The following is a 46375-nucleotide window of genomic DNA, read 5'->3' as shown; positions in this document are numbered from 1 at the left end:
GGTGCTCAACACCAATCCAGCCGTAATGCGAGGAATATCGATCATGGCGTTTTATGTCGGAAACGGAACGCCACGCATCATACCACAGGTGCAAGGCAAAAGGTGAGGGGCGTGAGGCGTGAGGCGTGAGGCGTGAGGCGCGAGGCGTGAGGCGTGAGGCGTGAGGCGTGAGGCGTGAGGCGCGAGGCGTGAGGCGTGAGGCGCGAGGCGTGAGGCGCGAGGCGTGAGGCGTGAGGCGTGAGGCGTGAGGCGCGAGGCGTGAGGCGTGAGGCGCGAGGCGTGAGGCGCGAGGCGCGAGGCGCGAGGCGCGAGGGCAAAACCGCGTCGGGCGAGCGCGGTGAGCACGCGGTTCGACCATGCTCACCGCAGGTGAAAGTCCCGCCGGGGCTGCTGATGCCAATGCGCGGTCATCCGTCTCCGATTGCCAGGGCGCGTTGGCCGTTGCGCTGCGAACCGAACCATCGAACATCTTGTCTGGCTGACCGCGATGTGGTATCAGCGAGGACCTGAAGCCGCAACGATACGGCGTTTCGCAGCAAATCATGGCTTCACCCGTAAGGCAGACGCCCACGTCCCCTGCGACATACCATGGTACAATACCTAGACGGGGTATTCGCGGTGCACTGCCGCGTTCATTTATTTGGGAGCCAATGTGTCATCACAACGCACGATTCTGATCACCGCCGGGTTGATGCTCAGTCTGTTTCTGGCATCAATGGAGTCAACGGTCGTCAGCACCGGCATGCCAACGATTGTCAGCCAGCTGGGAGGTCTCGAAAGTTACAGCTGGGTGTTCACCGCCTTTATGCTCGCCTCCACTACGATGGTTCCCCTGTACGGGAAACTCTCTGACCTGTTTGGCCGCCGTCCAGTGTTTCTGGGGGCAATGGCGATCTTTCTGGTCGGGTCGGTGCTGTGCGGGCTGGCAGTCACCATGCCGCAGTTGATCGCCTTTCGCGCTATTCAGGGCATCGGAGCGGGTGGATTGCTGCCGCTGGTATTCATCATTATCGGCGACCTGTTTTCGCTGGAGCAGCGCGCGCGGTTGCAGGGGTTGTTTTCCGGCGTATGGGGGGTGTCGTCGATCATCGGTCCATTGCTCGGCGGGTTCATTGTGGACCAGGCATCATGGCAGTGGATCTTCTGGATCAATGTTGTTCCCGGTCTGGTGGCAACCGCAATCGTCTGGTTCGCCTGGATTGACCGTGCGTGCGCCCACGACGCGCCGAAACGCTCGATCGACTATGCCGGGTCGGTACTGCTCACTGCTGGCGCAGTGGCGCTGCTCCTGAGCCTGACCGACCTGGGCGCGTCGTGGGCGCTGCCGACGCTCCTTGGCGCGCTGGCAATGTTCGGCGCGCTGGTGTGGGTCGAGCGGCGCGCCAGCGATCCCGTTCTGCCCATCGGTCTGTTCCGCGACCGGATGTTCATGGTCGCCTGCGGGCACGGCATCCTCGTCGGGTGCGCGGTCTTCGGCGGGGCGACGTTCGTGCCGCTCTACGTGCAGGGAGTGCTGGGGACAAGCGCAACCGAGGCGGGCGCGGCGCTCATGCCAATGCTGCTGGCGTGGGTCTTCTCCAGTATTATCGGGACGCGCATGCTGCTACACGTGGGATACCGCACCGTGGCCCTTGCGGGGATGGTTGCGCTGGTCATTGGCGCATTTCCGCTCATGTTCGCTGATGCGCAGACCAACCGCCTGCTGCTGATGGTCTACCTGGGATTGATGGGATTTGGCATGGGGTTCTCGATTCCAGCGTTCCTGATTGCCGTTCAGAGCAGTGTCGAGCGCAGCAAACTGGGGACAGCCACTTCGACCCTGCAATTCAGCCGGAGCATTGGCGGTGCGTTTGGCATCGGCATTATGGGCGCGGTGTTGAGCGCAACAGTGACCGCCCGACTGGCGGCGGCGGCACTCGATGCATCCGTCTCGCTCAACAGTCTGATCGATCCGCTGGGAGGGGATATTGCCGTGAACGATGCGCTGCGCAGTGCGCTCGGCGCCGGAATCAGCGGTGTGTTCGTTGTTGCGTTCATCGCGTCAGCACTGGGGCTGCTGGTGACGCTCTTTGCACCACGCGGGTTGATCGCGCAGGCTGCCGCTGAACGCAGGCGCGACGAGGGAGTGGCGCAGCCGGCAGGCGTGAGGCATGAGGCATGAGGAGCGAGGCGCGAGGAGTGAGGAGCGAGGAGTGAGGCGTAAGGCGTGAGAGGCTTTCGCCACAAAACTCACGACCTGAACGTCAGGGGGGCTTAGACCTGCCATGACGAATGTCAGACCACTCTCGCCTCAGTCGGCAAAAATCTCCCGAACTGCCATACTGAAGCCGGGGAGCACGTCGTCGCCGGGCAGGTGATCGTCGATGGTAAACTCGCGGACGTCGGTGAGCGAGCGGATACGCAAAGACGCTCTGTGACGACGGGTCGACCATCCAGACCAGCCGGACGCCTATCGAGAAGAACTCGCGCAATTTCTGGATCGTTTCCGCCCAGGTGTTGCCGGGTAACCGTCACCTGCGCTCCCCCACTCCCCACTCCGGGTCCGAGCACGATTTGTCAGGCGACAACCGGACGCTCAGCCCAGCGCTGAACCGTCGGGCTGAGCGTCCGAAGGGCGCTGCCGCGCCCTCGCCCCGGTGGGGACGCATGCCCGGAGCCAGCCCCGCGTCAGCGGGGCTTCGTTCGCTCAGCGCGGACGTTATGGAGTTTGATTAAATATTCCGCTATCCGCCTTGTAGCCCGGCGACTAAAGTCGCGGGCTCCTGCTGCGAAGCCCGCCTGCGCGGGCTGGGCCAGGCAATACCGAATTATTTTCTCAAAAACCATAAGTCGCGGGCTCCTGCTGCGAAGCCCGCCTGCGCGGGCTAGACCGGGCGATACCGGATTAATTTCTCAAAAACCATCACGTCCGCGCGTATGCCGCTGGTCGGGATTGGCGGCGAGGAGCGGCAGTCACAGCCCTGTCGTTTCCTGACACATCATGCCTGCCCCCCCCACTCCCCACCCCCTCAGACCGATTATCCATCCTGTGGTATGATAGTTCCCGTCGCCGCTCTGTCGCTCCACTCACACAAAGAAGGCAGGTATGACCGACCCAAACGCGACGATGACCGCACACGCCGAGGCGGTTGTCGGGCGCTATGCTGCGCGCAATTTCTGGCTCAACGTCCTCGATGGCGGAACATTCTATCTGGGCTTGAGCACAGTATCACGCTTCACGGTGCTGCCGCTCTTCGTCGAACGCCTCTCACCCGACCGTTGGCTTCAGGGGTTGATCCCGACGATCAACTACACCGGCTGGTTTCTGCCAGGTCTGTTCATCGTGCCGATTGTGGCGGCGATGCCGCGGCGCAAACCGATTCTGCTGGCGGCGACGCTGTTCGAGCGTTTGCCCTTTCTGCTTTTGGGGCTGGCACTGCTTCTCTGGCCCGGTCTGCCCGGCGCCGGGCTGCTGGCGATCTTCTTCTGCTGCTACGCCATCCACGCGATTGCCGCCGGGTTCGCCTCCATTCCCTGGCAGGATTTCATTGCACGGGTCATTCCCGGCAACCGTTGGGGCATCTTCTTCGGATTGCAGAGCGGACTCGGCGGTTTACTCGGTATTGGCGGCGCGGCGGTCGCTGCCTGGGTACTGACCGCATTTCCCTTCCCGCAGAGCGTCGGCATTCTGTCGCTCATCTGCTTCGGTTCGATGGTCATATCGTTCATCTTCCTGGCATCGACCATCGAACCGGCGTTGCCGCCGCAGCCAGCGCAGCCGCTGACGGCGTTCCTGCGCGGCGTGCGCCCGCTGCTCGAGCGCGACGCCCCGTTCCGCAACTACCTGATCGGACGGGTCAGCATTGCGCTGGCGCTCGTCGGGCACAACTTCATTACCGCGCTGGGACTCGAACGCTTCAACCTGTCCGGCGCCGATGTCGGCGGTTTCACCGCGGCGCTGCTGGCGGCGCAGGCAGTGAGCGATCCGCTCCTCGGCGGGATGGCGGACCGCTGGGGGCACAAGCAGGTGCTGGAACTCTCGACGGCGGTAGGGTTGGTCGCCATTCTGCTGGCGCTGATCGCGCCCTCGCCGGTCTGGTTCTACATCATTTTCGTGCTGGTTGGCTTTTCGCAGGCAGGATACATTCTCTCCGGCTTCACGCTGGTGTTCAGTTTTGCGCCGCCGGCGCAGCGCCCCGCCTACATCGGCGTCTCGAACATTGTAATGGCGCCGGTCGCAGCCGCCGGACCGCTCCTCTCCGGGTGGCTCGCCGAACTCGTCAGCTACGAGGCGCTGTTCGTCGTGCTGCTGGTCGTGGGGATCGCCGGTCTGAGCTGGATGCGCCTGCGCGTGCCGCGTCCGGCAGCGACGGCAACGCTGGCAGAGGAGCGGGCGGCGTAGGGGTCAGGCGCCGAAGGTGATAGTCCATCCTAAAAAGTCTCAGGTCGCAAATTCGTATACTGGCGTGTCGATAACCTTTTTTGGGGGCTGTTGTAAACGGATAATTTCGTGGATGCGCTCGACTGTTTGAGGTGCAAACAGTCGCTCACCCGTTTCAATGTTGACACGTGCCGGTACACCCCCGATGGCAATAATGCGGCCATTGATCTCGATAAGGTATGTTACTTCTTTCTCAACGAGGGTTTCGTTCCAGACATGTTCGCTCATCCTGCCCTCCGTTCTGGCAGATCAGGCTTCTAATGTCCTGCTCTCATCGTCGCTACGCTGCGTGTTGCGTTTGCTCAGCGAGCTTCTGCTGCAACCAGAGATTGACCAACGTTTCGACCTCACTGCTTATCCTGCTCAGTCAGCCGTCGATGCTTTGCCCAGCTCATCGTCTTGATGAATTCCACCCGCCGAAAGCGGAGCGCCGACCAGTCCGCATCGATCGCCACCTGACGGACGCCCTCGAAGCCCAGTTCGCCCAACACTGCCCAACCAGTGTCCCGGTTGAACTCGCAGGTGTAGTTCTTCGAACTTGCTTTAGGATAGGCGAACCAGACGATGGCATCGCCTTCCGCCTGCCGGGCAATGGCCCGCGCCAGGTCATTCACCTCGGCCTGCGTGGTCACGAATGCGGGCGAGAAGACGATGCGCTGGGCGCTGTCAATACTCCGCCGGATGGCGACGTCTTTGAGTAAAGCGAGTTCCGGTTCGAATGACTCCGGTGCGTTCAATACCAGGATTTCCGCCTGGTCCTTCAGATTCAGTTTCTTGAAAAGATCGGACATACTTCCTCCACCCTGCGGACTCTGGTATTCGTCGTCGGGCGACGCGCTTCGGCTTTTTCGCGGGGATCAAACGGATGAGCGTGCGCAATGCAGTGTTGATGGATTCCGTGCCAGGGAAATGTCGATGCATTGTAGCGTGCTTGAGCGTTCTGCGCAAAACTCACTCCGCCTCCCACCCATCCTGTCCGTCCTCTAGCCGCAGCCGTTCGCCGGTGCGCGGGTCGTACACGCCGATGACAAGGCGGTACGTCGCCGGTAGTGCATCTGGCGGCGCAAGGACGGCCGCGCGACTACGGTAGGTTTCGCCAGGTTGCCAGGCGTCGGTCGGCATCAGTGGTCCATCGTGTTGCGCAACGATCTGACTATTTATGTCGAGTAAGTGAACGAACAGAAACAGATCGCGTCCCGGAGACGCGATGGCGCGCCAGTGTAGTTCGATCCGCACGGCATCGCCGCCAGCGACGCGCGTCGATGAGACGGCGGCGCGCTCCAGGATCAGCGTGTCGCCAAAGTGGATGTTGACATCGCGCAGTGGTGCACCGACATCGCCGAGTTCGTAGACTGCCAGTTCGACGCCGCCGTACCAGCGGCTTTCGGCGCGGAAGGCGCGCTCAGCGAGCCAGGCGCTCACCACGCCATTGGGGTCAGCCTCGTAAGGGACGTAAAAGATGCCGTAGAGCCGCCGGTGGCGTTGCTCCATCTGATCGAGTTCAGCAAGCGTCGCCGTCGGGTCGAGCGGACGGAAGCGCGGCAACGGGTAGCGCTTTTGCGAACCTTTGAAGTAGTAGTCGAACACATCGGTCTGCCCCGGACCGATCAGCAGGATGGCGTCGTCGGGGCGGGCAGTGGCGGCGACGGCCTGTGCCAACCCGCGGTAGTCATCGCGCTGGAAGGCGGGATCGAACCATTCGTTGCGCAATGGCATCACCGCAGCGGCAATGAAGCACGCAGCCAGAAGAACGCCGATGACGCCGCCGGCACGCATACCGAACCGATGGGTCGCGCCGCGCACCAGTGTGGCGCCGCCGATACCGAGGAGCAGGTGGAAGGCGGGCAGCGCAGGCAGCAGAAAGCGCGGCTTGTAGTAGGGCTGATTCAACGAGAGCGCGATGATCGCTATCAGCGGCGCGAGGAGCCAGGCAAGCGCCATGCCGGTCGCTGCCGGCGACACGCGCCAGGACGCGAGCGACGCCACGAGCAGCATGACGAAGCCAGAGACCCAGAACCAGGATGCGGCGGGCGCTGCCGGACCAAAGCTGAACACATGCAGCACATCGGCAAGAATGAAGAGCGGATCGACCGGCTGTTTGGCGAATGTCCAAACCGCCAGGCGCTCGCGGCTATTCCAGACAAGCGCCAGGAAGAACCCGGCGAGCGCCAGATGTCCCGCGATCCACGCCAGCCGCGCGCGACGGCGCAGGAGGATCGCACCGGCGAGTGCCGATGCCGCCACGAATGCGACCATGAAGTAGTGCGTTGCGAGCGCCGCCAGCGCAGCCGCACCGTAGAACAGCATCCATTGCCAGGGGTGTTGCGTCGCGTTCAACGGATCAACGGCGCGATCCCCGGTTTCTGATCGGACGGCGGCATCGAGCGCCAGCCAGAGACATGCTGCCAGAAGCATCGCCAGGGCGTACATGCGAGTTTCCTGGCTGTAGTGAATGGCAAACGGCGAGACAGCAGCGGCAATGCCAGCAAGCCAGCCGGCAACGGCGCCAGCCCAACGCCAGCCGAGGATTGTGGTCAGTACGACTGTGATGGCGCCGCAGACAGCGCTGAACGCGCGCGCCGCCGCCTCGCCGGTTCCCGTTAGCAGCAGCCAACCGTGGAGGAGCCAGTAATAGAGCGGCGGATGGACATCAGAGGCGGCGGCGCGCGCGATGTCGTCGAGCGGTCGCACTGCCAGCGCGACCGTCAATCCTTCGTCGTACCAGAAACTCTGCGCGTCGATGCGGTAGAAACGCAGCGCCAAAGCCAGCGCGAAGAGCGCCACGAGACCGAGGGCGCAACATAACAGGTGTGTGGTGCGATGCATCTCATGCCAATGAACGGGTAACGCTGAACGTTCTTGACTTCCCATACGCAACGTTCAACCCCGCAACCTGTTGGGTAGGCGAAGGCGATGCCTTCGCCTACGCGGTCGCACTTCGGTCAGCGATTATTCGGATAGGCTCTAAGAGCTTTGCCCTGCACCGCGACCGGGGCGTTGCGGCGCAACTCATACGAACGTGCGGTCAGTCAGACACGATGTTCGAGCGCCGGTTCGCAAGGCGTAACGACCCACAATGCGCGTTCGCAGTCCGCCCGGCGGCTGAAGCTGCGGGCTACGGTTGCCAAGCCCGCCTGCACGGGCTGCACTGGGCGATACTGAATGATGTTCGCAAAAACCATTCTTGTCCAGCCGTGAGCATGGTCGAACCGCCTGCGGTGAGCATGGTCGAGCCGCGTCCTCAGCGAAGGCTTTCGCCCGCAGCGCCCCGTTGCGCGCCCCGGCGTGTTGTCCAAATGACCACACATGAGTATCAGCACCGGCGACGGCGCGGCGCGTCGGATTGCCCGCCGACACCGCGATCCGACCAGAGGCGGCGCGGCGCGTCGGATTGCCCGCCGACCCCGCAGCGCGACCGGAGCCGTTGCAGTGCAACGGCTCTCCGTTCTGCACCCTTCTCGCCTCTTGCCTCGCGCCTCTCGCCTCTCGCCTCTCGCCTCTCGCCTCGCGCCTCTTGCCTCGCGCCTCGCGCCTCTTGCCTCTCGCCTCTCGCCTCTCGCCTCTCGCCTCTCGCCTCTCGCCTCTCGCCTCTTGCCTCTTGCCTCTTGCCTCTCGCCTCTCGCCTCTTGCCTCTCGCCTCTCGCCTCTTGCCTCTCGCCTCTTGCCTCTCGCCCATAACCCTGGTGGATTGCAACCTTTTCATCCCTGGACTCGTCATGTACAATTGAAGCGATGTATGCGTCGATGGGCTGTGAGTCACATCGGCGCTGCAAGGGAGTAGAACGGTGGCTGAGCCATCTGCTGAACTTATCCGACGCGCGCAGGCTGGCGATCCGGAAGCATTGACACAACTCGTGCTCAGCCAGCAGCAGTATGTCTACAGCATTGCCATGAGCGTGCTGAAGAACCCCGACGATGCTGCTGATCTGACGCAGGAAGCGTTTATTCGTCTCTTCCGCGCATTGCCGCAGTACAATGGCGAGAGCCGGTTCACGACCTGGCTCTACCGTCTGGTGGTCAACCTGGGGCGCGACGAACTGCGTCGCCGGGGACGGCAGGCGCCGCTGGCATCTCCGGCAGACGGCGATGAAGACCTCAATGCCATCGATGGCATCGCTGACGATGATCGCTGGTCGGACCCGGAGGAGGCGCTTGACTCGCATGAATTACGCAGTGAAGTGCGTCGCGCGCTGGCGCAGCTCGAAGAGCATTATCGTCTGGTGCTGACGCTCTATTACTTTGAAGATATGAAATATACCGATATTGCTGAGATCCTCGATCTGCCGCTCAACACTGTTAAGAGCCACATTCGGCGCGGGAAAGAGCGCCTGGCTGCCATTCTCCAGGAGCGTGAACAACCGCCGGCTGCACACGCAATGCCGGCGCCAAAGCAACCGGAGACTGGCGGCAGACCGTTTAGCTCGTTTATGCGGTTGCCTGTGCCGGTCGGAGGGAGGTAAGCGCTATGTTGGATTGCGATGAAGCCCGCACGTTGCTGGCGCTTCACACAGAGCCAGAGATTAATGACCCGGTGCTGCATGATCACCTTGCTGAGTGCCCGGTGTGCGCCATGTATCACCGGCGCAACCGGGTCATCGATGCGGCGCTGCGCGAAGAACTCCGCTGGGAGCCTCCCTCCGTGCTGACGGCGCAATTGATGGCAATTGCGTTGCAGGCGTCTCATCTCACCTCTGTATCGCGACCGCGTCGCTGGTACATTATCACCATTTACAGCCTGACAGCCGTGGTCATGGCTGTCTCCCTGGCGGTTGCATGGACCTATGGCGGCAGTTTGTTGATGCAGGTCGGTCTGAGCAATGCGCTGGCATGGGTGTTCGACATACCGGCGCAGTGGCTGGCGCAGGTGATACAAACACAGCCTGACTCGCAGCGGTTGATCGAGTTTGCGCTGCGCGTGCGCGATCAATTGCTCTGGCTGCTGCTGGCGGCTATTTTGTGGGCGCTGTTCGACCGCGCGCCGCAATCGTCGCTTGCCAGAACCGAATAACCTCCTGCACGCATATGCGTTGCCAGGCATCTCAAGAACGAAGCGCCGGAATGGTGAGGTTCATCTCCCATTCCGGCGCTTGTGCATAGTGTGCGACGGCAACGCACATCAACGGCGAGTTGTGCTCGTGTCTGTAGCACAAACGGTTGGCGAGTTGCTCACATCAGGATAGGCGACATGCCACTCCACGCTGCTCCACCGCTCAGCATCAGTCCGGCCCACATCCCATGCGGCGATTTGTCGCCACGCACCGTCCGCGCTCGCATCCGCCCGATTGCGCGCTCCGTCCGATGATTGGGCTTCGGCGCGCCCTCCGCCCGCTGAACCACCCCAACCTCTTCCCAATCCTCACGCAAGCGGCGCGCGATGTCGCGCAAACGCGCCAGGTCCGCGATCCCTTTTCCCCCTGCCGTCCAGGAAGCCGCCGCCAGACCTCGAACAACCGTCGCTCGCCATCCGCAGTCGATTCATTCACCGCCGGCTGCGTCTCTTCCGCCGCCCACCGCCATCGCTCAGGCGCGCGCCGCCTCAGATCGTTCAGCCGTCGCCTCACCCGGCGCGGCACGTGAAACCGGGCAACATCGGTATTCGTCGTAAGAAGCCAATCTTCTGGTGGAATGCAGTAAAAAGGCGTATGTTCATCGACCTACACCTTGATAGAAGAGATGAAGCGGCATAACGGCTCGCGCTTCAGCCGCTGCGCGGAGCGAGGGAGCAGTCGGCTGCAAGCGCTTGTTGAGCAGGCGTGTTTGATGATGTGCTACGCTCACTTGAGAAGACGATCGTACTCGTCGTGAGTGCCAATCCAAAACCAAGTCACGGTATCCGCTTGGAGTAATCCAAGCGCTCTGTATCCTAAGCCAATCCGAACCGAATAAAGCGGTTGGTTTACCTTCACTTGTTTGAAGAAAAGACTTGGATGTGCTGGATTGTCTCGCCATAGCTTGTAGGCTTGCCGTGCGCGCTGGCGAATCTCTGGGGGCAAAGCCCAATAATGCTTCCAGAAGGACTCGGTCGTTTGCGACTTCATTGGTGTTCAATGAACTCGCCGTGTTCATCGAACATCGGCAATGTCTTGCCGGCGTTGATTTCGGTTTCCACCGCTGCTAACAGTGCAGCGAGTTTGTCGTCGCTCGTCGCAGTGAATTGGGCGTCCCAGAGCGCTTCATCTGCCGCGATTTCTTCAAACGTTTCTTCTGTGGGCAGGGGATGTGTTTGAAGGAAGCGCGCGAATTGATAGAGTTGCATTGTGCGCGCCAGCGGCATAGTTGTAGCGATGTCAGCAATGGCTTTCACCAAATCGGCTTGGGTCTGCTGTATTTTCGTCGCCATGTCTCTCACTCCACGTAATAATTCTACCACGCGCTTTCTGCGCGTTTGCGATCACGCCTGCCTAACTATATGAGTAGACGGATACCTATCCGTCTCTCCTGAGCATTGACCGAACGCCATCCTTCTCCCCCCTATGGCGGTTGAGACGGATACGCATCCGTCTCTCTCCCTCCCCTGGCATGATGGATGGCCAGACGCCCGCCTAAACCTGCCCAAGAAAAACAAACGTGCTCTAGTTTAGGCGACACAAGCGAGGGAGAGAGGTCCCTTGCTGTCTTCAATATAAGGTTTCAGACCCACGCTAGAACGGCAGGTCATCCTCATTTTCGACCGGTTGCGGCATATTGCGACCGGGGACGCGAGACGCGCCTGCCCGTGCGGGACCGTTGGAGATCGCCTCGGATGGAGCGCCGGGCGCCGGGGTGCGGCGCGGAACGCTGCCGACCGCATGCATATTCAGATCGTCGGCTTCGACCGGTGGAACGCGATCGCCCTTGGGAGTCAGGATGATCATATCCTGCGCGACAACTTCGGTCATGTAGCGCTTCTCGCCAGTGTTGCGATCCTCCCAGCTGCGCGTCTGTAACCGCCCTTCGACGTAGACGCGCGTTCCCTTCTTCAGGTACTCGTTACAGATTTCTGCCAGCTTATCCCATGCAACGATCCGGAACCATTCCGTATCATCGTGCTGAACGCCGTCTCCCGACTTCCAGGAACGGTTCGACGCAACGCGAAACGTCGTAACGGCGCTACCCTGCGGGGTGAACCGCATCTCCGGGTCCGCTCCCAGGTGACCGGTGAGCATCACCTTGTTCAGATCTCTGGCCATAAAAGCCTCCTCTTCCCGACTGTACTGATGTCGTCCCACCAGGACCTTCGCCCATCCGAAGCGCCCCGGATACCGGCACACTGCCGATATGTCGAGTGTAGCATGCATGTTCCATTCTGTCAAGCACAAATTTTCTTCATACTGGTCGTGGATCGCACCAGTACGAATGGGTATCTGGCGCTTCCGGCAGTGCGTCTGCTATAATACCACGCATCCGCCGCGCCTCTGTCGCGGCGATCGGACGACGCCAGAGCAGCGAAGACAGGCGGCGATGAATATCCTGGTTGTGCTGACCTATTATTACCCCCACTGGACAGGCCTGACCGTTCATGCAGTGCGGGTGGCGGAGCGCCTGGCGGAGCGGGGTCATCGGGTAACGGTGCTGACGACCAGACACAACCTCGACCTGGCGCGAGACGAGATGGTCAACGGCGTGCGCGTGGTGCGCCTCTGGCCCATTGCACGCTTCAGCCGCGGCATGATCACCCCGGCGTTTCCCTGGGCTGTGGCGCAACTCATCGCCGAGCACGATGTCGTGCAGATCCATACGCCCCTCCCTGAAGCGCCGCTGGTGGCGGCGCTCTGCCGCGCGCTCGGGCGCCCCCTCCTGATGACGCATCACGGCGACGTGGTTATGCCGGATAGTCCGGCGGAGAAACTCGTCGAGCGCGCTGCGTTCCACATTCTCCGCTTTGCGGCGACGCTGGCGGACGGCATCACCTCGTACAGCGAAGATTATGCCCGCCATTCGCCATTGCTCTGGCCCTTCCGCGACAAACTGGCCTGCATCTATCCGCCAGTGGAGTTCCCCGATCCGGATCCGGCCGCTGCCGCTGCCTGGAAGCGCGACCTGGGACTCGAGGGGAAGCGCCTGATCGGTTTCGCCGGTCGCTGGGTGAGTGAAAAAGGGTTCGATGATCTGCTGCGGGCATTGCCCCTCATCGGCGCCGAATTGCCCGAAGCGCACTTGGTTTTCGCCGGTGAATGCAATGTCGTCTACGACGATTTCTATCGCGTGTGCCAGCCGCTGATCGAAGCGCAGCAGGAACATATCACATTCCTGGGTCTGATCCGGGATCGCCAGCAACTGGCGCAGTTCTACGCCATGCTCGATCTGTTCGTGCTGCCCAGCCATACCGATATGATGGCGCTGACGCAGGTCGAGGCGATGTTGTGCGGAACTCCGGTCGTGGCGACGGACATTCCCGGTGCGCGTGTGGTGGTGCGCGAAACGGGCTTTGGGCGCCTGGCGCCGCCGTACAATCCGCCTGCTCTGGCGCAGGTGATCCTCGAAACGCTGCGCGACCGTGAACGTTACCGTCCAACCCCGGCTGGCGTTCGCCGCATCTTCAACACCCAACAGACGATTGATGCGTATGAGCGTTTGCTCGATCAGTTGGTGCGCACGCGAAGCCGCACGCACCTCGCCGCACGCGCAAGCCGGCGCCTGGTGCGCAGCACCCTCCATGTTATTGCGGCTGCGCCGGTCACGGCGACAACAACCATGCTGGCATCATCCGTTCCCTCCACCATTGATACGCCTCGCTGCGGGTCGCTGTCCGATGAAGATCGGGCGATGCTCGAACGCCTGCTGCGCAACGAAGCGGATATGGCCTACCGCCGTCGCGCCGTTACCTTGCTCGACTACCTCGAACTTTGCGATGGTGAAACAGTACTCGATTGCGGCTGCGGCATGGGCGTCTATTTGATGTTCATGGGACGGTTGCGGCGGTTGAACCTGGTCGGCGTTGATGGCGACATGGACCGCCTGCGCTGGGCGGAGCGCGAACATGTGCCGGCCAGCCTGTTGAATGTCGATATTCATCGGTTGCCGTTTGCGGAGCATAGCTTCGACAAGGTGTTGATGTCCGAGGTGCTCGAACATCTCGCCGATGATCGCGGCGCGTTGCGCGAGATCTTCCGCATCCTCAAGCCCGGCGGCATTCTGGCGCTCAGCGTGCCGCACGCGAACTACCCGTTCTGGTGGGACCCGATCAACAAAACGATCGAGATGCTTGGCGGCCGCCCTATCCAGAGCGCTGGACCAATCGCCGGTCTGTGGAGCAACCATTGGCGGTTGTATCGCCCGGAAACCCTGCGCGATGTGGTGTCGGGCGCCGGGTTCGCTATCGAGACGCTTGAAGAGCAGACCCACTATGCGTTTCCATTTATTCACTTCATCGTGTATGGCATTGGGAAGCCGTTGATCGAGAAGAACCTGCTGCCGCGCCGCTTCCGCGACAGCGCCGACCGCTTCCGCGGCGAACGCAACAGCGGCAGCCTGCTCAATCCAGTCAACCTGGGGGTGCAGTTGTTCCGCCTGGCAGACGCGCGTAACGACCATCTGCGCGGTGATGAGAAAACGTTCGTCAGCATCGTTCTCAAAGCGCGAAAGCCTGTCTGAACTGCGCGTAACGTATATGCCGGATTGTTCATGAAAAGCGTCGCACCGACACCGCCAACTGTCGAAGACGAGGACATCACCTCAGAAAACGGTTCGCCTTCTACGGAAGCCGTAGACCCTCTCACCGACTCACAACCGCGTTCGTATGCCGGCGCCAACCTGTTGACGTTGCTCCTGGCAACCCTCGCTCTGGCGTGGATCGGTCAGACGTTCCTGATGAGCACGCCGCCGAATCTTGCGGCAGGAGTTGTGCTGCTGACGCTTGCCGGTGTGACATTCGTTGTGCTGGGCGCGTGGACGCCCAAACGGACAACGGTCGAGGACCCCGACGCCACGCCACGGTTTGTTGTGTGGCTGGATCGCCTTCCGCCGTTTTACCCGTTGTTCTTCCTGGCGCTCGTGAGTAGCGGCATCGCATTCTGGTGCACGGCGACGCCTGCACTGCGCCCCTTGCCGGCGCTGATCGCCTGGCTGGCGAGTATGGGTTTCTTTCTGGCAGGCGCGCGATTCCTCGATCATCACCGCGAACGCTCTTTTGAAGAAGTCCGCTGGGACCGCCGTGAACTGCTTGCGGTTGCGGCTCTGACCCTGTTCGCCCTCGCGCTGCGTATTACTCTGATCGAAACTATCCCGCAGAACTTCGGCGGCGATGAGGGTGAGATGGGCATGGAGGCGCGCGGCGTATTGGAAGGACGCATCACGAATCCATTCGTCACCGGCTGGCTGTCGCATCCGACGCTCTGGTTCTTCCTTCAGGCGCTCTCTTTGAGCGTTTTCGGCAACAATGTGTTCGGTCTGCGCATACTCTCGGCGCTGATCGGCACAGCCACCATTCCGCTGCTCTACCTGTTTGCGCGCCCGCTCTTCGGGCGCGGCGTCGCGTTCGGCGCAGCGGCCCTCCTCGCCGGTTTTCACTTTCATATCCACTTCAGCCGCCTGGGTGTCAACAATATCGTCGATCCGCTCCTGGCATTGTCCGCATTTATTGCATTCTTTGCCGGCATACGCCGATCGTCGCCCTTTGCCCTCGGATGGACGGGGGTTATCTGTGGTGTGGCGCAGCATTTCTATATGGGCTCGCGGTTGACGCCGGTGTTGGTGGCCGTTCTTGTCGCTCACCTCGCCATCGCCGACCGGCGCCGCTTCCGCTGGCTGGCGCCACGCCTGCCTTTGATGGTCGTCGGATTTCTGCTGGGGTTTGGACCCCTGATCGCCCATTTCGTCGCCAACCCATCCGCGTTGACCGCCCGCCTGGCGATGGTCGGCGTGGTGCAGAGCGGTTGGCTGGAACAGAAACTGGCAGAAGGCGTTCCGCTGGCTCAGATCATCATCGATCAGACGCGCCAGAGTTTTGGCGCGTACACGTTCATGCCCGATCGCAGCGCCTGGTACGACCCGAAAATTGCGCTGCTGGACTCGGTCTCCGCCGTCTTGCTGGTGCTGGGTGTGGCGCTGGCGCTGGTCAACTGGCGTCGTTCTGAGTGGTTTCTCCCGATTGCCTGGTTGACGGGCGCTGCGGTGCTGGGTGGCATGCTGCTGGTGAACACGCCTGAGAGTCCACGGTATGTCACAACTGCGCCTGCCCTCTGCCTGCTGGTGATGCTGGCGCTCCAGCGCATTGCAATGCTCACCGGGCAGGCGTTGCAATGGACGGATCGGCGGGCGTTGCTTTCTGCGGTCCTGGTTGTCCTGCTGGCGGCATGGAACCTGAACTTTTACTTCCGCGACTATATCCCGCGCCGCACATACGGCTGGACGAACACCGAAATCGTCACCAAACTGTCGCATTATGCGAACGCGCAACCAGCGCCGGTGTATCTCTACATGTTCACTCCGCCGCGCATTTTCTTCGGGAATGGAACCATCCGCTTCGTCGCTGCCGGCATTGAGGGTATAGACGTGAACGAACCGGTGACCGACCCGGCGCAGATCATGCCGCCGCCCGATGGAAAGCGTCCGCTCTTCATCTTCCTGCCCGAGCGCGAAGCGGAACTGGCACTGGTGCAGCAACGTTTCCCCGGCGGCACAGTCGAACGCTTTCAGGGAGAATGGGAGCCGGTCGTCCTGTTCATCGCTTATACGCCGCCCTGACGCACCGACAGGAGAGCGCCTGTGAGAAACGGACGTTTCCATATCACCGTCGCCGGCAATATTGGCGTCGGCAAAAGCACATTGGTCGGCATTCTGGCGGAAGAATTCAACTGGCAGCCCTACTACGAACTGGTCGCCGATCACCCGTATCTGGAAGACTATTACCGCGACCCCGAACGCTGGGGATTTCATTCGCAGATCTGGTTTCTGACGCAGCGCTATCAGCAACACCTCGAGATTGCCGATACGCCGATTTCGGTTTGCCAGGATCGCAGCATCTACGAAGACTACGAGGTCTTTGTCAAAGGGTTGCTGGAACAGAGCATCCTCAGCCACCGCGACTTTCGCACCTACCGGCAGTTGTTCCTGGCGCTGGTGCAGAGCATTGCGCCGCCAACGCTGCTGATCCATCTCCACGCCGACGTGCCGACGCTGATCCGGCGCATCAATGAACGCGACCGCCCTGTGGAGCGCGCCATTCCACCTGCGTATCTGGAACATCTGAACCGGCGCTACGACGAATGGTTGCGTCGCTTTGAATTGTGCCCGGTATTGCGCATCGAAACCGATGATCTCGATTTTGCCCACTCCGCCGCCGCACGGCGCGAAGTGGTCGAACTAGTTGCGCAGGCGCTGGGAGTGCGCGGTATGGTGCAGGAACGTTTCGTTCCATAAGCGCAGATTGTAATCATTCCCTCATCCTGTTCTGGTTTACGCTGCCGGTATAATGTTTTCGAGCCGCCTGCTTAGTGGAAAGGCGGTCGACTCGATAAGTCTCGGCAAGGCAGCGCACATGGAACCATACACGATCCATCTTCATTCCAGCATTGTTCTCGATGCGTCTGTCGAGCGTCTCTGGCCCATTCTCTCCGACACCGACCGCACAAACCGCATGATCGGTCTGCCGGCGTTCGAGCGCACTCAGCCGGATCGCGATCTCGTGCAGATCGTCTATGGTCATTTTCTGGGGGTTCCGGTCAGCTGGCGCGAGCATCCCTTTGAATGGATCTTCGAGCAGCAGTTTTCGGTCGAGCGCGAATTTGCTCCACCGCTCCCGGTGGAACGATTACAGACCACCACCCGTTTCACCCCATTGCCGGGTGATCGCACAAAGATCGATGTCGAAGTCCATATGACGCCGCGCAATATCATCGGAAACATCGGCGGGCGTCTGATCGTCGGACAGCGGATGTTGCGCGCCATGCGCCGGGCATACCGCGAATTGGGGCGGCTGGCGGCGACACCTGGGACGATCACGCTTCCACCGGTTCGCCCGCCGCGTGTCAATCATCAGCGTCTCCGTATCGTGGCTGCCCGCTTGCGGGCGTTCGGCATCCGCGAAGCGCTGATCGACCGGTTGACCGATCATATCGTTCGTGCCGACGATCCGCAGGTACTCAAGATGCGCGCCTTTGCGCTGGCTGATCTGTGGGACGAGCCGCGGATGGAGGTGCTGCGTCTGTGTCTGTACGCCACCCGTGTCGGGATGCTCGATCTCGAATGGGACGTACTCTGCCCCAGTTGCCGCGGACCGAGCCGGCGCGTCGGTTCGCTCAGCGATCTCGAACACGACTCCTACTGTCCATCGTGCGACGTGCGCTACGACACCAATTTCGATGAGTCGATCGAAGTACGGTTCAATGTCAATCCATCCATCCGCGCAGCGGTCGATGTCTCCTATTGCATCGGCGGGCCTGCCAACACCCCCCACATCGTTGCGCAGATCGCGCTGCCCGCACGAGGACGGCGGATGGTGAAACTGCGTCTCACCCCTGACCGTTACCGTCTGCGCAGCCGCCAGATGATAGGGCGGGTCGCATTTGAAGTCGTGAGCGGCGCCGCCGCGCAAACCGCACACATCGTCTTCGACGCGGACTCCGCCAGCATCGACGAATCGCTCATCGGAGCAGGCGAGGTGACGATCGTTATTGACAACGGCGCCGATACACCGGCTTTGATTGTCATCGAGCGCAGCGATTGGAGTTCCCAGGCGACCAGCGCCGCACTGGCGACATCGCTCACCGAGTTTCGCCAGTTGTTCTCGTCGGAAGCGTTATCGCCGGGGGTTGGCATCGCCGTTCGGAGTCTGACGTTTCTGTTCAGCGACCTGAAAGGTTCGACCGCACTCTACGAACAAATTGGCGACTCGCCAGCCTATGCACGGGTACGCGACCATTTCACCCTGATGAACGCAATTATTGGCGCCCACAATGGATCGCTCGTCAAGACCATCGGCGATGCGGTGATGGCGGTATTTTCCTCAGCCGAGGCCGCAGTTACCGCAGCGCTGGAGATTCAGCGCGAATTCACGCTTGGCGAAATGGCGCGCGGCAATCCGGCGTTGCGGGTCAAACTGGGTTTGCACAGCGGTCCCTGTATTGCAGTCAATGCCAACAACCTGCTCGACTACTTCGGTTCGACGGTAAACATTGCCGCTCGCGTGCAGAACGAGAGCATCGGCGGCGATATCGTGCTGACCGACGCACTGACCGACGATCCACTGGTACATGCTGTGCTGGAACGTGAGGATATCGAATTGGAGTTTTTCGAATGCGAATTGCGCGGTCTATCGCAGCAATTCAAACTCACGCGCGTCTGGGTGACGCATCCGATGGATCGGGCAGACGCGCCATTGACAGAACAGCCAGGCGGGTCTACAATACAGAGCGTCACGGGGCGTGGCGCAGCCTGGTAGCGCACCTGAATGGGGTTCAGGAGGTCGCTGGTTCAAATCCAGTCGCCCCGACCATACCGTGCACCCAACAACGACCTGTACGTGCTGTTGCAGGTCATTGCGTCGTTTGCGATTAAGGCGCTCTTCCTCTTGCATCCCCTTGACGCTTGCGCTATAATGCCTCTAGTTTTACGCATGATGGGGTGTTGCTGCGCCCTGACACACACTGTTTCTTTTCAGGCCGTAAAAGATTACACGACACTGCCGTCGCCGCAGTTCGACACCGGGAGGAGCGTAATGGCACGAATGAGCCTGCAGACGGCTTTCGACCAGGCTCGGCAATGGCTCGAAACCAATGACCTCGATCGCGCTATCGGAATGGCGCATCATATCCTCGAGACCTATCCCCACTGCCTGGAAGCGCACCAGATGCTGGGAGAAGCGCATCTGGCCAATCGTCAGTATGAAGAAGCGCGTGCTGATTTCGAGCGCGTCCTTACGTTCGATCCGGAGCATATTCCGGCGCTCGTGGGCCTTGGCATGACCTGCGAGCGGCTTGGACAGCTTGATCGCGCGATTTCGGCATTTGAACGCGCTCTGGAAATCAAGCCCGACCTGCCGGAGCTGCGGAGCCAGTTGCTGCGACTCTACACCGATGCATGGGGGAGCGAATATGCGCACCTGCGTCTCAGCCGGACTGGACTGGCGCGGTTGTATGCAAAAGGGCACATGCTGCCACAGGCCATCTCTGAGTTTCGCCAGGTGGTGGCGGATCAGCCCGACCGTTTCGATTCTCGTGTGGCGCTCGCGGAAGTGCTCTGGCGCGATGAGCAGGAAGAGGAAGCGGCAGAGGTGTGCCGCAGCATTCTTGCGAAGCAGTCCAATGTACTGAAGGCAAACCTGATTCTAGGGTATATCGAACTGGCTGCCGGCAACCCGTCCGGTGAACAGTTTTGGAAGACGGCAGCAGCCATCGATCCGTATCAGAGTATGGCCCGGGCATTGTTCGAGTCGCTCCCGCCTGTCGATGTGCCGGAACCGACCCTTCCAGAATGGGATGAGACTGAATGGTTCAATCGGCAGGTGGCGGCGCCCGCCGAACAACTCGCCGCCACCCGTTCGATGGAATCTACGACGCCAACCGCCGTCGCTGCGCCTCCTCCGCCTCCGCCATCAGCACCGCTGCCCTCCTATGCCGATAGCGATGATTTTCTCGCCAGCCTGCTGGCGATCGACGCTGCGCCGCCTGTTGTATCGCATTCGGTCGAAGAAGCCGAGGTTGAAATCAGTTCCGATACACGCCCATTTACGCTCGAAGAATTGGGGTTAAGCGAGGCTGAACTTGCAAGCCTCGGCGCGCTGGAAGAAGAACCGTCCGGTCCCGCAGAGGTTTCGACGCAGGTGGAGCCGGTTGCCGGCGCCGCTACGCCGGCGGAGTCGTCCGAGGTGAGCGCGATGCGCCCGTTCACGCTGGACGAACTGGGGTTGACGCCGGACGAAATTGCGGCGCTCGATAGCGCGTCTACGGCGGCGCCGGCGTCCCAACCATCACAACTCGAAGATTTCGATATTGACGCACAACCCTTCTCGCTCGACGATATCGATTTTGAAAGGGGCGGGCACGCCCCGGCAGCAGGACGTGATGTTGGATCCGGGGCTGGCGACGTGCCGCCCGATTTGCAGCCGTTCTCGATCGAAGAATTGGATATCGGCAGCATGAGCGGTCAGGCGGATTTTGGCGAGTTGCCGCCGTCACTGCAACCCTTCTCGCTGGAAGAACCGCCGGCGCCGCAACGCCCGCGAATGGCGGGGCTTACGCCGGAAGAAGCGGGCGAAACCCCGATCGAAGAGGAGGATACCTTCCTGCCACGCGGTTTTAGCTGGCAACAACCAACCCAACGCGCGGAACCGTCGTTCTTTCAATCAACATCGGCGGCTTCCACGCCGGACACGGGCACCATTTTCTCGAAACTGCAAAAGCAGCGTGAACGCGCGCCGCTGTCGCAGGCGGAGGAGCCGCCGCCGCCTATCGCTCCAGATGAACACCTGGGTCTGTTCTCACTGGACGATGTATCCCTGCGCGACGATGAGTCGCCTGAGCCTGGCGCCCCCTCTTTTACTGCTGAACCACCCGTCGAATCGCAGCCGCCCGACGATAGCGGGCAGTTTCAGGCGATTTCGCTCGAAGAAGTGGAAAGCGTTGAGTCTGCCGTTGCCAGTGGGGTCATTCAACCGTTCTCGTTCACTGATCTTGGACTGACCGACGAAGAGATCGCTGCCCTCGGACTGGGCAGCGCGCCTGAGGCGTCGGCAGCGCAGACCGGGTTTGGACTGACCGGCGAAGAGATCGCCGCCCTTGGACTGGATAGTGCGTCTGAGGCGCCGGCGGCGCGGGCAGAGATGAGCGCACCGGTGCAGGAAGAACCGCCGGTCATGCCTCCTGCTCTGGAGCCGCCGCCCCAACCGCTCGAGGAAGTGGAAAGCATCGAAGACGCTTTGGCCAGCGGTCAGCTTCAACCATTCTCGTTCACCGACCTGGGGTTGAGCGAAGAAGAAATCGCAGCGCTGGGGCTTGGTGATCTGGGGGGGGCTGCCCAATCGCCGGTTTCTGTCGAACCCGAGCCTCTCACGGAGTCGGCGCCTGAGATCGAGATCTCTGAAGCGCCACAGACGCCCGAACCGTTTGTCGAACCATTGACAGGCGGGGGGGAAGCGCCAGCGCCCACGGCTGCGGCAGAGCCTGTTATTGAAGAATCGCTCGACATCGAGGAATTGCAGCCATTCTCGCTTACCGATCTGGGTCTTTCGGAAGAGGAGCTGGCAGAGTTCGACCTGTCGGACCTAGAGGAAGAGGGGGTGGAGTACGATGAGGGGCGCCTGGGCATTACCGAGGAAGAACTGGCAGCCCTCGGAACGGGCGGTGATCTCGAGTGGATGCCGGAACTGACACCTGTGAGTGAACCGCCTGCCGCTGCGTTCGAGCCGGTTGAACCTGCGCCCGAAGCCATCGGCGGCGATGATGTTGTTGACCGACTGATCCAGATCGGTCGTGAGCGCGGCTATGTCGATATTGCTGACATCATTGCTGCAGTGAAAGACCCCGAGGCGGAAGCGGCGCGGATCGACGAGATCGGGCGCATGCTCCACATGGCGCGGATCGAGATCCGCGATGGCGACGAAGTGATCGACCTCGACGCAGAATATGCGGAGGATGAGTCTCCGTTGATGCCGGAAGACGCCGTCGCGCCGGCTGCATTCGAAGCAGAGGAAGAAGACCTGATGCGCCCCTTCTCACTGGAGGAACTCGGGTTGTCCGACGATGAAATCGCTATGCTCGCTGCGGCGGCTGCCGGCGGTGCAGAGGAGACGCCACCAGCGGAAGAATCGTCGCTCACCCCCTTCTCACTGGAAGAGTCCGACGCAGCAGACGATGAAATCGCCATGATCGCCGCCAGCAGCGTGGAGGAGGCGCCACCAGCGGAAGAACCGCCGCTTACCCCCTTCTCGCTGGCAGAATTGGGGTTGTCGGAAGAAGAGATCGCCCTGTTGAACGAGACGGCAGCATCCTTTAGCGCATCGCCTTCACCTGCCGCTGAAGTCGAAACTGAAACTGCTGCGTGGTTCGATCTGGAACCGGTGGTTGCTGACACCGAAGCGGCGCCGCTGCCCGAACCGCCAGCGCCGGATCTGGCAGAAGCGCCGACGCCGACGATCACGCCAGCGCCGGCATCGTCACAACGTATCGAGCAGCCGCCAGCGCCGCCTGCTGCACCTGTTTCGCCGCCAGCGCCACCCGCTATGGCTGTGAAACCGCCGCCAGCGCCGTCTGCTGCACCTGTTTCGCCGCCAGCGCCGCCGCCTGCGGTGATCCACGACCCGAGCGATTACCCGGAACTGCAAGAGTATTTGCAGATGCTCGAATCCGATCCGAACAACCATATCTTGCGACTCTCGATTGCGCGCGTTGGCGGTCAGGTGGGAATGACAGAGATTGCAATGCAGCACTATCGCCGGCTCATCAAGCAGAATGCGCTTCTTGATGAGATTGTTGACGATCTGACCGACATGATCGCTGAAACCAGTGATACGAATCTGTTGCGTAAACTGCATCGCACCCTTGGCGACGCTTACTCGCGTCAGGGGCGCTTCCGCGACGCGATGCGCGAGTATAGCTGGATACCAGGACAGGCATAAAGCCGCGTGACGTCAGTTGCGCTTCTGTGAACGGTAAAGAACGATGACTGTCAATATGCGCCGGATTGTTGAAGACCTCATCCGGGTCGAAGGGGTCATTGGAAGTTTGCTCGTTGGAAAGGATGGCCTGGTCGTCGCCAGTACGCTGATGGACGAGGAAGACGCTGAGATCCTGGGTGCAATGTCGGCTGCCGTGTTTGGCGAGATTGACAAAGCCACCAGGCGAATCGGCGTCGGCATGCTGATCGACTCGATTATTGACGCCGAGCGGGGGTCGATTCTTATGCTCGAGGCGCGCGAGTTGATCCTGGTCGTTATTACTCAGCGGATGGTCAATCTTGGTCTGGTGAAGATGGAAATGCGCCGGGCATCCAAACGGATCAGCGAGGCCGTGCCGATCTGAATCGAGTCTGTCGTCCCTGGTGAGGTGTTACTCACATGATACGGCGCAGTGCCCGGTCAAGGGTCGTTCGACTGCTGGTTTCGCGCCCGTGAGCGTCATGCTCAGGGCGCGATGTTTGTGTTCTGTTACTGATAAAGGAGAGATGGAGGCATGGAGCGTTCTCTCATCATTCTGAAGCCCGATGCAGTGCAGCGTGGATTGATTGGACCCATCCTGACGCGGATCGAACAGCGCGGCTTGCGCATTGTCGGCATGAAGTTGATCCAGATCGATGAGGCGCTGGCGCGTCGGCACTATGCGGTTCATGAGGGCAAGCCGTTCTTCGATAGCCTGATCTCCTACATTACTTCCGGTCCGGTGTTGGTGCTGGTCGTAACCGGCGCGAACGTCATCGAAATCGTGCGTTCGATGGTCGGGGCAACCAATCCGGTCAAGGCGGCGCCGGGCACCATCCGCGGCGATTTCGCACTCGAGATCGGGCGGAACCTTATCCATGCCTCCGACTCGCCGGAAAATGGCGAGATGGAGGTGAATCTCTTCTTCCGTGCCGAGGAACTGGTTGATATGCGCCGCAGCGCCGATCAGTGGATTTATGAGTAGATCGCCTTATCTGCTGCTGTTGAATTCGCGCCACCACTCGTGAAATAGATGTTCCGGGTCGCTCCAGTAGCGTTCGGCATCAACAGCAGACGGTGGTGCAGGCAGCGTCGATGCGCTGCGGATACGGCGGGCAATATCACGCACGGCGCTAACCGCCGGTTTCTCGCGTCCCAGCCCATCGACGACCCCCATCGTCCGGTAGCATCGGGTGCGATCAAGCGGCGGCGTCTGCCACATCTCTTCGGGGACATCGGCATACGCCGCCAGCCACACGCCAGCCGCCCCATCGGTGTAGAGCCGCTCCAGCGCTGTATAGAGGAACTCCGCTTGTTCGCCTGCCGTCCCTCGATACATCAGCGCTGTACGGCCATAGAGGTCGTCGTCGAACCATCCGGCGGTCTCGCCATTCGCTACTGTCGGCATCCCGACGCCAACGACGATGATCCGTCGTTCAGCCAGACCGGCAGCCAGTACGTGCAGATAGGCGGCGGGGTTCGTGTGCCGCGTCTGGTAATCCGCCGGCGTTTCCGGGAGATCGACTGTGACGCCGGCGAGCGCACAATGCTGTGCCACATGCTCAGGTCGCGGGCCCGAGCGACGTTTCAAGCCGGTGGGAGAGATGACCCCCAGACAGATAGCACGCGGCGCAACGCGCTTCAGTTCGTCGCTCATCGCTGCAAACCACTGCGACGCTGCCCGATCCGACTCGGGGCGATGAACACGCTCGAACCCTTCACCCAGTTGCCAAGCCCAAACTGCTGGATGATCGCCAAAGTAGCCGCCGATCTCGCGCACCAGGTAGCGCTGTGCCTCGACAATTGTCGGATCGCTGAAGAAATCGCCGCATTGCACCGGGCGATACCGTCCGCCGGTCAGAACGCGGATCAACCCCGGCGGACGCACGAGCAGCAGCGGTTGGCCATGCCGGGCGCGGCGTAACGCGCCGGCGATGTCTGGACCGTTCGCCCACGACGGAACCTGCAACTGACCAAGCGTAGCCACCGGAAAAAACGCCAGAACGACCCGCAAACCGGCGGCGTGCGCTGTGTCGAGCGCATGCTCCAGGCGCCGCATTGCGCGGCCGTTGATCCGCTCAGGTCCGGGCTGAAAATCCTCCCACAGCAAGCAGAAGCGCACGGTATCGAACCCAATCGCGGCGATGTGCGCCAATTCCTCACGCACTGCGCCGCGATCATAGCGCTGCCAGAGCAACGGGCCGACACGACGCGGCCAGTAGGTCACGCCCAATGAGAAGGTCTCATTCGTCGTCATGGCTGATTCTGCGCGTCAAGAAATGTTCCGACCTGGGTGAGAAACTGTTCAAATGCGGAAAGATCGTGCTGAAGCGCGTCATAGACGCGATCATAATCAATCGACAGGTACTGATGTACCAGAATGTTGCGAAAGCCGACAGCCTGCGCCAGCCTGTCGCCAAGATCATCGGAGATAACGCCAGCGCGCGCCACTGCCAGCACCGCATCACGTCCGGCGTCGGGCAGCGGCAACGAGAGGCCGGCAATCAGTTGGTCGCAGACGCTGATAACGACCTCGATAGCCAGCTGAAGGGTACGGTCAACCGTCGCACGTATGCGCCAATCATTATCGAGATCGGCGCGCGAGTGCTGTTGCAACTCGCGCAACTGCGCCAGATACACCTGGAGTTGCGCCAGATGACGGGCAATGGTCAGTGCGCCGGTCATGGACCGAGTCTCACGTTTCCTTCAGCGAACTGTTTCATGCGGGCGCGCAGCAGGCGGCGGTAACGCGGCGCCCAGTCGAACCACTCCTGCATGGTGCGCACCTCAAACGCTACCCGCGCCTCATCATCACGATTGTACAGGACGTAACGCGGACGCAACGCCTCGTAGCGCAGCAGCGGCGGCGCCTCGTTCAGGATCGCCAGGTCAATGACATCAGAACGAAAAGCGTCACTCAGGCGCCCGATCAATTCGAGACGCCAGCGCTCACGCTCTTCCTTTGTGGTCTCCGGGTCGAACAGCACTGCGATGTCGATGTCGCTACGGGCATGCGTGCGTCCGCCGGCGCGCGAGCCGAAGAGCCAGGCCACCAGCACCGGCGTGTCGGCAAAGATCGCGTCGAATGCAATGTCGGACACTGTGACCATTCCATCCATTCTACGGACTGCCGGTTCCGCGCACAAACACATCGGGCCAGGCTTTGAAGCGGGTGAAGAACAATTCCGGCGTCTGCTGCACTCCCCCCTCGGTAATTACCCGATACACCTTGATGTCCATCCCACGTCGCGCCCGGTCGGTCTGGCGCACCGTTCCGGCAGGCAAACTCGGGTCGTTCACGTAGACCGCCTGCGCCGGAGGTGACACGATGTTGGCGATCTCTGGACCAACCACCGCCACGCGCCGGTCTGGTCGCGTACCGTAGAGACGCACGCTCAGCACCTGCGCTTTCGTGTCGGCGACTGCTTCCATCAACAGCCAGTAGCCGGTGTCATTGACGAACTTAAGGTCCTGCACCCCCGTATAAATGGTTGCGTCCATGCCAGGCGCCGCCTGATCGGGGAAACTGAAGGCATCATACCAGGAGATATAGAACGGATGCGCATGCCGTTCGGTGATCGGCAGACCTGCCCAGAACGCCGCGCGGAAGACTGTAGTCGAGACCTGGCAGACGCCGCCGCCCCATTCAAGCTGCGTGCGATTGCCGATCACTGCGTACCCCTGGACAAAACCGTGCTCGGCGTCAACCGCGCCGAGTTGGGTGTTGAACGAAAACTCTGCGCCAGGCGGAATGAGCACGCCGTTCATCCGGGCAGCGCCGGCTTTGATGTTGGTGATGCGGTACTCAGCCGATCCGGCAAAGCTCGACATGCCTTCCGCCACCAACTCGACGATGCCGAGGGAGGGCAACGTCTCCGCCGTGATCTGCGGGCGGATGGTTTCGACCGGCAGTTCAACGACATGATCCTGGGTGCGCAGGGCGCGGCGGATTGCCTCGATGGCTTCCGGTTGTTTGAGGCGCAGGCCGTCTTGCCCTGGCGCAACAATCTGCAACCGCCCGTTGCGGAAGGCGACGCGCGGTTCGGCGCTCGGTGAGTCGACGAACTGCGCGAGCCTGGCAACCGCACGCTCAAGGCGCGCCTGATCAATATCAACAAACATGCGACCATCAATGATACTGATGGTCAGCATTTCTGCGATCCGCTCCTGATCCCACGTCCAGCGTCGTTCGCCCTGCTGCAGTTCCAATGGCCGGCTCAGTAACAGTTCGGCATCTGCAACCGCAGCGGCGATATCTTCATCTGCCAGCGTCGGCTCGAGCATGCGGGTGCGCAGTGGAACGGTGCGCGGTTCCAGAGATTGCAGAACGCGCAGGATGTCAAGCGCCGTCGCGTCTACGAGAAGTTGCCGTCCGGCGCGCGCAGCGGTGGGGAGCACTTTGCCTGCGGCGATGCTGAGCGCTGCATCGCGCGGCGGTTGTTCAATCTCACTGGCGAGGCCGGTCAGGTAGCGTTGCAACCGGGAGATATCCACGCGCAGGCGTGGTGCAATGTCAACGCCGCCTTCTTGCCGTACTGCCCAGAGTTCCTCGATGCGATGCAACGGGCTGCCGGTTCGCCCGACGCCGAGCGCAAGCGCTGCCGTCTGTTCCACCTCGAACTGAACGCCGAGGTCGTCGAGCGACGGACGCCAGGTGCGTCCCTCGAACGTCAGCGTCAGCGGCGCCTTCAGAAACGCTTCGTGCTGCGAGGTCAACAACGTCTGGATCTTCTCGCGCGCCATGCCGCCGACAGGGACGCCGCGAATGCTAACGCCGGGCAGCGCACGGTCGGCGGCAATCACGTCGGTTATGAAGGGTTGCGCAAAGTAGAGCGCCACACCGAGCGCCACAATGACCATCAAAACGCCGATCACCGGCGCGCGGCGGGGGCGCACCGGCGGAACGCGACGCGGCGGTTTTGGCGCTGGCGGTTCGGGCGGCAATTCGGGGGGCGGCTCATCGATCAGCACGCGCCCTTCGCCTTTGCGCCGCCGGATGGGACCATACTCCTGGTAGTACTTCTCCGACATGGCGGAAACTCAGGCGACGCAGCAGATGCCGATTCTCTGTTCATAATACGATCAAACACAGCAGCGTGTAAAGCGTATCATGTCTGCATGCGGCTGTCAAGACCTGGCGAACGCCAGCCCGCGTTCGCGCATGCTGACGAAACGCCCGTTGCCGATCACCAGGTGATCGAGCACATCAATGTCGAGCAACCGCCCGGCTTCGATCATCTGGCGGGTGACAACGATATCCTCCGGCGAGGGGGTCGGGTCGCCGCTGGGGTGATTATGCACCACGATGATCGATGCAGAGTTGAGACGAATGGCTTCCTTGAACACCTCGCCAATGCGGACCATTGATGCGTTCAGGCTGCCGACGTACACTGTCTGGATCTTCTGGACGCGGTTTTTGGTGTCGAGGCAGATTGCGCGCAACTGTTCCTGATCGAGATGGCTCATTTCGATCTGCATGAGTTGCGCCGCGTCGGTCGGGGAGCGGATCTGAAACCGTTCCTCGCCGCTCGCGAGCAACAGTCGTCGCCCGATTTCGAGCGCCGCTTTGAGTTGGGCGGTTTTTGCTTCGCCCATCCCACGGCGCCGCGCCAGTTCCTCGAAGTCAGCACGCTGCAACCCTGCCCATCCGCCGAATTCGACGAGCAACTGTTGCGCGAGTTGAATGGCGTTCACCCCTTCGATCCCGACCCGCAGCAGAATTGCCAGGAGTTCGGCGTCGGCAAGTGCGGCGGCGCCGCTGGCGCGCAACCGTTCGCGTGGTTTGTCGGTTGCCGGAAGTTCCCGGATGCGAATGTGATAGTCGGTCATTGGGCGCTCCTGTATCTGACCTGCGGGAAGGCTGCCTGGACGCGCATCTTCCCGCAGGCGCACCGAATCGAATCACAGGTGCTACCGATCAACCGGCGTGGTTGATGCGCCACAAAATCGGCGCGCTGGTGCGACATTCGTCCTGAAATGCAACCCGCCCATGCCCGCTCTGCGCCTGCACGCCTGGCGGGCCTCCCCGCCCGGCGACTGAAGTCGCGGGCTACGGGAAGCAAAGCCCGCCTGCGCGGGCTGGACCCAATACCTGTCGGATAAGAAAGACAAGCTATCATCAACGGAGCAGGCGCGGAGCCTTTGCGCCTGTGTGCGAGGTTTCTTACTTGACCGGAAGCCACATGACGACATCCGCCCAGATGGTGAGCATCCCATCCTCGGCGGCGCTGGTCAGCACGACTTCGGCGCCGGTTTCATCAAACCGGTACGTTCCGAGTTCCGCCCAGTCATTCGCATGGGTCGCCGCATCGACGACCACTTCCGCCATGCCATCGGCGTGCTGCACCAGGTAGCGCACTCTGGTGGCATCACCCAAGCGACTGACGGCATAGGGGATGAAGGCGATCACGCGGTACTGTCCTGCTGCGGGCAATTCCGTGCGCCAGATAGCCAGCGACGGCGGGCTGAGCGCGCGCACCTTCCAGGGGCGCCCGCCTGCGCCGCGCACCGATGCCGTAAACAACGACTTCCCGCCGTAGCCGGTGGGAGCGTCTTTCCATCCCTCGCCGACGGTGACGAAACCGGGAAGATCGGCGTCTGCCGCAACCCCTCCCTGTGGCGGCGGAGCGCACGGCGAGGGGCGATCCTTCCAGAGCCAGACGCTCACATTGCCTGCCGGATGCGTTTGCCAGGGATCATCTCCGTCACCGCACCACCCATATGGGTCGGTGTTGCGCCCCAGGTACTGAACGCCGAAGTGAAGGTGCGGACCGCTCGAACAGCCGGTATTGCCAATGATGCCGATCGGTTGACCGCGCGCCACTCGCTCGCCGATTACAACGTCCACGCGGTGCAGGTGCCAGTAGAGGGTGCGGTAGTCGTTCTCGTGGTCGATGACGACAGCGCGGGTGGCGCAGCCATCGTCGGCGTTGCCGGCGAACACAACGATCCCGTCGGCTGCCGCAAGCGCCGGTTCGGGCGGCGCTGCGGCGTAGTCCCAGCCATCGTGACCGTTGTAGGCGAAGATCGGGTCGGTTTCGATGCGCCCCCAGTAGGTGGTGACGCCGTCCCAGCTATTACGCATCAAAAACGGACCGCCGTGGTCGAAGAACGATGTCGTCGGAACGACTTTGCCGATGGGACGGGTCAGAAACGGCGGGGAGGGCGGAGACCGGTCGGTTGGCGGAACGCGCGGGTCGTCGAACAGGCGCGTGTACGTTGCGCGGAACCGCTCCATCAGCGCGGGAAGGCGTTGTGGCGCAGTGGTTGGTGCGAGCACCCGCGCCAGGGCGTATTCGGCAAGCGACATGCCTTCCGGCGGCGGCGCTGTGCTGCCGTCGGCGAAGGTCAGTGCAAGGCGCTGCGGGTAATCTCGCCGCGCATAGAGCATTTCCTTGACAGCCCAGCGGACCTGCGCCTGCAAGCCGCGTCGCCGTCCGTTCTCGCCGCGAAAGCCAAGCGCCCAGGCGAACTGATCGGCAGTTGGCTGTGGATCGCCGATCAGTCCGCTCTGAAGTTCGATCAGCGCCAGAATGATCTTCGGGTTGACGCCATAGTAGATAGCCTGGCCGGTCAACGCCTCGGCAAAGGTATGCTGGCGGTCGCCGACCGGCATGACGATCCCTTTCAAAGGCCCGGGTTGGCCATCGAGGAACGCCTGGATCTGAAGCGCATAGAAGCCAGGTTCATACGTCAGCCGCTGGTCGTCGAAGAGCGCCGCCGGCGCAGGCGTCGGAACCGGCAGCGGCGCTTCCGGCGTTGCCGATAGCGTCGGGGAGGGTGTGGGAAGAGAGGGCTGGGAAGTCGCTGCACTGACCGGCGGGCGCGTCGGCAACGCTTCCACCTGCGGCGTTGGCGCAGGCGGCGGTGCAGCGCAGGCGACCAGCGCCAGCACGATCAGAACATATGTCAGTCGATGAAGGATCACAAAACAGACGCTCTCAATGGTTATCCATACGAAACGGCGCAATCGACGCACCTGCTGCCGCGCGCCCACGGCAGGGCGCCTCTACAGTGCGTCTCTCGCGGCCATCGCCTGCGCCCTCGGGATTATACCCGATTATGTCTTCCCCACTGCCAGCATATAGACCGCCGCTTCGTTCTCGCCGTCTACGCCGAGCATCGCGTTGACCTCGTCGTCCAGGAAGGCGCCGACGGCGCATACTCCCATGCCGAGCGATGTCGCCACGAGATAGAGGTTCTGCGCCAGGTGTCCTGCTTCGAGCAGCGCATAGCGATAGGAGCGTTCCTGATAGCGCCAGCGCAGGCGTTGAAGAATGACCGTAAAGTAAACCACCAGATGACATGCGCCCAGAAACTCCTGCATCAACCCCTGGCGCACCGCCGCGCTGCGCATGTCGCCTTCGCGGAGCAGCGCAAGGGTGTGGTCGGCGACGCCGTAGTGGTAGACGCCAGAGCGTAGATCGCTTACCCGATGAACGGCCAGATACATCTCGATCGGGTAGAGTGCGCCGGCGGATGGTGCGGCGCGCAGCTTCACGCCGAACCGTTCGGCATTGATGCCGCCGGTGTAGAAGAGCAGCCGCGACAATTCCGCCAGCGTCAGCGGATCGTCCGTATAGGTGCGCACCGAACGCCGCTTCCGAATTGCCTCCTCGAGACCGGGTCCTGGTCGATCTTCCAGCGGCGGCAGGATGATGCGCGGTGCATCTGGATACGTTTTGTACAGCGGCGGCTGCGCGCCCCAGTTGGCGACTGCACCAAACAGATCGCGCATTCCTGGTTTGCTCCACTGATGATACGCGACGCCCAGATCCGTGCCGAACGGTATATCCGGGCGAGCGCGAAGCGAGCTGCGCCCAAGCGCCACTCCCGCCGATAGTCCAGCCAACGCGCCAAGAAAGCCGCGGCGCGTGTACAGTGCGTGCAGCATGCCCGGCGCATTGCGTCCGGCGGATGGGCGCCGAGAGGGCGCCGGTGTGGAAACGGGCGATCTGGCGCGGGAAGGCAGGCGCGGCGTGGCGGGGCGCATCAGGCGAAAGCGCAGATAGCGCGCCAGACGGGTCCAGTTCAGCGCCACGTGCGCAACCGCCAGGATCGCCATGACATACCCGGCATACGTATGATACACAAATCCCGTCAGGTCCCAAAGATCGGCAATGATGCCGGTGAGAATGGCAGCGGTAGCGGCGACGAGCAGCACAAGGCTCACTGCAACATTGACATCGTGGCGCAATCGTTTCATGGCGAAACCGCCTCCTTCCCGTGCGCGGTCATGTGTCCAATACTACTGGTGCACGTAGCAGGATTCCGGGTCGCTACGGGCTAAAGCCCTTGCTGAGGACGCAGTTCGACGGCGCTGACCGCACGCAGTTCGACGGCGCGTACCGCACGTGCAAGCCCCGCCGGGGCTGCTGATGCCAATGCGCAGTCTGCATCCACGACACGCCTGCCGGTGCGTGTTGACCGTTGCGCCTTGCCCAACGAATACCCGAACATCTTGTCTGATTGAACGCCCCTTGGTATTAGCAAGGGCTTTCGCTCGCAGCAGGACCCGTATTCTCCTCGACCCAGGCGCCATACGGCGCATACACATGCTCGATGGCAAAGGCATGGATCGCCGGCAATTCATACGAGTGCAACGCGCGGATCGCCTCTTCCACTTCCCGGTAGCGCGCAGCGGTCGTCTTGAGCAGCACACGAAACTCTGGGTCGTGGTGAATGTCGCCCTTCCAGCGGTAGACGCTCTCGATCTGCGAAATCTGCGCACAGGCTGCCAGCCGGCGCTCGACCAGGGCAGTTGCGATTTTCTGCGCCTCTTCAATGCTGCCGACGGTTGTGATCACAGCAATCAGGTTCATAGCGTCTCCTTGCGGTCTATCTTCCAGTATGACCACCAGTGGTACGCTTCCATTGTACAGCGCACCGTGCGAGGGCGGGGGAGAGCACACTTCTCTCAGGAACGCGGGCGTCTCGCCCGCCAGGGGAGAACACCCTCACACGTGTCGATGTTGGGTGATCCCCACGTCGCATCAATCGTCTGGGCATCAGAATACCGGTACGGGTGAGGCGCCGTCTCGTCGCAATTCCTCTCGTGGCTCAACAACGCGACACCTGAAAGGAAGGGGGCAGGGGAACAAAGGGAATGGCTTCGCACCCGGTTGGCAGCGTCTGCAGAGTGATCACGCGCCAGCATGGAAGCACGCAGTGTTGGATGGCAACCCGGTGAAATAAGTGCTACCCCGCGTGTCGCGCGCGACCATCGCCTTCGCCCTCACGGGGCAGCGCCACTGTGATCGTCGTGCCGACGCCGACGGCGCTCGTCACGGTGATGCGCCCGCGCATTGCCTCGACCAGCCCTTTGGCGATGGCAAGCCCCAGCCCGGCGTTGCCGTTTTCTCGTCCACGCGCCGGATCGGCGCGGTAGAACCGGTCGAAGATGTGCGGCAGGTGCTCCGGCGCGATGCCGCTGCCGGTGTCGGCGACGGTGATCTGCACCGTGCGTCCCGCTGGCGTCGCCGAGAGGGTGATCCGCCCACCGGATGGGGTGTAGCGCAGCGCATTGTCGAGCGTAATCAACAGGACCTGCTGCAAGCGCTCAGCATCCGCCTGCACCGTGCCATCGGCAGTCTCGAGAACGACAGAGATGCCGCGTTGTTCTCCCAGCCGCGCAACCTGGCGCTGCACCTTGCTCAGCAGTTCCGCCAGATTGACCGGCTCTATCGTCAAGTTGAGCTGCCCGCTGTCCAGGCGGGTGAGGGTCAGCAGATCATCGACCAGGCGGCGCATGTGGTCACTCTCCGCCAGAATGTCACCCAGCAGTTCGTGCTGATCCGCCGCGTCAGGCGGCGTTTCGCGCAGGGCAACCTCAGCGCTGGCGCGAATCAGCGTGAGCGGCGCGCGCAGTTCGTGACTGGCGCTGGCAATGAAGCGTTGCTGCCGCTCCCACGCCTCCTGCGCCGGGCGCAACGCGCGCCCCGCCAGCCACCAGCTTGCCGCACCGACCAGCGCCATGCTGAAGGCGCCCAGACCGATCAGCCCCACCGTCAACTGGTTCAATACCTGCTCCTGATCGCTCAATTCGCGTGCCAGTTGCAACGCCGCCGGTCCATTAGAACGGGTAAGGCGATAGGTCAACAAACGCACCCGCCGACCATCGCTCATTGTGATCGTGCGCAGGTCGCTCCCTGTTGCCAGCGCCGCTTGCAGCGCGTCGCGGTCGGGAGACAGCGGCAGATCGAGATTGTTGGGATTGAAGAGCAATCGCCCTGAAGCGTCCAGCGGCAAAACCATGATCGCCGCCAGCTCCGCCGCATCGACCGGCGTCGTCAGGTCACGAGGAAGTTCCTCTTCATCGTCGCTGCGTCGGGGTTTCTCTTCGTCGTTCCGCCGTTCAACCTGCGGATTGGACGGGACGAACGGAAGAGGGGCAATCTCTCCGCGGATCACCGACCAGTCGCGGTCGGCAGTAACCAGATCGGGGGGGAGCGGTGCGCCGAGTGCGTGAAACTCGTGCGCCATCTTGTGCCGCAGCGCCAGGTCGGTGACGTCTGAGAAGTAGCGCGCCACCACCAGGTAGGCGCCGCTGCCGATCAGGACCACAAAGATGAGCGCTGCCAGCGCATACAGCAGCGACAATCGCAACCGCAGACCGCTAAACACGGCTTGCCTCCAATCGATACCCCACGCCGCGCACCGTCACAATCGGGTCGCGCTCGCCGGGGGCATTCAGTTTACGCCGCAGATACGAGATATAGACATCGACCATCTGTGGTTGAACGTCATGCTCGTAGGACCAGGCATAATCCAGAATCTGCTGGCGCGACAACGCCTGCCCCGCGTTGCGCATGAGATATTCGAGCAGGTTCCATTCCGTTGGGGTGAGATCGAGCGGGCGTGTGCCGCGCCGCGCCGTATGATGCCGCAGATCGAGCACCAGATCGCCGATGCGCAGTTCGTTGCTGTCGTCCGGTTGCAACGTGAAACGCCGTCCAAGCGCCCGCACCCGCGCCAGCAGTTCCTCGAATGCAAATGGCTTGACCAGATAATCGTCGGCGCCGCTGTCGAAGCCAACCAGCTTGTCTTCGATCTGACCGCGCGCCGTCAGGAGGAGCAGCGCAGTGGGCAATCGCGCCGCACGCACTGCGCGACAGATCGAGGGACCATCGCGCCCCGGCAGCATCCAGTCGATGATCGCCACCTCGTAGACGCCGTGCAGCGCTTGCTCCAAACCCGTTTCCCCGTCGTGGACGACGTCGACCTGATAGTGTTCGTCGCGCAACACCCGCGCAATCAGCCGCGCTAGCCGTTGATCGTCTTCTATCAGCAGAATTTTCATCGCATCACCTCAACCACGATCAGCATAGCGCAAAAAGATTGGAAAAAGATTGGAATACGAACCGGCTGATTCCAAGAGAGTTCCAATCTACCGGCGCTATAACAGATGCAGACGACAGCGCTCGTCCGAGCATATCATCAGAAAAGGAAGAGCAAGGAGCATTGAACATGAAACAGTCAACCCTTCTGGGCATTGCAGCAGCGTTGACCGCATTCGTTCTGGTTTTGGTTGGCGCACTTGCCGGACAATTGACGCAGACAAGCGCAGTGGCGACCCCAACCGCTGTTGAAGCGACCGCAGCGCCAACCGATACGGCTGTTGCGCTCGATCCCGCAGTGGAAGCGATCATCCGCGAGCGGGAGACAGCCTACCAGCAGGCGCTGACCGAAGCCAATCGGCAGATTGCCGAGGCAAACCGGCGGCTGGAAGAGGCAAATCGGCAGATTGCGCAGCAGGCAGCGCCTCAGGCGGCAGCGCCTCAGGCGGCAGCATCTCAGGCGGCAGCGCCTCAGGCGGCAGCGCCTCAGCAGAGCGCGCCGACATACCCCGTTTCGGCGGAGCAGGCGCAGGCGATTGCGCAGAATCTGGCGCAGGGCGCTACGCTGATCAAACCGGCGGAACTGGTGCTCTATCAGGGTGCGCCAACATATGAGGTCATCTTTGATATGGGCGCCGTTTATGTTGATGCCTGGAATGGAACGGTGCTTGCCAATACGATTGTGCAGCCTGTGGCGCTTCCGGCGCAGCAGGTCAGCGCTGAACAGGCGGCTCAGATCGCCATCGCCTATCGCGGCGGCGGACAGGTGCGCAAAATCGAGCGTGAGAATGAGCGTGGCATTGATGTCTACGAAGTGAAGTTCACCGATGGCGCAAAAGTGTATGTTGCCGTATCGGATGGTGCAGTGGTCTATGCCCGACTGGACAAGGCAAAGAAAGACGATGATTGGAACGAACAGCAGTCCGATCAAACGGGCAAGGATCGCAACGACGATCACGACGAGAAAGACGACTGACAATGATCGTGCCGCCTGTGCTGAGCAGGCGTTGGTGACAGACAGGGTGCGCCGTTTCTCGGAAGATTGACGTGCTACAGCTGTTCTCGCCACCCTGTCTTCCCATACCTGTCGCGCGTTGAGTGTTGGCTGAGCCTGTCGAAGCCAACGCCAGACACCGTAGAGGCGTTGTACCTCGCGCGTTCAGCGTTGGCTGAGCCTGTCGAAGCGAACGCCCATGCATTCAGCGCGTCCTGGCGGCTAACGTGGGCTGAGCCTGTCGAAGCCAACGCTGGACGCAAGACGGTCAACACGGGTAATTATGGTGCAACATCTGTTTGATCGCTTTATCAGACTATCAACATATCGTCATACAAAGCGTTATCACGAGGTCACGACATGAAACAACGCAGCACACCCGCGCGCACACCGGTACAAACGCTCAAACTGGTTATCAGCGCCGCATCGATTGCGGCGACGCTTGCCGGATGGTCGCTGCTGGCAACACAAAACATCCCGGTCATCACGCAGACTGAACCGTTTCCAGAGGCGGCGCTGGCAGTCACACCACCGCCAGCAGCAGTTGCGCCGCCTCCAGCATGGTTGAGTGAGCCGCCGGTCATCCCGACGCTGCCACCGCTGATTGCGGTTGTGCAACCGCCAGAATCGGCGGGCGTTCAGTCGGTTCCTCCAGCAGCAGTTGACGCTCAGCCGGTTGCTCCGGCAGCGCCTGCTCCGGTCGTCGTTGCCAATCCGCCAGCATTGCGCGAAGTCAATGCGCCGGTGACCGTCAATCCGCCTGTTCAGGCGCAGCGACCGGCGCCAGTCGTCGTCACGCGGTCGTCGCGGTAGAGGAGGGTCTCGTGCAGTCCATCGCCTTCCGTGCCATGGGGTGCCAGATGCACGCCTTTCTCGACAGCAACACCGATGCGGCAGCGACGACTCTTCGCGCGGTTCCGCACTGGTTCGCCGAATGGGAGCGCACGCTGAGCCGCTTTCGCAGCGATAGCGAACTATCGGCGCTCAATGAGCGCGCTGGCGAAGGATGGATGCCGGTAAGCCGCACGCTATGGGACGTGGTGAACGATGCGATCACGGCGGCGCGTCTCAGTGATGGTCTGGTGACGCCAGGCGTGTTGACGGCGCTGGAGGCGACCGGCTATGACCGGGATTTCGCGCAGATCGCCGATGGCGTTCCGGCGCGGGTTCAGACCGTCCCGCCCCGCTCTGGCGACTGGCGCGCCATCCGGCTCGACCCGCAGCGGCGCGCAGTGGCGTTGCCGCCAGGGATGCGCCTCGATCTGGCAGGCGTCGCCAAAGGATGGGCGGCAACCAGAGCGGCGCAGCGGCTGGCGGCGCACGGGCCGGCGCTCGTCGATGCTGGCGGCGACATCGCCGTGCGCGGCGCGCGCGCCGATGGAGTGCCGTGGACGGTTGGCATCGCCAACCCGTTTCAGCCGGATGAATCGCTCGATGTCGTGCTGCTGCGGGATGGCGGCATTGCGACATCGGGGCGCGATGTGCGACGCTGGCGGCAAGGAGGCGTCGAACGGCATCACATCATCGATCCGCGCACCGGTGCGCCGGCAACGACCGATGTGCTTGCGGCGACGATCATTGCGCCTTCTCTGCTCGAGGCGGAAGTTGCTGCAAAAGTGGTCATCATTCTGGGGAGCGCAGCCGGGATGGCGTGGCTCGACGTTCGCCCATGGCTTGCCGGTCTGATCGTTACCGAAACACACGACGTTCTACGAACAACAACGCTCGAACAGTTCCGCTGGCGCGAGTCAGCAGCGATGGAGGGTATCTATGAGTGACGAGAAAGCCGCGCGGCTGGCTGCCATCCGCGTCGCTAATGCTGCAAAACGTGCGATGACGGCGCAATCGTCCGTGATCGCAGAGCGCACGACGGCGCCTGTCGGTGAAATGACCCAGGCTGCGCCTGTCGAACGTAGCGCACCTGTGGCGGGAACGCCTGCCGCAGTCAAAGGCGCGCCGTTACGCCCACAGCACGCGCCCGAAACCGACGCATTCGCCGACATGCCGCCGGCTATGGCGTTTCAGACCTTTATCGGCATTATGCTGGCAGCCATTCTTGGCGCATTTGCAGCAATCGTGGCGTTGCCCGCCTGGTTGCCTGGTTTGAGCACATCGCTGCTCGGCGCAGAACCAAAGGCGTACTGGTATCTGTCGCGCAGCAGCGCATTTGTCGCATACATCCTGTTATGCCTCTCGATGGTTTTCGGGTTGTTGATGACCAACAAACTGGCGCGCCTCTGGCCCGGCGGACCAACTGCCTTCGATCTGCATCAGCACGCCAGTCTGCTCGGTCTGGCATTCGCCCTGTTTCATGCCCTGATCCTCCTCGGCGACCGCTACGTGCAGGCGACGCTCTTTCAGGTGCTGGCGCCGTTTCAGTATGCCGGTTATGAGCCGCTGTGGGTGGGGTTGGGACAGGTCGGATTCTACGGGCTGGCGCTGGTTGGTTTGAGTTTCTACGTCAAAGACCGGATCGGGCGGCGCGCATGGCGACTGATCCATTTCCTCAGTTTCGCCGTCTTCGCGCTGGCGTTGCTGCATGGCATTTGGAGCGGCAGCGACAGCCAGAGTGATCTGGCGCGCGCGATCTACTGGACAAGTGGCGGCAGCGTTCTGTTTTTGACCGTCTACCGCGTGCTTGTGGCGCGGATGGGGAAGCGGTTGAAGGTTGAAGGTTGAAGGTGGCGGATGTGACGGTCACTGCTGAGCGGCTGGCGGTACGCGCCGGTCTTTGGCGGCGGCGGGGGGTGGCGGCGAGGGGAGGTGGCGGATGTGACGGTCACTGCGGGGGGCTGCCAGGCTCGCCGGTTTTTGGCGGATGTGACCGTCACTGCTGAGCGGCTGGCGGTACGCGCCGGTCTTTGGCGGCGGCGGAGGGTGGCGGCGGCGGCGAGGGGAGGTGGCGGATGTGACGGTCACTGCGGAGGGAGGGCTGCCAGGCTCGCCGGTTTTTGGCGGATGTGACGGTCACTGCTGAGCGGCTGGCGGTACGCGCCGGTCTTTGGCGGCGGCGGAGGGTGGCGGCGAGGGGAGGTGGCGGATGTGACGGTCACTGCGGGGCTGCATGAAAACAGCACTCCTAACCCCTAAACCATAACTTGTAACGAAAGGAACACACTAATGACGACCTATGCTCAACCCAGAACAGCTTCTTTCAATCCACGTCGAGTCGCCATCGGCGTACTGGCAGGCGTGATGGGTCTCTTACTGCTCATCCAGTTCATTCCGTATGGGCGCGAGCATACAAACCCGCCGGTTATCGCCGAACCGACGTGGGACAGTCCGCAGACGCGCGCACTTTTCTTCCGCGCCTGCGCCGACTGTCACAGCAACGAGACGAAATGGCCCTGGTACAGCAATATCGCCCCTGCCTCGTGGCTGATCACCCGCGATGTTGTGCAAGGACGTGAGGAGTTCAACGTCTCCGAATGGGGACGACCGGATAATGAGGGGGATGATGCAGCGAAACTCGTGCAGAACGGCGAAATGCCACCCTGGTTCTACCTGCCGCTTCATCCCGAAGCCAATCTTTCGCCAGTTGAACGGCAGCAACTGATCAACGGTCTACTGGCGACGTTCGGCGGGGAGGGGGAAGGGGACGGCGACAGGTGATTGAGCAGGGTATATGCTGCAACGCACGTGTTATCAGTATTGTTGTCGAATCATGGGCCGTGCATACATAATCTGACACAGTATAAGCGGCTTTGCAGCCAGTATTTTTCCGCCTCCGTGTGTTGGGCAGGCGAAGGCATTAACTTCACCTGCCCGACCGCACGTCACATGGCGATTTTTCGGATAAACTCTCATGAGAGTGGAAGAGAACGATATGAAACTCAAAGTCATCGTTCATGGAGCCGAAGAGGGCGGCCATTGGGCGGGAGCGCTGTCGCTGCCTGGATGTGTCACGCAAGGTGAAACTTTCGAAGAGTTACCGCAGAATCTGTACGAGGCAATCGAAGGATGGTTCGACGTTGAGCCGGTGGTCCTGCCAGATGACGCAAAGGCGCGCATCGTGGACATCGCCATATGAAGCGGGTCTCCGGCAAGGAATTTATCTGCGTGCTTAAGCGGCATGGCTGGACATTACTGCGGGTTCGAGGCGGTCATCATATCTACGGAAAACCCGAGAATCCTGTGCGTATCTCGCGCCAGTGCATGGAAATCAACCGCTCATGACCGGCTTACTTCAGCACCTGCTCAAACTGACGGAACTGACCGAAGACGATTTGTAGTCAATGTCACCCAAACCGCAGTTGCGTCTGCCCGACCTGCAACACATCGCCACGGCGCACCGGCGTTGGCTGAGTGATGCGGATGCCGTTGAGATAAGTGCCGTGGCTGCTGCCGGCATCCTCCACCGTCACCTGGCGTCCATTGTTGCGAATGATGGCGTGACGGCGGGAAACGCTGCCATCGCCGAGCAGGACGATCTGGCATTCTTCGCTGCGCCCGATGACCAGTTCGGCGCCACTGAGGGCGTAGGTGCGCGGTTGCGCCGCGCCTGCAACGACCGCCAGCGTCCCCCACGCGCCTGCCGGTGCGGGTTGAGGCGTGGGAACCGACTGCGGCGGCGTGGGTTGATACGGCTGCGGCGGCGTGGAGGGAGGTGGCGGCACATACACCGGCACGGGAGCGGGTGCTGGCGCAGGGCGCGGCGCTCGTCGGCGGCCTGCGCCGATGAGCGCAATTGTTGCAAGCGCCAGCGCCAGGATGATGCCACAGGCGCAGAGCGCCAGCAGACCGAGCGCCGTCTCGTTGCGTGGCGCCGATGGAGGCGGTGGCGGCTGTGGCGCCTGCTCGGCGGGAGGACCGCCAAATGACTTGCAGGCGTCGATCCGGCCCGTTCCCATCTCAAAGCGTGGATTCAAATCACGAATATCGGTCGCATTGGAGCGAATGGTCTCTGCAACCTGACTCGCGCTCCAATCGGGGTTCGCCGAAAAGAGCAGCGCCGCCAGCGCCGCCACATACGGCGTCGCCTGCGACGTGCCGCTCATATAGTCGTAATCGCGACGAAACCGCTCATCGCGTGGCACCTGATCGCTGGTCAGAAACACCTCGTAGGTCGGCATAGTGGAGAGGATATTGACCCCTGGCGCGCTCACGGCGATCCACGGACCGGAGTTTGAGAAGGGCGCTTTGCGATCCCGCTGATCGGTCGCGGCCACCACCAGCACGTCGGGGTTGTCCACCGCAATCGCGTTAGGCAGCGGCACAGCGTCATTGCCGGCGGCAACGACCACCAGCGCCCCCTGTTGCTGAGCGTACACAATCGCGTCATTCACCAGCGCCGACGGCTCATCGGCGTTGAGCGTGAGGGTGGCACCAAGGCTGAGGTTGATCACCTTTGCTCCCTGGTCGGCGGCGAAGCGAATGCCACGGGCAATCGAGCGATCCGAACCTTTGCCGCGTGCATTCATCACCCGCACCGGCAGGATCGTCACATTGGGCGCCAGCCCGGCGATCCCTTCGTTGTTGTCGAGAATGGCGGCGATAATGCCTGCAACATGCGTCCCGTGACCATTTTCATCGCGCGGGTCGTCATCGTTATCGACGAAATCACGCCCATCGGTGCGCAGGCGCGCCGCCAGATCGGGATGAGTCGGGTCAATGCCGCTATCCACCACGGCAACGATGACCTCTGCGCTGCCCGTGGTTCGTTCCCAGGCGCACATTGCGCCAACTTTGCGCAATGCCCACTGTTCGTCGAAACGGGGGTCCGTCGGCGACGCGGAGGTCACAAGCAGTGTGATCGCCAGAGCGAGCAGGATGCGCAGCGACATCATCTTCTACTGCTGTTCCAGTTCCGGCAATTGCAGGCTGCGCAGGTACCATGTACCTTCCAGCAGCACCAGTTCGAAGATCGTATCGAAAGGACGTTCACCCGAATATGCGGAGCCGTAATCGACAGCGTAGCGCACCATGCCGGTCAAGCGAACGCGCGCAATCGAGCCATTGTTGTCGAGCAGCGTATAGGTCTCATTGTTGAACTGCAGGTCGGTGATATATTCCATGTACGAGCGCAGTTCCGGGCTGATCTGCCGCTTAAGATCGGTCGGTTCGACGTAGGAGAGCATCCGTGAGACATCGCGCGCTTCGGTGGCGGCAACAAAGTTTTGCACCGTCTGCACCGGTCGCGGGTCGCTCATCGGGTCGGGAGGGCGGGTAAACCACCAGAGCGCGACCCCTGCAATCGCCAGTGCTGCGACGCCAGCGCCAATCATCGTCCAGCGCGATGTGCGGCGTGGCGCTGGCGGCGGTTCTGGCAGCGGCGGCAACGGAACGGTATCGACTTTTTTCTGCGCTGAGGTTTGTTCCTGCGTCATAAGGTCTGTGGTGCGTTGCGTCGATGGACGGGCAACCAGGCGCCGCGCCGTTGAAACTCGTACTCGCCAAGCGGCTCGAACCGTCCGCTCGTTTCGACATACCGGCGCATGCTGATGTGAATGGTCGCCTCTTCGATAGTCAGAACGTTGTAGGCATTTTTGCCGCATTCGCCTTCCCGAATGCGCCACGACGCACTGGTGCCGCTCTGGCAGATGATGAAGCGTTTTGCATTGCCCGCGACGCCGACATACGACACATGGTGATGCCCGCAGAGCATCACGTCCATGCCGCTCTGCTCGAGCATCTGCGTGACTTCGGCGGCATTGCGCACGATGCTGCGCTTCTCGCACCCCGGCGGTCGCACGACGCCGTGGTGCAGCACTGCGATCTTGCAGACATCGTCCGGGTAGCGGGCGAAGAGTTGCGCCATGGTGCGCTGTTGCTCGCGTGACACATACCCGCCGTCGATCGTCCAGCCATAGGCGCTGTTGCCGCCAATAACGACGAGGCCGGGACGCTCGAATACCGGGTTGAGATCGGTCGAAATATGGCGCCGATAGCGATCCAGTGGGCGAAAGAGGCGTTCCACAAGGTGAAACAAGGGAACATCATGATTGCCCGGCACGATCAGGCGCGGCTCGGGCAATTGCCGGAGATACTGAATGATTGCTTCCCACTGCGCCACAAAATCGGCGCGCTGCACCAGGTCGCCGGAGATGACCAGCAGATCGGGGCGCAGATCGTGCGCTTCGCGGGCAAGCCGCTCGGCGACACGCGGATGAAACGTGCGCCCGGCATGCAGGTCGGAAATGTGCATGAGAACAGAACGCACCAACGGCTACTCCGTGGCAGAGACGGATTTCGCAGCCCGTGCCTTTTCCAGCGCCACGCCGATGATCGCGCGGGCGATCAAGACCACTTCGACTGCCAGCGCCGTGATGAAGGTGTACTTCACAATGTAGACAAAGGTTTCCACAGGCGCCTCCCGCTTGTCTATCTCACATTGCCCTGTTGCGATTGTAGCACAAAATTGGTTGTTTGTGCCGGTGGTATAATTGCAAACCGTTAGCGTTTGGTGGTAAAGAGTTCATCCGAAGGCGACGAATGATTAATTACACAGCCTGGCTGCGCAGTTATGTCGGTCACCAACGCCTGCTCCAACTCGCGGCAAGCGCGTTCATCTGCAACGAACAGGGGCACGTGTTACTTGGTCAGCGTTCTGACGTCATGCTCTGGGCGCCGCCGTCCGGCGTGGTGCAGTTGGGAGAAACGCCGGCGCGCACCCTGGTGCGTGAAGTGCTCGAAGAGACCGGTCTGAACGTCGTTGTCGAGCGTCTGATCGGGCTGTATACCGGGCGCGAATTTGAATGGACCTACCCGAACGGCGATCAGGCGCAGATCGTCAGCGCCTTCTTCGCCTGCCGTGTGACCGGCGGCAGCCTCCAACCCGACCACGCTGAGTTTGTGTCGCTCGCCTATTACCCGCCGGACCGTCTGCCGCCGCTGATGCCGCGCTATGTGCGTATGCTGCGTGATGCGTTTATGGGGCGCATTGAAGCAGTGTTCGATTAGTGATGAAACGTCTCGCTTATGCCTCGCCGGTCAACCCGGCTCCTTCGGGCATTTCGGACTACAGCGAGGAACTGTTGCCATACCTCGGCATGTATGCCGACGTCACTCTCTACGTCGAGGACAGGCTACGCCCGACGAATCCGTATCTGGCGCAGCACGTCGAGATCCGTCCGGTCAGCCGGCTCGAACGGGATCATCGCCGCCGTCCGTTCGATGCGATCATCTACCATATGGGCAACAGCCCGGCGCATCTGGGGATCTGGCGCGCGTTGCAGCGCACCCCTGGCATCGTGGTGCTGCACGACTTTGTGCTGCACCATTTTATGCTTCAGGAGATCGTGGCGGTGCGCGGGCAGATCGACCGCTATCGCGCCGAGATGCGCCGCAGGTACGGCGATGAGGGCGCACATGTCGCGGAACTGATGCTGCGCGGGCGCTTTCCCGAAGCAGCCTTCGATTTTCCGTTCTGTGAAGATGTGCTCGAACGATCTACCGGCGTGCTGGCACATAGCCGCTATGTGCTGGATCGCGCAACGGCGCTTAAGCCGGGACTGGCGACGGCGCTCGTGCCGATGGGTGTGCCACCGCCGCCGCTCATTTCCCGTCACGAAGCGCGTGAGCGTCTTGGGCTGCCGCAGGATGCGCTCATTCTTGCGTCGTTCGGGCATGTCAATCCATATAAGCGCCTGGAACCGGCATTGCGCGCGCTGCGCGATCTGCGCGCCGTTCGTCCCGATGCGCACTACCTGCTCGTCGGCAGCATCTCGCCAAACTACGATGCGCGGAGTATTGTCGAACGGCTGGGATTGACCGAAGCCGTTACGATCACCGGCTATGTGCCGCGTTCGATCTTCGAAGATTATGTCGCTGCCGCCGACATCTGCCTGAATCTGCGCCATCCGACCGCAGGAGAGACGTCTGCGAGCCTGCTGCGGCTGCTCGGCGCCGGTCGTCCGACGCTGGTGACCGCCACCGGCGCGTTCACCGAACTGCCGCCGGGGGTGGCGGCGCAGGTTGACCCCGACGGATCGGAGAGCAACCTGATCCTGGCGTACTGCCGTCTGCTGGCGGAGCGTCCTGACGTGGCGGCGGCGATAGGCGCGGCGGCGCGGGAGTATGTTGCGCGCCGCCATACACTCGAAGGCGCGGCGCGCGCATACGTCGAGTTTCTGGCGCGTCACTGCGGCTGGGGCGACATACGACCGTTGCGCGCAACGCCGTTGTGGGATGTGGGAGCCGGACTGACCGCAGCTACGCCTCCTCGTGCAGCGTTATCGGTGCAGCACAGCGAAGCGCCCCGCGCGCCCGCGCCGCCGCCGTCGCCGCCGGTGCAGGCGGTTGCGGCAGCGCTGGTCGAACTGGGAATGACCGGGGACGATCGCAATGTGCTGGAGGCGGCGGCGCGGGCGCTGGCGGAGATTGGGTTCGGGCGCGAATAGTCCGGCGGCAGACGCCGGCGGCTCAAGCCGCGGTCTGTGGTTGCGAAGCCTGCCTCCGCAGGCTACATCCGGTTCTATAGCAGCCGTCCCCGGACATACGTCGAAGGTCACATATCAGCGATTCCTGTGCTACACTACCATCAACATCCGCCAACCCCCCTTTCGCCTGCTGTGGGAGAAGGGGAGCAAGGGTGATGAAGGGAAAACAGGCATCGGGACGCGGGAAGAGACGCGGTGACGGATCGCCCCGACGCCCCCGTGGTCGCCCGCAGGGAACGACGATGACCGTAACAGCAGCCGTTCAACCAATGTGGATCGCAATTGCGAACCAGATTACAGATATTGACCTCACGGCGCTTCAGGGAACGTGGAGCGTCGCGCAGTATCTTGCCCTGACCGCGCACACGAACCGCCTGATCGAATACACCGATGGGGTCATCGAGGTATTGCCGATGCCGACCGAGAAACACCAGGCGATGCTCGAAGCATTGTTCCTCGCGCTTCGAGCGTATGTCGAGCGCCATGGAGGCAAGGTGCGGTTCGCGCCGCTGCGTCTCGAAATCCGTCCGGGAAAGTTCCGCGAACCCGATCTGCTGCTCCTCCTGCGCAGCGATGACCCGCGCCGGCAGAACGACTACTGGCGCGGCGCGGACCTGGTGGCGGAAATCGTCAGCGCCGACAACCCGGCGCGTGACCTGGAAGAGAAGCCGCGCGACTACGCCGAAGCGGACATCCCGG

43 protein-coding genes and 1 tRNA gene (1 of these 44 only partly in view) are annotated in these 46375 nt (G+C 61.9%); 22 read left to right on the top strand and 22 right to left on the bottom strand.

Translation table 11 applies throughout. The features are described 5' to 3' along the window. Positions 1-652 precede the first annotated feature (652 nt). Both AC3EA7_RS15200 and AC3EA7_RS15195 read left to right on the top strand, forming a co-directional pair. The gene (locus AC3EA7_RS15200) at positions 653-2161 is read left to right on the top strand and encodes an MDR family MFS transporter (RefSeq protein ID WP_488614911.1); all 1509 of its coding nucleotides are present in this window, start codon (positions 653-655) and stop codon (positions 2159-2161) included. 924 nt (positions 2162-3085) lie between these two features. Next, positions 3086-4381 (top strand): MFS transporter, encoded by a 1296-nt coding sequence (locus tag AC3EA7_RS15195; protein WP_488614910.1) that lies wholly within the window; start codon positions 3086-3088, stop codon positions 4379-4381. A gap of 39 nt (positions 4382-4420) precedes the next feature. Here AC3EA7_RS15195 and AC3EA7_RS15190 read toward each other — a convergent pair whose 3' ends face one another. From AC3EA7_RS15190 to AC3EA7_RS15180, 3 genes are all read right to left on the bottom strand, one after another. Further along, positions 4421-4648: a hypothetical protein gene (locus tag AC3EA7_RS15190; protein ID WP_488614909.1), complete on the bottom strand. Its 228-nt coding sequence runs from the start codon at positions 4646-4648 to the stop codon at positions 4421-4423. Between the two features lie 119 nt (positions 4649-4767). Beyond that, positions 4768-5211 (bottom strand): hypothetical protein, encoded by a 444-nt coding sequence (locus AC3EA7_RS15185; RefSeq protein WP_488614908.1) that lies wholly within the window; start codon positions 5209-5211, stop codon positions 4768-4770. A 160-nt stretch (positions 5212-5371) separates the two neighbouring features. Continuing rightward, a complete protein-coding gene (locus tag AC3EA7_RS15180) occupies positions 5372-7246 on the bottom strand; it encodes a glycosyltransferase family 39 protein (protein WP_488614907.1) in 1875 nt (624 codons plus the stop codon). Positions 7247-8205: 959 nt separating this feature from the next. Here AC3EA7_RS15180 and AC3EA7_RS15175 point away from each other — a divergent pair. Together AC3EA7_RS15175 and AC3EA7_RS15170 are read left to right on the top strand one after the other, a co-directional pair. Then, positions 8206-8880: an RNA polymerase sigma factor gene (locus tag AC3EA7_RS15175; RefSeq protein ID WP_488614906.1), complete on the top strand. Its 675-nt coding sequence runs from the start codon at positions 8206-8208 to the stop codon at positions 8878-8880. Between the two features lie 5 nt (positions 8881-8885). Next, entirely contained in the window at positions 8886-9428 is a 543-nt protein-coding gene (locus AC3EA7_RS15170; RefSeq protein ID WP_488614905.1) for an anti-sigma factor, read from the top strand. 158 nt (positions 9429-9586) lie between these two features. Here AC3EA7_RS15170 and AC3EA7_RS15165 read toward each other — a convergent pair whose 3' ends face one another. The 4 genes from AC3EA7_RS15165 to AC3EA7_RS15150 all read right to left on the bottom strand — a co-directional run bounded on the left by AC3EA7_RS15165 (position 9587) and on the right by AC3EA7_RS15150 (position 11589). Then, on the bottom strand, positions 9587-9805 hold the full coding sequence (locus AC3EA7_RS15165; protein ID WP_488614904.1) for a hypothetical protein: 219 nt from the start codon (positions 9803-9805) through the stop codon (positions 9587-9589). A 389-nt stretch (positions 9806-10194) separates the two neighbouring features. After that, positions 10195-10458, bottom strand: coding sequence for a type II toxin-antitoxin system RelE family toxin (locus AC3EA7_RS15160; RefSeq protein WP_488614903.1), 264 nt, complete (start codon positions 10456-10458; stop codon positions 10195-10197). Further along, complete coding sequence (locus AC3EA7_RS15155) at positions 10455-10760, bottom strand: hypothetical protein (RefSeq protein WP_488614902.1); 306 nt, start codon at positions 10758-10760, stop codon at positions 10455-10457. The genes AC3EA7_RS15160 and AC3EA7_RS15155 overlap by 4 nt, the downstream gene beginning before the upstream one ends. Before the next feature lie 301 nt (positions 10761-11061). Then, positions 11062-11589: a single-stranded DNA-binding protein gene (locus tag AC3EA7_RS15150; protein WP_488614901.1), complete on the bottom strand. Its 528-nt coding sequence runs from the start codon at positions 11587-11589 to the stop codon at positions 11062-11064. Positions 11590-11755: 166 nt separating this feature from the next. On the opposite strand from AC3EA7_RS15150, the gene AC3EA7_RS15145 reads away from it, so the two are divergent. The 8 genes from AC3EA7_RS15145 (at position 11756) to ndk (ending at position 23955) form a co-directional block, all read left to right on the top strand. Further along, positions 11756-13993: a glycosyltransferase gene (locus tag AC3EA7_RS15145; protein ID WP_488614900.1), complete on the top strand. Its 2238-nt coding sequence runs from the start codon at positions 11756-11758 to the stop codon at positions 13991-13993. 30 nt (positions 13994-14023) lie between these two features. Then, positions 14024-16084, top strand: coding sequence for a glycosyltransferase family 39 protein (locus AC3EA7_RS15140; RefSeq protein WP_488614899.1), 2061 nt, complete (start codon positions 14024-14026; stop codon positions 16082-16084). A 21-nt stretch (positions 16085-16105) separates the two neighbouring features. Continuing rightward, a complete protein-coding gene (locus tag AC3EA7_RS15135; RefSeq protein ID WP_488614898.1) occupies positions 16106-16759 on the top strand; it encodes a deoxynucleoside kinase in 654 nt (217 codons plus the stop codon). A gap of 118 nt (positions 16760-16877) precedes the next feature. Next, positions 16878-18779, top strand: a complete 1902-nt coding sequence (locus tag AC3EA7_RS15130; protein WP_488614897.1) for an adenylate/guanylate cyclase domain-containing protein — start codon at positions 16878-16880, stop codon at positions 18777-18779. Then, positions 18757-18833: transfer RNA gene (locus AC3EA7_RS15125), tRNA-Pro, on the top strand. The genes AC3EA7_RS15130 and AC3EA7_RS15125 overlap by 23 nt, the downstream gene beginning before the upstream one ends. A 222-nt stretch (positions 18834-19055) precedes the next feature. Next, positions 19056-22952 (top strand): tetratricopeptide repeat protein, encoded by a 3897-nt coding sequence (locus AC3EA7_RS15120; RefSeq protein ID WP_488614896.1) that lies wholly within the window; start codon positions 19056-19058, stop codon positions 22950-22952. 43 nt (positions 22953-22995) lie between these two features. Beyond that, positions 22996-23355 carry a roadblock/LC7 domain-containing protein gene (locus tag AC3EA7_RS15115; protein WP_488614895.1) on the top strand — a complete coding sequence of 120 codons (360 nt, stop codon included), beginning with the start codon at positions 22996-22998 and terminating at the stop codon, positions 23353-23355. Positions 23356-23505: 150 nt separating this feature from the next. Beyond that, positions 23506-23955 (top strand): nucleoside-diphosphate kinase, encoded by a 450-nt coding sequence (ndk, locus tag AC3EA7_RS15110; protein WP_488614894.1) that lies wholly within the window; start codon positions 23506-23508, stop codon positions 23953-23955. A gap of 6 nt (positions 23956-23961) precedes the next feature. On the opposite strand, the gene AC3EA7_RS15105 is transcribed toward ndk, so the two are convergent. From AC3EA7_RS15105 to AC3EA7_RS15055, 11 genes are all read right to left on the bottom strand, one after another. Then, positions 23962-25227, bottom strand: coding sequence for a glycoside hydrolase 5 family protein (locus AC3EA7_RS15105; RefSeq protein ID WP_488614893.1), 1266 nt, complete (start codon positions 25225-25227; stop codon positions 23962-23964). Then, a complete protein-coding gene (gene hepT, locus AC3EA7_RS15100; RefSeq protein WP_488614892.1) occupies positions 25224-25655 on the bottom strand; it encodes a type VII toxin-antitoxin system HepT family RNase toxin in 432 nt (143 codons plus the stop codon). The genes AC3EA7_RS15105 and hepT overlap by 4 nt, the downstream gene beginning before the upstream one ends. After that, positions 25652-26071 (bottom strand): type VII toxin-antitoxin system MntA family adenylyltransferase antitoxin, encoded by a 420-nt coding sequence (gene mntA / locus AC3EA7_RS15095; RefSeq protein ID WP_488614891.1) that lies wholly within the window; start codon positions 26069-26071, stop codon positions 25652-25654. Before mntA ends, hepT begins: the two co-directional genes overlap by 4 nt. Before the next feature lie 19 nt (positions 26072-26090). After that, positions 26091-28001, bottom strand: a complete 1911-nt coding sequence (locus tag AC3EA7_RS15090; protein ID WP_488614890.1) for a VanW family protein — start codon at positions 27999-28001, stop codon at positions 26091-26093. Positions 28002-28097: 96 nt separating this feature from the next. Next, the gene (gene radC, locus AC3EA7_RS15085) at positions 28098-28799 is read right to left on the bottom strand and encodes a RadC family protein (protein ID WP_488614889.1); all 702 of its coding nucleotides are present in this window, start codon (positions 28797-28799) and stop codon (positions 28098-28100) included. Positions 28800-29133: 334 nt separating this feature from the next. Further along, positions 29134-30966, bottom strand: a complete 1833-nt coding sequence (locus AC3EA7_RS15080) for a peptidoglycan DD-metalloendopeptidase family protein (protein ID WP_488614888.1) — start codon at positions 30964-30966, stop codon at positions 29134-29136. Positions 30967-31029: 63 nt separating this feature from the next. Next, positions 31030-32175 (bottom strand): SagB family peptide dehydrogenase, encoded by a 1146-nt coding sequence (locus tag AC3EA7_RS15075; RefSeq protein WP_488614887.1) that lies wholly within the window; start codon positions 32173-32175, stop codon positions 31030-31032. 280 nt (positions 32176-32455) lie between these two features. Then, a complete protein-coding gene (gene cutA, locus AC3EA7_RS15070) occupies positions 32456-32791 on the bottom strand; it encodes a divalent-cation tolerance protein CutA (RefSeq protein ID WP_488614886.1) in 336 nt (111 codons plus the stop codon). Positions 32792-33167: 376 nt separating this feature from the next. Beyond that, on the bottom strand, positions 33168-34592 hold the full coding sequence (locus tag AC3EA7_RS15065; protein ID WP_488614885.1) for a sensor histidine kinase: 1425 nt from the start codon (positions 34590-34592) through the stop codon (positions 33168-33170). Continuing rightward, the gene (locus AC3EA7_RS15060) at positions 34585-35268 is read right to left on the bottom strand and encodes a response regulator transcription factor (RefSeq protein WP_488614884.1); all 684 of its coding nucleotides are present in this window, start codon (positions 35266-35268) and stop codon (positions 34585-34587) included. Before AC3EA7_RS15060 ends, AC3EA7_RS15065 begins: the two co-directional genes overlap by 8 nt. 176 nt (positions 35269-35444) lie before the next feature. Beyond that, complete coding sequence (locus tag AC3EA7_RS15055; RefSeq protein WP_488614915.1) at positions 35445-35765, bottom strand: hypothetical protein; 321 nt, start codon at positions 35763-35765, stop codon at positions 35445-35447. Between the two features lie 168 nt (positions 35766-35933). On the opposite strand from AC3EA7_RS15055, the gene AC3EA7_RS15050 reads away from it, so the two are divergent. The 7 genes from AC3EA7_RS15050 (at position 35934) to AC3EA7_RS15020 (ending at position 40475) form a co-directional block, all read left to right on the top strand. Further along, complete coding sequence (locus AC3EA7_RS15050; RefSeq protein WP_488614914.1) at positions 35934-36281, top strand: PepSY domain-containing protein; 348 nt, start codon at positions 35934-35936, stop codon at positions 36279-36281. A 378-nt stretch (positions 36282-36659) separates the two neighbouring features. Further along, a complete protein-coding gene (locus AC3EA7_RS15045; RefSeq protein ID WP_488614883.1) occupies positions 36660-37112 on the top strand; it encodes a hypothetical protein in 453 nt (150 codons plus the stop codon). An 11-nt stretch (positions 37113-37123) separates the two neighbouring features. Then, positions 37124-38077 carry an FAD:protein FMN transferase gene (locus AC3EA7_RS15040; protein WP_488614882.1) on the top strand — a complete coding sequence of 318 codons (954 nt, stop codon included), beginning with the start codon at positions 37124-37126 and terminating at the stop codon, positions 38075-38077. After that, positions 38070-38978 carry a ferric reductase-like transmembrane domain-containing protein gene (locus tag AC3EA7_RS15035; protein WP_488614881.1) on the top strand — a complete coding sequence of 303 codons (909 nt, stop codon included), beginning with the start codon at positions 38070-38072 and terminating at the stop codon, positions 38976-38978. The genes AC3EA7_RS15040 and AC3EA7_RS15035 overlap by 8 nt, the downstream gene beginning before the upstream one ends. Positions 38979-39419: 441 nt before the next feature. Continuing rightward, complete coding sequence (locus AC3EA7_RS15030; RefSeq protein ID WP_488614880.1) at positions 39420-39911, top strand: heme-binding domain-containing protein; 492 nt, start codon at positions 39420-39422, stop codon at positions 39909-39911. Between the two features lie 214 nt (positions 39912-40125). Then, on the top strand, positions 40126-40329 hold the full coding sequence (locus AC3EA7_RS15025; protein WP_488614879.1) for a type II toxin-antitoxin system HicB family antitoxin: 204 nt from the start codon (positions 40126-40128) through the stop codon (positions 40327-40329). Next, positions 40326-40475, top strand: coding sequence for a type II toxin-antitoxin system HicA family toxin (locus AC3EA7_RS15020; protein WP_488614878.1), 150 nt, complete (start codon positions 40326-40328; stop codon positions 40473-40475). The genes AC3EA7_RS15025 and AC3EA7_RS15020 overlap by 4 nt, the downstream gene beginning before the upstream one ends. A gap of 62 nt (positions 40476-40537) precedes the next feature. Here the strand turns inward: AC3EA7_RS15020 and AC3EA7_RS15015 are convergent, their stop codons facing one another. From AC3EA7_RS15015 to AC3EA7_RS15000, 4 genes are read right to left on the bottom strand one after another with little or no spacing between them, the layout of a single operon-like run. Beyond that, on the bottom strand, positions 40538-42085 hold the full coding sequence (locus AC3EA7_RS15015; protein ID WP_488614877.1) for a S8 family serine peptidase: 1548 nt from the start codon (positions 42083-42085) through the stop codon (positions 40538-40540). Positions 42086-42088: 3 nt separating this feature from the next. Further along, positions 42089-42625: a hypothetical protein gene (locus AC3EA7_RS15010; RefSeq protein WP_488614876.1), complete on the bottom strand. Its 537-nt coding sequence runs from the start codon at positions 42623-42625 to the stop codon at positions 42089-42091. Beyond that, positions 42622-43458, bottom strand: coding sequence for a metallophosphoesterase family protein (locus AC3EA7_RS15005; protein ID WP_488614875.1), 837 nt, complete (start codon positions 43456-43458; stop codon positions 42622-42624). The genes AC3EA7_RS15010 and AC3EA7_RS15005 overlap by 4 nt, the downstream gene beginning before the upstream one ends. A 6-nt stretch (positions 43459-43464) precedes the next feature. Further along, positions 43465-43602 carry a hypothetical protein gene (locus AC3EA7_RS15000; protein WP_488614874.1) on the bottom strand — a complete coding sequence of 46 codons (138 nt, stop codon included), beginning with the start codon at positions 43600-43602 and terminating at the stop codon, positions 43465-43467. Between the two features lie 128 nt (positions 43603-43730). Here AC3EA7_RS15000 and AC3EA7_RS14995 point away from each other — a divergent pair, with 128 nt between their 5' ends. The 3 genes from AC3EA7_RS14995 to AC3EA7_RS14985 form a co-directional block, all read left to right on the top strand. After that, positions 43731-44198: an NUDIX domain-containing protein gene (locus AC3EA7_RS14995; RefSeq protein ID WP_488614873.1), complete on the top strand. Its 468-nt coding sequence runs from the start codon at positions 43731-43733 to the stop codon at positions 44196-44198. Positions 44199-44200: 2 nt separating this feature from the next. Continuing rightward, on the top strand, positions 44201-45637 hold the full coding sequence (locus tag AC3EA7_RS14990) for a glycosyltransferase family 4 protein (protein WP_488614872.1): 1437 nt from the start codon (positions 44201-44203) through the stop codon (positions 45635-45637). 281 nt (positions 45638-45918) lie between these two features. Continuing rightward, on the top strand, positions 45919-46375 hold the 5' portion of the coding sequence (locus AC3EA7_RS14985; protein ID WP_488614871.1) for a Uma2 family endonuclease. Its footprint extends 158 nt past the window's final position; the window shows 457 of its 615 coding nt (coding positions 1-457); it begins with the start codon at positions 45919-45921; the stop codon falls past the right edge of the window.

The sequence above is a fragment of the Roseiflexus sp. genome, assembly GCF_057785375.1.
The sequence above is the reverse complement of the archived record's forward strand: the minus strand, read 5'-3'. Positions and strand labels throughout refer to the sequence as shown.

What these genes read in the sequence shown, in the direction of transcription:
- AC3EA7_RS15195 (WP_488614910.1), top strand. Translation starts at nt 3,086, where the DNA reads ATGACCGACCCAAACGCGACGATGACCGCACACGCCGAGGCGGTTGTC.
- AC3EA7_RS15190 (WP_488614909.1), bottom strand. Translation starts at nt 4,648, where the DNA reads ATGAGCGAACATGTCTGGAACGAAACCCTCGTTGAGAAAGAAGTAACA.
- AC3EA7_RS15185 (WP_488614908.1), bottom strand. Translation starts at nt 5,211, where the DNA reads ATGTCCGATCTTTTCAAGAAACTGAATCTGAAGGACCAGGCGGAAATC.
- AC3EA7_RS15180 (WP_488614907.1), bottom strand. Translation starts at nt 7,246, where the DNA reads ATGCATCGCACCACACACCTGTTATGTTGCGCCCTCGGTCTCGTGGCG.
- AC3EA7_RS15170 (WP_488614905.1), top strand. Translation starts at nt 8,886, where the DNA reads ATGTTGGATTGCGATGAAGCCCGCACGTTGCTGGCGCTTCACACAGAG.
- AC3EA7_RS15160 (WP_488614903.1), bottom strand. Translation starts at nt 10,458, where the DNA reads ATGAAGTCGCAAACGACCGAGTCCTTCTGGAAGCATTATTGGGCTTTG.
- AC3EA7_RS15155 (WP_488614902.1), bottom strand. Translation starts at nt 10,760, where the DNA reads ATGGCGACGAAAATACAGCAGACCCAAGCCGATTTGGTGAAAGCCATT.
- AC3EA7_RS15150 (WP_488614901.1), bottom strand. Translation starts at nt 11,589, where the DNA reads ATGGCCAGAGATCTGAACAAGGTGATGCTCACCGGTCACCTGGGAGCG.
- AC3EA7_RS15145 (WP_488614900.1), top strand. Translation starts at nt 11,756, where the DNA reads ATGGGTATCTGGCGCTTCCGGCAGTGCGTCTGCTATAATACCACGCAT.
- AC3EA7_RS15140 (WP_488614899.1), top strand. Translation starts at nt 14,024, where the DNA reads ATGAAAAGCGTCGCACCGACACCGCCAACTGTCGAAGACGAGGACATC.
- AC3EA7_RS15130 (WP_488614897.1), top strand. Translation starts at nt 16,878, where the DNA reads ATGGAACCATACACGATCCATCTTCATTCCAGCATTGTTCTCGATGCG.
- AC3EA7_RS15120 (WP_488614896.1), top strand. Translation starts at nt 19,056, where the DNA reads ATGGCACGAATGAGCCTGCAGACGGCTTTCGACCAGGCTCGGCAATGG.
- AC3EA7_RS15115 (WP_488614895.1), top strand. Translation starts at nt 22,996, where the DNA reads ATGACTGTCAATATGCGCCGGATTGTTGAAGACCTCATCCGGGTCGAA.
- ndk (WP_488614894.1), top strand. Translation starts at nt 23,506, where the DNA reads ATGGAGCGTTCTCTCATCATTCTGAAGCCCGATGCAGTGCAGCGTGGA.
- AC3EA7_RS15105 (WP_488614893.1), bottom strand. Translation starts at nt 25,227, where the DNA reads ATGACGACGAATGAGACCTTCTCATTGGGCGTGACCTACTGGCCGCGT.
- hepT (WP_488614892.1), bottom strand. Translation starts at nt 25,655, where the DNA reads ATGACCGGCGCACTGACCATTGCCCGTCATCTGGCGCAACTCCAGGTG.
- AC3EA7_RS15090 (WP_488614890.1), bottom strand. Translation starts at nt 28,001, where the DNA reads ATGTCGGAGAAGTACTACCAGGAGTATGGTCCCATCCGGCGGCGCAAA.
- radC (WP_488614889.1), bottom strand. Translation starts at nt 28,799, where the DNA reads ATGACCGACTATCACATTCGCATCCGGGAACTTCCGGCAACCGACAAA.
- AC3EA7_RS15075 (WP_488614887.1), bottom strand. Translation starts at nt 32,175, where the DNA reads ATGAAACGATTGCGCCACGATGTCAATGTTGCAGTGAGCCTTGTGCTG.
- cutA (WP_488614886.1), bottom strand. Translation starts at nt 32,791, where the DNA reads ATGAACCTGATTGCTGTGATCACAACCGTCGGCAGCATTGAAGAGGCG.
- AC3EA7_RS15060 (WP_488614884.1), bottom strand. Translation starts at nt 35,268, where the DNA reads ATGAAAATTCTGCTGATAGAAGACGATCAACGGCTAGCGCGGCTGATT.
- AC3EA7_RS15050 (WP_488614914.1), top strand. Translation starts at nt 35,934, where the DNA reads ATGGGCGCCGTTTATGTTGATGCCTGGAATGGAACGGTGCTTGCCAAT.
- AC3EA7_RS15045 (WP_488614883.1), top strand. Translation starts at nt 36,660, where the DNA reads ATGAAACAACGCAGCACACCCGCGCGCACACCGGTACAAACGCTCAAA.
- AC3EA7_RS15035 (WP_488614881.1), top strand. Translation starts at nt 38,070, where the DNA reads ATGAGTGACGAGAAAGCCGCGCGGCTGGCTGCCATCCGCGTCGCTAAT.
- AC3EA7_RS15030 (WP_488614880.1), top strand. Translation starts at nt 39,420, where the DNA reads ATGACGACCTATGCTCAACCCAGAACAGCTTCTTTCAATCCACGTCGA.
- AC3EA7_RS15025 (WP_488614879.1), top strand. Translation starts at nt 40,126, where the DNA reads ATGAAACTCAAAGTCATCGTTCATGGAGCCGAAGAGGGCGGCCATTGG.
- AC3EA7_RS15020 (WP_488614878.1), top strand. Translation starts at nt 40,326, where the DNA reads ATGAAGCGGGTCTCCGGCAAGGAATTTATCTGCGTGCTTAAGCGGCAT.
- AC3EA7_RS15015 (WP_488614877.1), bottom strand. Translation starts at nt 42,085, where the DNA reads ATGATGTCGCTGCGCATCCTGCTCGCTCTGGCGATCACACTGCTTGTG.
- AC3EA7_RS15010 (WP_488614876.1), bottom strand. Translation starts at nt 42,625, where the DNA reads ATGACGCAGGAACAAACCTCAGCGCAGAAAAAAGTCGATACCGTTCCG.
- AC3EA7_RS14995 (WP_488614873.1), top strand. Translation starts at nt 43,731, where the DNA reads ATGATTAATTACACAGCCTGGCTGCGCAGTTATGTCGGTCACCAACGC.
- AC3EA7_RS14990 (WP_488614872.1), top strand. Translation starts at nt 44,201, where the DNA reads ATGAAACGTCTCGCTTATGCCTCGCCGGTCAACCCGGCTCCTTCGGGC.